53 protein-coding genes (2 of these 53 cut by a window edge) are annotated in these 56115 nt (G+C 64.5%); 21 read left to right on the top strand and 32 right to left on the bottom strand.

All coding sequences use genetic code 11. The features are described from left to right. Window positions 1-364: the beginning of a CYTH domain-containing protein gene (locus H3H51_RS02980; protein ID WP_183087526.1), read on the bottom strand. 1001 nt of this gene lie to the left of the window's left edge; the window shows 364 of its 1365 coding nt (coding positions 1-364); it begins with the start codon at window positions 362-364; its stop codon lies beyond the left edge, outside the window. 137 nt (window positions 365-501) lie between these two features. Here H3H51_RS02980 and argE point away from each other — a divergent pair, with 137 nt between their 5' ends. Continuing rightward, window positions 502-1650 (top strand): acetylornithine deacetylase, encoded by a 1149-nt coding sequence (gene argE, locus H3H51_RS02975; RefSeq protein ID WP_183087525.1) that lies wholly within the window; start codon window positions 502-504, stop codon window positions 1648-1650. 106 nt (window positions 1651-1756) lie between these two features. After that, on the top strand, window positions 1757-3055 hold the full coding sequence (argA, locus tag H3H51_RS02970) for an amino-acid N-acetyltransferase (protein ID WP_183087524.1): 1299 nt from the start codon (window positions 1757-1759) through the stop codon (window positions 3053-3055). 147 nt (window positions 3056-3202) lie between these two features. On the opposite strand, the gene rmf is transcribed toward argA, so the two are convergent. From rmf to H3H51_RS02950, 4 genes are all read right to left on the bottom strand, one after another. Continuing rightward, window positions 3203-3412, bottom strand: a complete 210-nt coding sequence (rmf, locus tag H3H51_RS02965; RefSeq protein ID WP_183087523.1) for a ribosome modulation factor — start codon at window positions 3410-3412, stop codon at window positions 3203-3205. Window positions 3413-3570: 158 nt separating this feature from the next. Further along, window positions 3571-5157: a glutamate--cysteine ligase gene (gshA, locus tag H3H51_RS02960; RefSeq protein ID WP_183087522.1), complete on the bottom strand. Its 1587-nt coding sequence runs from the start codon at window positions 5155-5157 to the stop codon at window positions 3571-3573. A 192-nt stretch (window positions 5158-5349) separates the two neighbouring features. Continuing rightward, a complete protein-coding gene (locus H3H51_RS02955; protein ID WP_183087521.1) occupies window positions 5350-5736 on the bottom strand; it encodes a PaaI family thioesterase in 387 nt (128 codons plus the stop codon). 3 nt (window positions 5737-5739) lie between these two features. Further along, window positions 5740-8073, bottom strand: a complete 2334-nt coding sequence (locus H3H51_RS02950; RefSeq protein WP_183087520.1) for a Tex family protein — start codon at window positions 8071-8073, stop codon at window positions 5740-5742. A gap of 184 nt (window positions 8074-8257) precedes the next feature. Here H3H51_RS02950 and ompR point away from each other — a divergent pair, with 184 nt between their 5' ends. From ompR to H3H51_RS02935, 3 genes are all read left to right on the top strand, one after another. After that, on the top strand, window positions 8258-8989 hold the full coding sequence (ompR, locus tag H3H51_RS02945) for an osmolarity response regulator transcription factor OmpR (protein ID WP_183087519.1): 732 nt from the start codon (window positions 8258-8260) through the stop codon (window positions 8987-8989). A gap of 103 nt (window positions 8990-9092) precedes the next feature. Further along, window positions 9093-10406: an ATP-binding protein gene (locus H3H51_RS02940; protein WP_183087518.1), complete on the top strand. Its 1314-nt coding sequence runs from the start codon at window positions 9093-9095 to the stop codon at window positions 10404-10406. 207 nt (window positions 10407-10613) lie between these two features. Next, on the top strand, window positions 10614-14384 hold the full coding sequence (locus H3H51_RS02935) for a sensor domain-containing protein (RefSeq protein WP_183087517.1): 3771 nt from the start codon (window positions 10614-10616) through the stop codon (window positions 14382-14384). 46 nt (window positions 14385-14430) lie between these two features. Here H3H51_RS02935 and rimK read toward each other — a convergent pair whose 3' ends face one another. Together rimK and rimB are read right to left on the bottom strand one after the other, a co-directional pair. Beyond that, entirely contained in the window at window positions 14431-15336 is a 906-nt protein-coding gene (gene rimK, locus H3H51_RS02930) for a 30S ribosomal protein S6--L-glutamate ligase (protein ID WP_183087516.1), read from the bottom strand. Then, a complete protein-coding gene (gene rimB, locus H3H51_RS02925; RefSeq protein ID WP_183087515.1) occupies window positions 15333-15800 on the bottom strand; it encodes a retropepsin-like aspartic endopeptidase RimB in 468 nt (155 codons plus the stop codon). The genes rimK and rimB overlap by 4 nt, the downstream gene beginning before the upstream one ends. A 98-nt stretch (window positions 15801-15898) precedes the next feature. Between rimB and H3H51_RS02920 the strand changes: the two genes are divergently transcribed. The 3 genes from H3H51_RS02920 (at window position 15899) to H3H51_RS02910 (ending at window position 18977) form a co-directional block, all read left to right on the top strand. Further along, the gene (locus tag H3H51_RS02920) at window positions 15899-16294 is read left to right on the top strand and encodes an RNA-binding S4 domain-containing protein (RefSeq protein ID WP_183087514.1); all 396 of its coding nucleotides are present in this window, start codon (window positions 15899-15901) and stop codon (window positions 16292-16294) included. A gap of 96 nt (window positions 16295-16390) precedes the next feature. Then, complete coding sequence (gene hslO / locus H3H51_RS02915) at window positions 16391-17278, top strand: Hsp33 family molecular chaperone HslO (protein WP_183087513.1); 888 nt, start codon at window positions 16391-16393, stop codon at window positions 17276-17278. Between the two features lie 157 nt (window positions 17279-17435). Then, window positions 17436-18977: a phosphoenolpyruvate carboxykinase gene (locus tag H3H51_RS02910; RefSeq protein ID WP_183087512.1), complete on the top strand. Its 1542-nt coding sequence runs from the start codon at window positions 17436-17438 to the stop codon at window positions 18975-18977. 92 nt (window positions 18978-19069) lie between these two features. Here the strand turns inward: H3H51_RS02910 and H3H51_RS02905 are convergent, their stop codons facing one another. From H3H51_RS02905 to H3H51_RS02835, 15 genes are all read right to left on the bottom strand, one after another. Continuing rightward, window positions 19070-19495: a hypothetical protein gene (locus H3H51_RS02905; RefSeq protein WP_183087511.1), complete on the bottom strand. Its 426-nt coding sequence runs from the start codon at window positions 19493-19495 to the stop codon at window positions 19070-19072. Between the two features lie 333 nt (window positions 19496-19828). Continuing rightward, the gene (locus H3H51_RS02900; protein ID WP_183087510.1) at window positions 19829-20083 is read right to left on the bottom strand and encodes a hypothetical protein; all 255 of its coding nucleotides are present in this window, start codon (window positions 20081-20083) and stop codon (window positions 19829-19831) included. 50 nt (window positions 20084-20133) lie between these two features. Further along, a complete protein-coding gene (locus tag H3H51_RS02895) occupies window positions 20134-20457 on the bottom strand; it encodes a DUF3392 domain-containing protein (protein WP_183087509.1) in 324 nt (107 codons plus the stop codon). Window positions 20458-20556: 99 nt separating this feature from the next. Beyond that, window positions 20557-21717 carry a radical SAM family heme chaperone HemW gene (hemW, locus tag H3H51_RS02890; RefSeq protein WP_183087508.1) on the bottom strand — a complete coding sequence of 387 codons (1161 nt, stop codon included), beginning with the start codon at window positions 21715-21717 and terminating at the stop codon, window positions 20557-20559. Next, entirely contained in the window at window positions 21714-22310 is a 597-nt protein-coding gene (gene rdgB, locus H3H51_RS02885) for an RdgB/HAM1 family non-canonical purine NTP pyrophosphatase (RefSeq protein WP_183087507.1), read from the bottom strand. The genes hemW and rdgB overlap by 4 nt, the downstream gene beginning before the upstream one ends. Continuing rightward, window positions 22307-22726: a DUF4426 domain-containing protein gene (locus H3H51_RS02880; RefSeq protein ID WP_183087506.1), complete on the bottom strand. Its 420-nt coding sequence runs from the start codon at window positions 22724-22726 to the stop codon at window positions 22307-22309. The genes rdgB and H3H51_RS02880 overlap by 4 nt, the downstream gene beginning before the upstream one ends. A gap of 27 nt (window positions 22727-22753) precedes the next feature. After that, the gene (metW, locus tag H3H51_RS02875; protein WP_183087505.1) at window positions 22754-23374 is read right to left on the bottom strand and encodes a methionine biosynthesis protein MetW; all 621 of its coding nucleotides are present in this window, start codon (window positions 23372-23374) and stop codon (window positions 22754-22756) included. 2 nt (window positions 23375-23376) lie between these two features. Beyond that, a complete protein-coding gene (gene metX, locus H3H51_RS02870; RefSeq protein ID WP_183087504.1) occupies window positions 23377-24516 on the bottom strand; it encodes a homoserine O-succinyltransferase MetX in 1140 nt (379 codons plus the stop codon). Window positions 24517-24585: 69 nt separating this feature from the next. Beyond that, window positions 24586-25197: a zeta toxin family protein gene (locus H3H51_RS02865; RefSeq protein WP_183087503.1), complete on the bottom strand. Its 612-nt coding sequence runs from the start codon at window positions 25195-25197 to the stop codon at window positions 24586-24588. Between the two features lie 2 nt (window positions 25198-25199). Next, entirely contained in the window at window positions 25200-25382 is a 183-nt protein-coding gene (locus H3H51_RS02860; RefSeq protein WP_183087502.1) for a hypothetical protein, read from the bottom strand. Between the two features lie 67 nt (window positions 25383-25449). Beyond that, window positions 25450-27432, bottom strand: coding sequence for a dynamin-like GTPase family protein (locus H3H51_RS02855; RefSeq protein ID WP_183087501.1), 1983 nt, complete (start codon window positions 27430-27432; stop codon window positions 25450-25452). Window positions 27433-27569: 137 nt separating this feature from the next. Next, entirely contained in the window at window positions 27570-27890 is a 321-nt protein-coding gene (locus H3H51_RS02850; protein WP_183087500.1) for a DUF167 domain-containing protein, read from the bottom strand. Continuing rightward, the gene (locus H3H51_RS02845) at window positions 27891-28484 is read right to left on the bottom strand and encodes a YggT family protein (RefSeq protein ID WP_183087499.1); all 594 of its coding nucleotides are present in this window, start codon (window positions 28482-28484) and stop codon (window positions 27891-27893) included. Between the two features lie 9 nt (window positions 28485-28493). Then, window positions 28494-29315, bottom strand: a complete 822-nt coding sequence (proC, locus tag H3H51_RS02840) for a pyrroline-5-carboxylate reductase (protein ID WP_183087498.1) — start codon at window positions 29313-29315, stop codon at window positions 28494-28496. A 33-nt stretch (window positions 29316-29348) separates the two neighbouring features. Next, window positions 29349-30038 (bottom strand): YggS family pyridoxal phosphate-dependent enzyme, encoded by a 690-nt coding sequence (locus H3H51_RS02835; RefSeq protein WP_183087497.1) that lies wholly within the window; start codon window positions 30036-30038, stop codon window positions 29349-29351. A 72-nt stretch (window positions 30039-30110) separates the two neighbouring features. Here H3H51_RS02835 and pilT point away from each other — a divergent pair, with 72 nt between their 5' ends. Both pilT and H3H51_RS02825 read left to right on the top strand, forming a co-directional pair. Beyond that, window positions 30111-31145, top strand: a complete 1035-nt coding sequence (gene pilT, locus H3H51_RS02830) for a type IV pilus twitching motility protein PilT (protein ID WP_183087496.1) — start codon at window positions 30111-30113, stop codon at window positions 31143-31145. A 54-nt stretch (window positions 31146-31199) separates the two neighbouring features. After that, on the top strand, window positions 31200-32345 hold the full coding sequence (locus tag H3H51_RS02825; RefSeq protein ID WP_183087495.1) for a PilT/PilU family type 4a pilus ATPase: 1146 nt from the start codon (window positions 31200-31202) through the stop codon (window positions 32343-32345). 68 nt (window positions 32346-32413) lie between these two features. On the opposite strand, the gene H3H51_RS02820 is transcribed toward H3H51_RS02825, so the two are convergent. Next, window positions 32414-32983 (bottom strand): C40 family peptidase, encoded by a 570-nt coding sequence (locus H3H51_RS02820; RefSeq protein WP_183087494.1) that lies wholly within the window; start codon window positions 32981-32983, stop codon window positions 32414-32416. A 263-nt stretch (window positions 32984-33246) separates the two neighbouring features. Here H3H51_RS02820 and H3H51_RS02815 point away from each other — a divergent pair, with 263 nt between their 5' ends. After that, window positions 33247-33648, top strand: a complete 402-nt coding sequence (locus H3H51_RS02815; RefSeq protein ID WP_183087493.1) for an NINE protein — start codon at window positions 33247-33249, stop codon at window positions 33646-33648. 56 nt (window positions 33649-33704) lie between these two features. Here the strand turns inward: H3H51_RS02815 and H3H51_RS02810 are convergent, their stop codons facing one another. The 7 genes from H3H51_RS02810 to gshB all read right to left on the bottom strand — a co-directional run bounded on the left by H3H51_RS02810 (window position 33705) and on the right by gshB (window position 39548). After that, a complete protein-coding gene (locus H3H51_RS02810) occupies window positions 33705-34976 on the bottom strand; it encodes a dihydroorotase (RefSeq protein WP_183087492.1) in 1272 nt (423 codons plus the stop codon). Then, window positions 34976-35977 carry an aspartate carbamoyltransferase catalytic subunit gene (locus H3H51_RS02805; RefSeq protein WP_183087491.1) on the bottom strand — a complete coding sequence of 334 codons (1002 nt, stop codon included), beginning with the start codon at window positions 35975-35977 and terminating at the stop codon, window positions 34976-34978. The genes H3H51_RS02810 and H3H51_RS02805 overlap by 1 nt, the downstream gene beginning before the upstream one ends. A 20-nt stretch (window positions 35978-35997) precedes the next feature. Further along, the gene (gene pyrR, locus H3H51_RS02800; protein WP_183087490.1) at window positions 35998-36507 is read right to left on the bottom strand and encodes a bifunctional pyr operon transcriptional regulator/uracil phosphoribosyltransferase PyrR; all 510 of its coding nucleotides are present in this window, start codon (window positions 36505-36507) and stop codon (window positions 35998-36000) included. Between the two features lie 17 nt (window positions 36508-36524). Next, a complete protein-coding gene (gene ruvX / locus H3H51_RS02795) occupies window positions 36525-36965 on the bottom strand; it encodes a Holliday junction resolvase RuvX (RefSeq protein ID WP_183087489.1) in 441 nt (146 codons plus the stop codon). Next, window positions 36962-37528 carry a YqgE/AlgH family protein gene (locus tag H3H51_RS02790; protein WP_183087488.1) on the bottom strand — a complete coding sequence of 189 codons (567 nt, stop codon included), beginning with the start codon at window positions 37526-37528 and terminating at the stop codon, window positions 36962-36964. Before H3H51_RS02790 ends, ruvX begins: the two co-directional genes overlap by 4 nt. A 64-nt stretch (window positions 37529-37592) precedes the next feature. Further along, on the bottom strand, window positions 37593-38489 hold the full coding sequence (locus tag H3H51_RS02785; RefSeq protein ID WP_183087487.1) for an energy transducer TonB: 897 nt from the start codon (window positions 38487-38489) through the stop codon (window positions 37593-37595). Between the two features lie 87 nt (window positions 38490-38576). Continuing rightward, window positions 38577-39548: a glutathione synthase gene (gshB, locus tag H3H51_RS02780; protein WP_183087486.1), complete on the bottom strand. Its 972-nt coding sequence runs from the start codon at window positions 39546-39548 to the stop codon at window positions 38577-38579. Window positions 39549-39793: 245 nt separating this feature from the next. Here gshB and pilG point away from each other — a divergent pair, with 245 nt between their 5' ends. From pilG to H3H51_RS02730, 10 genes are all read left to right on the top strand, one after another. Further along, a complete protein-coding gene (pilG, locus tag H3H51_RS02775) occupies window positions 39794-40201 on the top strand; it encodes a twitching motility response regulator PilG (RefSeq protein ID WP_183087485.1) in 408 nt (135 codons plus the stop codon). Window positions 40202-40247: 46 nt separating this feature from the next. Then, window positions 40248-40613 carry a twitching motility response regulator PilH gene (pilH, locus tag H3H51_RS02770; RefSeq protein WP_183087484.1) on the top strand — a complete coding sequence of 122 codons (366 nt, stop codon included), beginning with the start codon at window positions 40248-40250 and terminating at the stop codon, window positions 40611-40613. Between the two features lie 47 nt (window positions 40614-40660). Continuing rightward, window positions 40661-41197, top strand: a complete 537-nt coding sequence (locus H3H51_RS02765) for a chemotaxis protein CheW (RefSeq protein WP_183087483.1) — start codon at window positions 40661-40663, stop codon at window positions 41195-41197. 84 nt (window positions 41198-41281) lie between these two features. Next, window positions 41282-43324, top strand: a complete 2043-nt coding sequence (locus tag H3H51_RS02760) for a methyl-accepting chemotaxis protein (protein ID WP_183087482.1) — start codon at window positions 41282-41284, stop codon at window positions 43322-43324. Between the two features lie 68 nt (window positions 43325-43392). After that, window positions 43393-44256: a CheR family methyltransferase gene (locus H3H51_RS02755; RefSeq protein ID WP_183088021.1), complete on the top strand. Its 864-nt coding sequence runs from the start codon at window positions 43393-43395 to the stop codon at window positions 44254-44256. Between the two features lie 24 nt (window positions 44257-44280). After that, window positions 44281-51876, top strand: coding sequence for an Hpt domain-containing protein (locus H3H51_RS02750; protein WP_183087481.1), 7596 nt, complete (start codon window positions 44281-44283; stop codon window positions 51874-51876). After that, window positions 51869-52897, top strand: a complete 1029-nt coding sequence (locus H3H51_RS02745; RefSeq protein ID WP_183087480.1) for a chemotaxis protein CheB — start codon at window positions 51869-51871, stop codon at window positions 52895-52897. Before H3H51_RS02750 ends, H3H51_RS02745 begins: the two co-directional genes overlap by 8 nt. 11 nt (window positions 52898-52908) lie before the next feature. Further along, window positions 52909-53373: a chemotaxis protein CheW gene (locus H3H51_RS02740; RefSeq protein WP_183087479.1), complete on the top strand. Its 465-nt coding sequence runs from the start codon at window positions 52909-52911 to the stop codon at window positions 53371-53373. A gap of 1 nt (window position 53374) precedes the next feature. After that, complete coding sequence (locus H3H51_RS02735; RefSeq protein WP_235981270.1) at window positions 53375-54175, top strand: AraC family transcriptional regulator; 801 nt, start codon at window positions 53375-53377, stop codon at window positions 54173-54175. Between the two features lie 73 nt (window positions 54176-54248). Next, window positions 54249-54863 (top strand): LysE family translocator, encoded by a 615-nt coding sequence (locus tag H3H51_RS02730; protein WP_183087478.1) that lies wholly within the window; start codon window positions 54249-54251, stop codon window positions 54861-54863. A gap of 6 nt (window positions 54864-54869) precedes the next feature. Here H3H51_RS02730 and H3H51_RS02725 read toward each other — a convergent pair whose 3' ends face one another. Beyond that, entirely contained in the window at window positions 54870-55589 is a 720-nt protein-coding gene (locus H3H51_RS02725; RefSeq protein WP_183087477.1) for a 16S rRNA (uracil(1498)-N(3))-methyltransferase, read from the bottom strand. Window positions 55590-55721: 132 nt separating this feature from the next. After that, window positions 55722-56115, bottom strand: partial view of an adenosylmethionine--8-amino-7-oxononanoate transaminase gene (locus H3H51_RS02720; protein WP_183087476.1) — the 3' end only. Its footprint extends 1013 nt past the window's final position; 394 of the gene's 1407 nt are visible here — the last part of the coding sequence; its start codon lies off the right edge, out of view — the gene reads right to left on this strand; it ends in the stop codon at window positions 55722-55724.

Here is a 56115-nt window from a genome sequence, read left to right as displayed (position 1 = left end):
TGAACAGCGGCTTGAGCTGCTTTTTGTCCAGCTCGGCCAGGCTGGCGGGCCAGCACTCGTCGGTGAGTTTCTTGGTGTCCAGCTTGGCTTTCTGCAGGTACCAGTCCCACTCGTTGCGTTCGGACAGCCCGGCCACGCTCTGGCCGCGGGTCTTCAGGGTCTGGATGAACTGCTCGCCGTCGCGGCGCAGGCGCAGCGCGACTTTGGCCTGAGCCAGATCGCGCTCCGGGGTGTCGAAGTACTGGTTGAACAACTCGCGCTGCTCCCAGCCCGACTTGTTGCGCTTCTTCAGCAGCGGGTGGTCGCGCAGGGCGGCAAGGGTTTCGCGGCTGACGCGCAGCTTGATTTCGGTTTCTTTGTTCATGGGGAGGGGCATTCGGACGCAGCGCGGAGATGGCTGCCAGTGCCGTGCAGTTTACAGGACAAGGCGCCGGCGCGCCGCGCTGGCGGTTTCGTCGGGGCGTACATGGCCCTATGATGGACTTCTCAAGGAGAAAGCCGATGCCATTGCCCAGTCTCAAGGAACAGTTTTCCGCGCTGATCGCCACGCCATCGGTGAGCTGCACCCAGCCCAACTGGGATCAGTCCAATCGCGCGGTGATCGACCTGCTGGCCGGCTGGCTCGGCGACCTGGGCTTCGCCTGCGAGATCCAGGAGGTCGCGCCGGGCAAGGCCAACCTGCTGGCCACCTACGGCAGCGGCCCCGGTGGCCTGGTGTTGGCCGGGCACAGCGATACGGTGCCGTTCGATGCGGCGCTGTGGCAGAGCGATCCACTCAAACTGACCGAACAGGGCGACCGCTGGATCGGCCTCGGCGTGTGCGACATGAAAGGCTTCTTCCCGCTGGTGATCGAGGCGGTGCGCACGCTGCTCGACCAGCCCTTCCGCCAGCCGCTGCTGATTCTCGCCACTTGCGACGAGGAAAGTTCGATGTCGGGCGCCCGCGCCCTGGCCGATGCCGGCAAGCCGCTGGGGCGCGCGGCGGTGATTGGCGAGCCGACCGGGCTCAAGCCGATCCGCCTGCACAAGGGGGTGATGATGGAGCGCATCGACATCCTCGGCCAGAGCGGCCATTCCTCCGACCCGAGCCTCGGCCACAGCGCCCTGGAAGCCATGCACGACGCCATGGGTGAGCTGCGCAACCTGCGCGCGCAGTGGCAGCGAGAGTTCAGCAACCCGCAGTTCAGCGTGCCGCAGCCGACCCTCAACCTCGGCTGCATCCACGGCGGTGACAATCCCAACCGTATCTGTGGCCAGTGCTCGCTGGAGTTCGACCTGCGCCCGCTGCCAGGCATGGACCCGGAACAGCTGCGCGCGGCGATCCGCAGCAAGTTGCAGCCGCTGGCCGAGCGGCATCAGGTGAAGATCGATTTCGCCCCACTGTTCGCCAACGTGCCGCCCTTCGAACAGAGCGCCGATTGCGAGCTGGTGCGCCTGGCGGAGAAGCTGACCGGGCATACGGCGCAGTCGGTGGCATTTGGCACCGAAGCGCCGTATCTTCAGCAGCTTGGTTGCGAGACCATCGTCCTCGGCCCCGGCGATATCGCCTGTGCCCACCAGCCGGGCGAGTTTCTCGAACTGGCGCGCCTGGATCCCACGGTGCGTTTGCTGCGCCAACTGATTCAACATTATTGCCTGTTACCTATCTGAGCCATGAAGGAGCTCCTGATGTTGCGACGAAGCTAGGTCGATTCCCTCTTCCCCTGGCGGGGAGACTTTCCATCGCTCGTCCATCCATCGTTCGACAGGCTTTTACATGCACGACTACGTCAACTGGCTTCGCCACGCTACGCCCTATATCAACGCCCACCGGGACTGCACCTTCGTGGTCATGCTGCCCGGCGAAGGCGTCGAGCACCCGAATTTCGGCAATATCGTCCACGACCTGGTGCTGCTGCACAGCCTCGGCGTGCGCCTGGTGCTGGTGCACGGCTCGCGCCCGCAGATCGAGGCGCGCCTGGCCGACCGCGGCCTGACGCCGCGCTACCACCACAACCTGCGCATCACCGACGGGCCGACCCTGGAATGCGTGATCGATGCCGTCGGCCAGCTGCGCATCGCCATCGAGGCGCGCCTGTCGATGGATATCGCCGCCTCGCCGATGCAGGGCTCGCGTTTGCGCGTGACCGGCGGCAACTTCGTCACCGCACGGCCGATCGGTGTGCTCGATGGCGTCGACTATCACCACACCGGCGAAGTGCGCCGGGTCGACCGCAAGGGCATCAACCGTCTGCTCGACGAGCGCAGCATCGTGCTGCTGTCGTCGCTCGGCTACTCGCCCACCGGGGAAATCTTCAACCTGGCCTGCGAAGACGTCGCCACCCGCGCCGCTATCGACCTGCAGGCCGACAAGCTGTTGCTGTTCAGTGCCGAGCGCGGCCTGCTCGACGAGAGCGGCAAGCTGGTCCGTGAGCTGCGCCCGCAGCAGGTGCCGGCGCACCTGGCGCGGCTCGGCGCGTGCTACCAGTCCGAGCTGCTGGATGCCGCCGCCCAGGCCTGCCGCGCGGGGGTCAAACGCAGCCATATCGTCAGCTACATGGACGACGGCTCGCTGCTCACCGAGCTGTTCACCCGTGACGGTGGCGGCACCCTGGTCGACCAGGAACAGTTCGAATCGCTGCGCGAGGCGACCATCGAGGACGTCGGCGGGCTGATCGACCTGATCACCCCACTGGAGGACCAGGGCATCCTGGTGCGCCGTTCGCGCGAAGTGCTGGAGCGCGAGATCGAGCAGTTCAGCATCGTCGAGCGCGACGGCCTGATCATCGCCTGCGCCGCGCTGTACCGCATCGCCGACTCGGATGCCGGCGAGCTGGCCTGTCTGGCAGTGAACCCGGAATACCGGCATGGCGGTCGTGGCGACGAGTTGCTGGAACGCATCGAGGAACGGGCCCGCGAGCAGGGCTTGAAGACCCTCATCGTGCTCACCACGCGCACCGCCCACTGGTTCCAGGAGCGCGGCTTCGGACCCAGCAGCGTCGAACGCCTGCCCGCGGCCCGTGCCTCGCTGTACAACTACCAGCGCAATTCGAAGATCTTCGAAAAGGCCCTTTAGGCCAATACTGTAGGAGCCAGCTTGCTGGCGATCGCGGCCCCGTGCGGGTAATGGATCGCCAGCAAGCTGGCTCCTACAAGGTTTGGCAAGAGGTGTTGGTAATGAAGAAGGGCCGCTATTGCGGCCCTTTTTTATGGGTTCGGTGACTCAGGCGCTGCGGCGCTGGTGCAGTTTGAACTGCTCGTTGCCATCGTCCCAGCCGGCTTCCCAGGCCGCCGCCATGACCTCGGCGGGGTAGGGTTGCAGGTGTTGCGGTTGGCCCGTGAGGCCGCTCATGTAGCCTTGCTGATACGCCTTGTTCAGGCTTTCCAGGCTCCAGTGGCTGTCTTCATGGTCGTGTTCGTCGGGCGGCGTCATGGGCTTCGCCAAGGCGGGTTTTCCACACAGGTTAGCCCTCGCCGGCGCTAGCCGCGTGCCATTGGTCAGTGGCGAACGGTCGAGCTGGCGGATTTGTGACGGGCTGCCCTTATTGGCTTCGCCCGTCAGTCATCTCGTTGATTTCAAACACCTAGGTCTTAAACGCCAATGCCGAGAATGCTGGCCTGGTAGGCCGCGACGAAGGTGTCGAAGTCGCCCGGCTCGGCGCTCTCCAGCTCGGCCTGCTCGTCCAGTGACTGGCGCGCCATGGCCACGAAAGCGGCCTGTTCCTCGGCACTTAGCGGTTGCGCGCGGAAGTTTGCCGCGTGCTCCTTGCTGTGGCGCAGGGCCAGGGCGCGGAAGCTTTCGCCGGTATCGCGCAGCTCGGCCAGCACGCGGGCCGACGGGGTTTGCGCGGGGTCATCGACTTTGCGCTGCTGCAGGTGCAGGGCGGTCTGGAAAGCATCGCCGCCGTGGGCGCGGTCGAGCAGCTCGGCAATCGGCGCGAAGCGGTCGAGCAGCTCGGTGGCCCACACCTTGAGTTCCACCTGCTGGCCTTCGCGCTGCAGATGCAGGCCCGGGCGGCGACCTTCCTTGACCGTCTTGAGGAAGTTTTCGGTGCTGGCACGGCAGACGTCGCCGCCCAGCAGCGGGCTTTCTTCCAGGGCGCAGAAGAGGATGAAGGCGTCGAGGAAGCGCGCCTGGTCGAGGTCGATGCCCAGCGGCAGGTAGGGGTTGATATCCAGGCAGCGCACTTCCACGTACTGCACGCCGCGGCTCATCAGGGCCTGGATCGGGCGCTCGCCCGAATAGGTGACGCGCTTGGGGCGGATGCTCGAGTAGTACTCGTTTTCGATCTGGATGATGTTGGTGTTGAGCTGCAGCCATTCGCCGGCGGCGTTCTTGGTGCCGATCTCGGCATAGGCCGGGTAGGGCGTGGCCACCGCCGAGCGCAGGCTTTCGGTGTAGCTGGCCAGGTCGTTGTAGCAAGGTGTCAGGCCGGCCTGGGCATTGCTCTGGTAGCCCAGGTCGCTCATGCGCAGGCTGGTGGCGTACGGCAGGAACAGGGTGTCGGCATCGAGCTGCTGCAACTGGTGCGGACGGCCACGCAGGAAGCTGGCGTCCAGCGCTGGCGAGGCGCCGAACAGGTACATCAGCAGCCAGCTGTAGCGGCGGAAGTTGCGGATCAACGCGATGTAGCTGGCCGACTGGTAGTCGCGCGGGCTCTGGCTGTCGCCGTCGAGTTGCTGCAACAGTGGCCACAGGCCTTCGGCCAGGCTGAAGTTGTAGTGGATGCCGGCGATGCATTGCATGGTCTTGCCGTAACGCAGGGCCAGGCCCTGGCGGTAGACGTACTTGAGGCGGCCGATGTTGGAGTTGCCGTAGCGGGCGATCGGGATGTCCGCTTCATCCGGCAGCAAGCCGGGCATCGACGGGCTCCACAGGTATTCGCCGTCCAACTGGCTGCTGGCGAAACGGTGGATGCGTTCGAGGTCGGCGATGGTCGCCGCCGCGTCGGGCTCGGCCGGGGTGATGAACTCCAGCAGCGATTCGGAATAGTCGGTGGTGATCTGCGGGTGGGTCAGGGCCGAACCCAGGGCGCGTGGGTGTTCACTCTGCGCCAGGCTGCCGTCGGCGCTGACGCGCAGGCATTCGCGTTCGATGCCGTGCAGGTTGCGGGTCAGCAGGGGCAGGGCGGCAGCATCGCCGAGCAACGCCAGGCGGCGGGAGAAAAGCTCGCTCAAGATGGTGATTCCTTTACTCGACGGTCGCCCTTATATGGGGGTGGATCTGTCGCTTACAAGTCGGAACGCGGAGTGGCCGGGTGGCCTGACCGGAAAGGAGGATGCGCCGACAGCGGGTGTCGACGCAATCCTGGCGCTAGCTGGCGGGGGTGTAGGGCGGGTGAAACCCGCGCCAGTGGCAGCGCGGATCAATTACTTGCAGATAAACGTGGCCTGGGCCGTGGCGATCAGCTTGTCGCCTTGCTGCACCTTGGCCTCCAGCACATGTACCTTGCGCCCGGCGTTCAGCACGCGGGCGTTGCAGACGATCTCGCCCTGCTCGACCGCGCGGATGTAGTTGACCTTGCATTCCAGGGTCATGCTGCCGGCCTCGCCGCCGAACAGGCTGTGGCTGGCCTGGCCGAGGGCGGTGTCGATCAGCGAGAACAGCGCGCCGCCGTGCATGCGCCCGTGCAGGTTGAGCAGGTGCTCCTGCATGCTCATGCGCACTTGCGATTCGCCGTTCTCGGCCTTGTCGATGGTCATGCCGAGCAGCTTGCTGAAGTTGCTGTCCTGGCCGACGGGAGAGTTGCTGCTCATGGCTTACTTCCTCAGGTTTTTGGCGTTGGCGAACAGGGCGGCCATGCCGGGATTGGCCGGGGCTGGCTTGTCCTGGCTGGAGTGGCGTTCGCTGCGCGGCTGGTTGCCGCCACGGTTCTGTCCGCCGTTGCCGGGGCGCGCACCGCGCGGGCCGTCGACCTTCTCGCCGGGGGTGTCGCTCATGCGCATGGTCAGGCCGACGCGGTTACGCGGGATGTCCACTTCCATGACTTTCACTTTGACGATGTCGCCGGCCTTGACCACTTCATAGGGGTCTTTGACGAACTTCTCCGACAGCGCGCTGATATGCACCAGGCCGTCCTGGTGCACGCCGATGTCGACGAACGCACCGAAGTTGGTGACGTTGGTCACCACGCCTTCCAGCACCATGCCCGGCTGCAGGTCCTTGAGGGTTTCCACGCCATCCTGGAACTCGGCAGTCTTGAACTCCGGGCGTGGGTCGCGGCCGGGTTTGTCGAGTTCCTTGAGAATGTCGGTGACGGTCGGCAGGCCGAAGCTCTCATCGGTGAACTGCTTGGGATCGAGGCGCTTGAGGAAGCTCGAATCGCCGATCAGCGAGCGGATGTCGCGGCTGGTGCCTTCGGCGATGCGCTGCACCAGGCGGTAGGTTTCCGGGTGCACGCCGGAAGCGTCCAGCGGGTTGTCGCCGTTCATCACACGGAGGAAGCCGGCGGCCTGTTCGAAGGTCTTCTCGCCCAGGCGCGAAACCTTCTTCAGCTCGTCGCGGGTCTTGAACGCGCCGTTGGCGTCGCGGTGGCTGACGATGTTCTGCGCCAGGGTCGCGTTGAGCCCGGAGATGCGTGCCAGCAGGGCGACGGAGGCGGTGTTCACGTCAACGCCGACGGCGTTCACGCAGTCTTCCACTACCGCGTCCAGCGAGCGCGCCAGCTTGAGCTGCGACACGTCGTGCTGGTATTGGCCGACGCCGATGGATTTCGGGTCGATCTTCACCAGCTCGGCCAGTGGGTCCTGCAGGCGGCGGGCGATGGACACGGCGCCGCGCAGCGACACGTCCATGTCCGGGAATTCCTTGGCGGCCAGCTCGGAGGCCGAGTACACCGAGGCGCCGGCTTCGCTGACCATCACCTTGGTCAGCTTGAGGCCCGGCAGCTTCTTGATCAGGTCGGCGGCCAGCTTGTCGGTCTCGCGGCTGGCGGTGCCGTTGCCGATCGAGATCAGGTCGACCGCGTGCTTGGCGCACAGTTTGGCGAGGATCGCCAGGGTGCCGTCCCAGTCATTGCGCGGGGCATGCGGGTAGACGGTGGAGGTTTCCAGGACCTTGCCAGTGGTATCGACCACGGCCACCTTGCAGCCGGTGCGCAGGCCCGGGTCGAGCGCCAGAGTGGCGCGCGGGCCGGCCGGGGCGGCCAGCAGCAGGTCGTGCAGGTTGCGGGCGAAGACGTTGATCGCCTCGTCTTCCGACTTCTCGCGCAGCTCGCTGAACAGGTCGGTTTCCAGGTGGGTGTAGAGCTTGACCTTCCAGGTCCAGCGCACCACTTCGCCCAGCCATTTGTCGGCGGCGCGGCCGCGCTGTTCGACGCCGAAGCGCTCGCCGATCATGCCTTCGCACGGGTGCATGCTGCCCGGCGTCTCGTCGCCGACCTTGAGGCTGGCGCCGAGAATGCCTTCGTTGCGCCCGCGGAAAATCGCCAGGGCGCGGTGCGACGGCACGTTCTTCAGTGGCTCGTCGTGTTCGAAGTAATCGCTGAACTTGGCGCCCTCGGCCTCTTTGCCGGCGACCAGGCGGGCGCTGAGGGTGGCGTTGTCCTTGAGGTAGCTGCGCAGGCGCTCGAGCAGGGTGGCATCTTCGGCGAAGCGTTCCATGAGGATGTACTTGGCGCCTTCGAGCACGGCCTTGACGTCGGCGAAGCCTTTCTCGGCGTCGACGAAGCGTGCGGCCTGTTCTTCCGGGTTCAGCGTTGGGTCGTTGAACAGGCCGTCGGCCAGTTCGCCGAGGCCGGCTTCCAGGGCGATCTGGCCCTTGGTTCGGCGCTTCTGCTTGTACGGCAGGTAGAGGTCTTCCAGGCGCGTCTTGGTGTCGGCCAGGTTGATCTCGCGGGTCAGTTCGGGGGTCAGCTTGCCCTGCTCCTCGATGCTGGCGAGGATCGCGGCGCGACGCTCGTCCAGTTCGCGCAGGTAGCGCAGGCGTTCTTCCAGGTTACGCAGCTGGGTATCGTCCAGGCTGCCGGTAACTTCCTTACGGTAGCGGGCGATGAACGGCACGGTGGAGCCTTCATCGAGCAGCGCCACGGCGGCGGCGACCTGTTGCGGGCGCACGCCCAGTTCTTCGGCGATGCGAGTGTTGATACTGTCCATTTAAAACACCTGACGGAGAACACCAGCCGGCCGCCTCATGAGCGGCCCGGCACGAAAGCGCCGCATTATAAACACCGCTCTGCGAGGCCATGGGCACCGTTCGGGGAAAAATCTGCTAACAATGGGGCAGGCCGCCAATCATCTGTGCTGGGCGATAATGCCGGCACTTCGAATGGGAGAGAACATGAGCAGCACACCTGTAGTGGAAGGCGAGAAAATCCTGATTGTCGACGACGACCCCGGCTTGCGCCGCCTGCTGGAGCGTTTCCTCAGCGAGCAGGGCTACCGCGTGCGCGCGGTGGAGAACGTCGAGCAGATGGACCGCCTGCTGTCCCGCGAACTGTTCCAGCTGCTGGTGCTCGACCTCATGCTGCCGGGCGAAGATGGCCTGTCCGCCTGCCGCCGCCTGCGTGCGGCGAACAATCAGCTGCCGATCATCATGCTCACCGCCAAGGGCGACGAAGCCAGCCGTATCCAGGGGCTGGAAGGCGGCGCCGACGATTACCTGGCCAAGCCATTCAACCCGCGGGAGCTGCTGGCGCGGATCAAGGCCGTGCTGCGCCGTCAGGCGCCCGTGGTGCCGGGCGCGCCGGGCAGCGAGGACGAGAGCGTCAGCTTCGGCGAATACGAGCTGTCCCTGGCCACTCGCGAGCTGAAGAAGGGCGAGGAAGTGCACATGCTCACCACCGGTGAGTTCGCCGTGCTCAAGGCCCTGGTCCAGCATGCCCGCGAGCCGCTGACCCGCGACAAGCTGATGAACCTGGCCCGTGGCCGCGAGTGGGATGCGCTGGAACGCTCCATCGACGTGCAGATTTCCCGTCTGCGCCGGCTGATCGAGCCGGACCCGTCCAAGCCGCGCTATATCCAGACGGTCTGGGGCGTGGGCTACGTGTTCGTGCCGGATGGCAGCAAGTAATTCTGCCTCACGCTCGTTCGGGGTGTTGTAGGAGCCAGCTTGCTGGCGATCCAGCTCATCCCATCGCCAGCAAGCTGGCTCCTACAGGTATCGCGCCGCTCCGATGAAAACCCCGCTGTGGTTCCCGCAAAGCTTCTTCGCTCGCACTCTCTGGTTGGTGCTGGTGGTCGTGCTGTTTTCCAAGGCGCTGACCCTGGTCTACCTGATGATGAACGAAGACATGCTGGTCGACCGCCAGTACAGCCACGGCGCGGCGCTGACCCTGCGGGCATACTGGGCGGCTGACCCGGAAGACCGTGCGCACATCGCCGAGGCGGCCACCCTGCAGCGGGTGGCCCGCGACGAAGTGCCGCCGACCGAACAGCACTGGCCATACTCGGAAATCTTCCTGCGCCAGATGCAAACCGAACTGGGTCCGGACACCGAAGTGCGGGTGCGCGTGCAGAGCCCGCCAGCGCTCTGGGTGCACGCGCCGAGTCTGGGCGATGCCTGGCTCAAGGTGCCGCTCTACCCGCATCCATTGCGTGGGCAGAAGATCTGGACAGTGCTCGGCTGGTTCCTCGGCATCGGCCTGCTGTCTACCGCGGCGGCATGGATATTTGTCCGTCAGCTCAATGCCCCGCTCAAGCGCCTGGTGTTCGCCGCCCGGCAACTGGGCCAGGGCAGCAGCGTGCGCTTGCCGATCAGCGATACGCCCAGCGAGATGACCGAGGTCTACCGGGCCTTCAACCAGATGGCGGAAAACGTCGAGCAGGCTGCCCGCGAGCGCGAGCTGATGCTGGCTGGCGTGTCCCATGACCTGCGCACGCCGCTGACCCGGCTGCGCCTGTCGCTGGAACTGCTCAACAGCGACTCGGACCTGACCGAAGACATGGTGCGTGACATCGAGGACATGGACGCCATCCTCGACCAGTTCCTCGCCTTCATCCGCGACGGCCGCGACGAGACCCCCGAGCCGAGTGACCTCGGCGAGCTGGTGCGCGAAGTGGTGGCACCCTACAACCAGCAGGGCGAACAGGTGCGCCTGTACCTGGAAACGCTGCCGCCGTTCCCGCTGCGCCGGGTGTCGATCAAGCGCCTGCTGGCCAACCTGCTGGACAACGCCCTGCGCTACGGTGGCCAGGGTGTTGAGGTGGTGGCCAACCTGTCCGGCGACTGCAGCGCGCCCTACGTGGTGCTCAGCGTGCTGGATCGCGGCCCGGGTATCGACCCGGCCGAGCAGGGCAACCTGTTCAACCCCTTCATCCGTGGCGACCTGGCGCGGGGCGGCAAGGGCGCCGGCCTGGGCCTGGCCATCGTCAAGCGCATCGCCGCCCTGCACGGCGGCAGCGTCGAGCTGCGCAACCGCTCCGGCGGTGGCTTGGAAGCGCGGATCTGCCTGCCGCTGGGGCTCTTGCTGCCGCGCGATGCCGTATAGACAGCTAAGTGCCTATTTAGGATCTTTTGAGCTAGAGCCAGGCAAGGCGAAATGAGGCGAGGACGCGGAGTTTACAAACCGTAAATGAGCAGTCCGAGCCGCATTTCAACGTAGCATGGCCGACGATCAGAAGGTCCGAGGCAGGCGCTAAGCCGGTGCCTGTCGTCCACTGATCTATGCTCCCCAGGTAGTTCTTCTGAGGTCAGCATGCCTGCCGTATTCGACCGACTGCCTCTCTGGAGCTGGTGGCTGCCATTGCCACTGCTGCATCTGGGAACCTGGCTGACCCTCGCCCTGGGCACCGTTGGCGGGGTGGCGCTCGGCTACGTGCCGTTCGCCCTCGGCCTGGCCTGCGTGCTCTGGTGGGGCCCGCGGGTGCTGCCGGCGGTTTACCTGAATGCGCTGTTCGGTGCCCTGCTCTGGGATGTTCCCTGGCCGCTGGCGGCCCTGCATGGCGTGCCGGAAACCCTCGGCCTGGCGCTGGCCTGGGCGCTGTTGCGGCATTACCGGGTCGAGGCGACCCTGTGCAGCCTGCCGCATCTGCTGCGTTTCTTTCTCTTCGGCGTGCTATTGCCTACGGCCTTGATGGCGCTGGCCATGCAAGGCGTGCAGGTGTTTGCCAGTGGCACCCTGGCGGTGGACTGGCTGCGGGTCAGCTTGGGCCTGTGCCTGGCGTACGGCCTGAGCAGCCTGGTGATCAGCATCCTGCTGCTGGCGGCGCTGACGCCGATCTTGCGGCGGCGAGGCTGGGTGCTGCCTGCGCTGGGTGAGGAAGAAGGGCCCTCGGCGGCCTGGCGCCATCTGCCGCCCTGGCCCTTGCTGCTGTTGCTGCTGGTCGGTCTGCCCTGGCTGTTGGGGTTGCTGCCCCTGGCGCTGACTTTGCCGTTGATCGGCTTGTCGATGCTCAGCCTGGGCTTGTTCTGGGGCTTTCCCGGGGCGCTTTGCGGGCTCGGCCTGACCGCTCTGGTCACCCTGTTGCCGCAGCTGGGCCAGGTGCGCAGCGGCGGCGAATGGCTCAACCCGCAGCGCGGCGAGCTGTACCTCAGTGTGCTGGTGCTGATGGTCGCGACCCTGCTGGTCGGTCGTGCGCTCAGCGATCTGCGCCGCACCCTCAAGCGCAGTGCGCTGATGCAGCGCGAGCTGGCCCTGGCCAACCTGGCGCTGCAGGCGTGCCCGCTGGGGGTGTCGATCTCCGATGTGCGCCAGTCGGGCGTGCCCTTCATCTATTGCAACCCGGCGCTGGAGCGCATCAGCGGCTATGCCCGCGAGGAAATTATCGGCAGCGACAGCCGCACCCTGGTCGGCAAGAACGACGAGCAGGGCGGCTTGCTGCGCATCCGCCAGGCCATCCAGCGCGGCATGCCGCACCAGGAGGTGCTGCGCAATTACCGCAAGGATGGCCGGCTGTTCTGGAACGAAGTGACCGTGGCGCCGCTGCTGGATGAACAGGGCCAGGTCAGCCATATCGTCGCCCTGAACAATGACGTGACTGAGCGCGAGCGCCAGGCCCAGGAGCTGGCCGCAAGCCGCGAGGAGCTGTTGCGTCAGGCCCACCTGCTGTCGCAGACCGAAGAAGTGGCCAATATCGGCGGCTGGGTGCTGAACCTGGCGGACCAGAGCATGTACTGGACCGACGGCTGCTTTCGCCTCAACGAGATGGACCCCGCCGGCGGCGCGCCGGACATGCAGGCCTCGCTGGATCGCTACGACGCGGAAAGCCAGAAACTGATGCAGCAAGCCCTTGAGGCGATCCTGCAGACGGGCAAACCCTACGACCTTGAAGTGCGCCTGATCGGCGCCAAGGGCACCGCGCGCTGGGTGCGCCTGAAAGGCTTCCCCGAGCGCGACGGTGAGCACACGTTGCGTATCTACGGCGCGATCCAGGACATCAGCGCACGCCGGCGCGCCGAACAGCAACTGCGCGAGCGCGACGAATGGCTGCGTCTGTTCTTCGAGGCGCCGTTGATCGGCATGGCGATGATCGGCCCGCAGCGCCAGTGGCTGGAGGTCAACCACAAGCTCTGCGATATCCTCGGGCGCAGCCGCGAGGAACTGCTCAACAGCCAGTGGCTGGAGATCACCCACACCGCCGATATCGAGCGCGAGGACCAGCTGTTCGAGGCCCTCGGCAACAACGAACGGGATGATTTCGAACTGGAAAAGCGCTTCCTGCGCCGCGACGGCAGCGTGGTCTACAGCCGCCTCAGCCTGCGCGCAGTGCGTGGCCAGAAGGGCAAGCTGGAAGCCTGCCTGGCGCTGATCGAAGACATCACCGCGCGCCACGACGCCGAGGCGCGCTACCGCACCCTGGTGCAGCACGCGCCGGAGGCGATCCTGCTGTTCAGCCCGAAGACCGGCATCGTCGATGCCAACGAAAATGCCGAGCGGCTGTTCCGCCTCGGGCGCGCCGAGCTGATGGGCAAGCGCCCGATCGACCTGACGCCGCCACGCCAAGCCAATGGCGAGGACTCCGAGGCTGCTGCGCTGAAGAATCTGGAAGCCGCCATCGGCGGCGGCACGCCGGTGTTCGAGTGGCTGCACCGCGACAGTGTCGGGCGCATGTTGCCGTGCGAGGTACGCCTGGTGCGCATGCCGGGCAAGCCGCTGCTGGTGCGCGCCAGCATCACCGATATTTCCGAGCGTCAGCGCTACCAGCGCGAGATCGAGCGGCTGGCCTATAGCGATGAGCTGACCGGCCTGCCCAATCGCCGCCTGCTGCAGGACCGCCTGCAGCATGCGATGACCCGCGAACTGCGCGACGGCAGCTTTGGCGCCTTGCTGTTTATTGACCTGGACCATTTCAAGACGGTCAACGACAGCCTCGGTCATCCGGTCGGCGATGCCTTGCTGCGCGAAGTGACCGCGCGCCTGGGCCGCTGCCTGCGCGCCGAGGACACCCTGGCGCGGCTTGGCGGTGACGAGTTCGTGGTGCTGCTCGAAGCCCTCGGCGAAACCCCCGAGCTGGCCGCCGAACACGCCGCCGAGGTGGGCGACAAGCTGCTCGGCAGCCTGCAGGGCAGCTACCGGGTGGAGGGCCATGAGTTGGCCGTCACTGCCAGCATCGGCATCACCCTGCACCCGCTGCCGGGGCAGGGCGCCGCCGATGTGCTGAAACAGTCCGACACGGCCATGTACCAGGCCAAGCAGGCGGGGCGTAACGCCCTGCATTTCTTCGCCCCGGAAATGCAGGCGGTGATCGACCAGCGCTTGCAGTTGCAGAGCGAGCTGCGCCAGGCCATGGCGCGCAACCAGCTGTACCTGGTGTTCCAGCCGCAACTGGCGCTGGCCGACAACCGCGTGGCCGGCGCCGAAGTGCTGCTGCGCTGGCGCCACCCGGAGCGCGGCGATATTCCGCCGGGGCAGTTCATCGCCCTGGCCGAGGAAACCGGGTTGATCCAGGAACTCGGTCACTGGGTGCTGGAACAGGCCTGCGCCAGCCTGGCCCGCTGGCAGGGGCAATGGCCGGACCTGGTGCTGGCAGTCAACCTCAGCCCACGCGAGTTGCGTCAGCCAGGCTGCGCCGAGCGGGTGCGTGCCTGCCTGGAGCGTCATGGCTTGCCGGCCCGTGCACTGGAACTGGAGATCACCGAGGGCGTGCTGCTGGAGGATGTCGAGCAGTGCATCGACGCCATGCAGGCGCTCAAGCATCTGGGCATCCGCTTCGCCATCGACGATTTCGGTACCGGCTACTCCTCGCTGACCTACCTCAAGCGCCTGCCGCTGGATCGATTGAAGATCGACCGCAGCTTCATCAATGACCTGGAAGGCGAAGCCAGCGGGCAGATGCTGGTCGAGACGATCCTGGTGATTGCACGCAATCTGGATCTGGAGTGTGTGGCCGAAGGCATCGAGAGCGATGCCCAGCTCGACTGGCTACGCCGTCATGGTTGTGCCCTGGGGCAGGGCTACCATTTCAGCCAGCCGTTGAGGGAGAGCGACTTCCTCACCTGGATGCAGGCCCGCAACGGCGCGTTGTAGGGCGGGGTACAGCCCGCGTTATTGATACGCGCGGGTGCGGGTTGGCTTAGCCCCGGCCCTTGGTGCGGGTCTGGCCGGGTTCGGCGTTCTTTTCCAGGTACTCGATGATGATCGCGGCCACGTCCTTGCCGGTGGTGGTCTCGATACCTTCCAGGCCGGGCGAGGAGTTCACTTCCATCACCAGCGGGCCGTGGTTGGAGCGCAGGATATCGACGCCGGCCACCGACAGGCCCATGACCTTGGCGGCGCGGATCGCGGTCATGCGTTCTTCTGGGGTGATCTTGATCAGGCTGGCGCTGCCGCCACGGTGCAGGTTGGAGCGAAATTCACCGGGCTTGGCCTGGCGCTTCATCGCCGCGATCACCTTGTCGCCGACCACGAAGCAGCGGATGTCGGCGCCGCCGGCTTCCTTGATGTACTCCTGCACCATGATGTTCTGCTTGAGACCCATGAACGCCTCGATCACCGATTCCGCAGCCTTCTCGGTTTCACACAACACCACGCCGATGCCCTGGGTACCTTCCAGCACCTTGATCACCAGCGGTGCGCCGTTGACCATCTGGATCAGGTCGGGAATGTCGTCCGGCGAGTGGGCGAAGCCGGTCACCGGCAGGCCGATGCCGCGTCGCGACAGCAGTTGCAGCGAGCGCAGCTTGTCGCGCGAGCGGCTGATCGCCACCGACTCGTTGAGCGGGAACACGCCCATCATCTCGAACTGGCGCAGCACCGCGCAGCCATAAAAGGTCACCGAGGCACCGATCCGCGGGATCACCGCATCGAAACCTTCCAGCGGGCGGCCGCGGTAGTGGATCTGCGGCTTGTGGCTGGCGATGTTCATGTAGGCGCGCAGGGTGTCGATCACGATGACTTCATGGCCGCGCGCCTCGCCGGCTTCCACCAGGCGGCGCGTGGAGTACAGGCGTGGGTTGCGCGACAGGATGGCGATCTTCATTGGGCACCGGAAGCAGAGGGTAATTGCGGTTTGTCTTGCACGTAGGTCAGCGCCGGGTTGACCACCAGTTGCCCGGTGACCAGCGCCTTGGAGCCGAGCAGCACGCGGTAGCGCATGGTCTTGCGGCAGGCCAGGGTGAATTCCACCGGCCATTGTCGATCACCCAGCATGAGCAGGGTGCGGATCACGTAGCGACTCTGCGTGTGGCCGTTGGAGCTCTTGATGGTTTTCACCGTGACCAGCGGCGCTTCGCAGCGATGGCGGCGCTGCACCACCGTGCCGAAGTGCGCGGTGAAGCGCACCCAGCCCACCCCGTCGCGCTCGAAGGGCTGGATGTCGCTGGCGTGCAGGGTCGAGGTGCTGGCACCGGTATCGATCTTCGCGCGCAGGCCGACCATGCCCAGGTCAGGCAGGTTGATCCATTCACGCAGGCCGATGACCGAGAGTTGATCGAACGTCTTCAATACAGGCTTTCCGCAGGCAGTGCAGGCATTCTAGATGTCCCATATGACAACTGCATCAGGCAAGATTCAGACCTGCGACAGACTTTTCCGAGTGAGTGATGAGCGACAAAGACGACGACAAGGTCCGCCTGGACAAATGGCTGTGGGCGGCGCGCTTCTACAAGACCCGTGCCCTGGCCAAGGAGGCGATCGAAGGCGGCAAGGTGCACTGCCGTGGCGAGCGCTGCAAACCCTCGAAGGAGCCCCGGCTGGGTGACGAGTTTGTCATCCGCACCGGCTTCGAGGAGCGCACGGTGGTGGTGCGTGCGCTGTCCGTGGTGCGCCGCGGCGCGCCCGAGGCGCAACTGCTGTACGAGGAGACCGCCGACAGCCTGAGCCGCCGCGAAGCCGCCACAGAGCTGCGCAAGGCCGGTGCCATCGGCCTGCAAACGGACGGTCGGCCGAGCAAGAAACAGCGCCGGCAGCTGCAGAGTTTTCGTGGCGGGCAGGACTGATAGAGCGCTGCAAAACCATCGATAGACAACCGGCCCTTGGTCGCGCCGGGCTTTGCGCCTAAAATCGCCGGCCCTGAAACCACGCAGAGTCCGGGCATGTCCGACTTCACTCAACGTTTCCTGTTCGACGACTCCGATGTGCGCGGCGAACTGGTCAGCCTCGGCCAGAGCTACCAGCACGTACTGGCCAAGCATTCCTACCCGCAGCCGGTCGCCCAGTTGCTGGGCGAGATGCTGGCTGCCGCGGCCCTGCTGGTCGGCACCCTGAAGTTCGACGGCCTGCTGATTCTGCAGGTGCGCTCGTCCGGCGCGGTGCCGCTGCTGATGATCGAATGCTCCAGCGAGCGTGAAGTGCGTGGCATCGCCCACTACCATGCCGAGCAGATCGGCGCCGATGCCGGCCTGCGCGAGCTGATGCCCGATGGCGTGCTGGCCCTGACCGTCGACCCGAAGCAGGGTCAGCGCTACCAGGGGATCGTCGATCTCGATGGTGAGACCCTGGCCGATTGCCTGTCCAACTACTTTGCCACCTCCGAGCAACTGTCCACGCGCTTCTGGCTGCACGCCGATGGTCAGCGCGCCCGTGGCCTGCTGCTGCAACAACTGCCGGTGGATCGCCTGCCCGACGCGGACGAGCGCGAAGCCAGCTGGCAGCACGTGCTGACCCTGGCCAACACGCTGACCGCCGAGGAGCTGCTGGGCCTGGACAACGAGACCGTGCTGCATCGCCTCTACCACGAGGACACCGTGCGCCTGTTCGAGCCGCAGGCGTTGTGTTTCCGCTGCAGCTGCTCGCGTGAGCGCTCGTCGCGGGCGCTGATCAGCCTCGGCGAGCCCGACGCGATGGCGCTGCTGGCCGAGCACGATGGCCAGGTGGTGATCGACTGCCAGTTCTGCAACGAACGCTATGCCTTCGATGCCGCCGATGTGACCCAACTGTTCGCCGGTGGCGGCAGTCAGGACCCCTCGGCAACCCGCCACTGACCAATAGCGTGCGTCTATCGACCGCGTTTACGGATCAGAGGCTGCCAAGGAGCGTGCTTTTCTGGCATACTCCCGCGACTTTTTTATCGCTGTAGTGACGTATCGAGCCCACTACAGAATGTTCGGAAGACTCGGCCAGTGGCCGACGGGGATCCTCATGACGCAAGCCAATAACGCCGTGTACACCGATATCAGCGCTGCCCAACTGGTCGAAGAGGCCATTCGTCGGGGTGAAGGCGAACTGGCCGCCAACGGCTCTCTGGTCGTCCGTACCGGTCACCGCACCGGCCGTTCCCCGGCCGACCGTTTCATCGTGCAAGAGCCGAGCACCGAGGCGAAAATCGCCTGGGGCGCAATCAACCGTCCGTTCCCGGCCGACAAGTTCGATGCCCTGTGGGATCGCGTTGAAGCCTTCAACAATGCCCAGGAACACTTCGTTTCCTATGTGCACGTAGGTTCCGCCGACGCGCATTACCTGCCGGTCAAGATGACCACCCAGACTGCCTGGCAGAACCTGTTCGGTCGTTGCCTGTTCATCAACCCGGAAACCTACAACCCGGGCGCCCGGGACGAGTGGCAGATCCTCAACGTTGCCAACTTCGAGTGCGTGCCTGAGCGTGACGGCACCAACTCCGATGGCTGCGTGATCCTCAACTTCGCCGCCAAGAAAGTCCTGATCGCCGGCATGCGTTACGCCGGTGAAATGAAGAAAGCCATGTTCTCCGTGCAGAACTTCCTGCTGCCGGATGCCGACGTGCTGCCGATGCACTGCGCCGCCAACATCGGTGAAGAAGGCGACGTGACCCTGTTCTTTGGTCTGTCCGGCACCGGCAAGACCACCCTGTCGGCTGACGAAAGCCGTTACCTGATCGGCGACGACGAGCACGGCTGGGGTGTGGGCGTGGTGTTCAACATCGAAGGCGGTTGCTATGCCAAGTGCATCGACCTGTCCGAGAAGAACGAGCCGGTGATCTGGAAAGCCATCCAGTTCGGCGCCGTACTGGAGAACGTGGTTCTCGACGAGAACCGTGTACCGGACTACGCCGACGACAGCCTGACCCAGAACAGCCGTGCGGCCTACCCGCTGGAGCTGATCGAGAAGCGCTCCGAGAAGAACCTCGGTGGCGAGCCGAACGCTGTGATCTTCCTGACCTGCGACCTGACTGGCGTACTGCCGCCGGTGTCGATCCTCAGCGAAGAGCAGGCGGCCTACCACTTCCTGTCCGGCTACACCGCGCTGGTCGGTTCCACCGAAATGGGCAGCGGCGGCGGCATCAAGTCGACCTTCTCCACCTGCTTCGGCGCGCCGTTCTTCCCGCGTCCGGCTGGCGAATACGCCGAGCTGCTGATCAAGCGTATCCGCGGCTTCGGCTCCAAGGTTTACCTGGTCAACACCGGCTGGACCGGTGGCGGCTACGGCGTCGGCAAGCGCTTCAACATTCCGACCACCCGTGGTGTGATTGCAGCGATCCAGAGCGGCGCGCTGATCGGTACCGAAACCGAGCAACTGCCGATCATCAACCTGAGCGTGCCGAAGGCCGTTCCGGGCGTCGAAACCAACCTGCTCAACCCGCGCAACACCTGGGCTGACCAGAACGCCTACGACGAAGCCGCCAAAGGCCTGGCTGGTCTGTTCATCGAGAACTTCAAGAAGTTCGACGTGTCCGACGCCATCCGCAACGCCGGCCCGCAGCTGTAAGAGGTCGCTCAGGCCTTGAGCACCTTCTAGCTGTAGCGCCATAGAAAAAGCCGCCCTCGGGCGGCTTTTTTGTGCGCTGCTGTCAGTACAGATCAGGCACGGGTATCAACGTACGGCTCCGGTTGCACCGGTTTTGCGTCGGGCCGCTCTGGGCGGTTGGTGTTGCTATCGATGTTCTGGGCCAGCTCGTTGCGGCGCACATCGTCACGCAGTTCCAGTGCTGTTTCCACCGTGCTCGGCTGGCTGTCGATCTCGCCTTCGCTGGCTACTGCCAGATACGTATCGATTTGCCGCTGCTGGCTGGTGGCGCTGTACAACTGAGTGGCGGCGCTACGCCGGTTGGATTGGCTCAGCTCCTTGCTTTCCTGCTGTTCGGTGACTCGATCAGCGGCGCGGTCGACGGCGGTATTCACTTGCTCCGGACTAACCGGTGAGCTGGGTGACTCCGCAGCTTGACCCGCTTTCTTGATGATCTGGGTCGAGAGAGGCAGGGTGCTGCTGTAGCTGGATACCTGCATGCCGTTCTCCTGTGTGACTCCACTGGTTTCAATCTACCTCTGAAACCCCGTGCGGGTTAGACGGATTGGCGATAGTGCCGCCGTTGTAGTTCGAGCTTTCACCACAGTGCAGAGCGCTCCGGCCGCCGTCTGTCGACGCAGCCCGGTGATGCTGCGTCGCGGCCTAGTCGGCGGTCGGCGTCATGGCCTTGTCGGCGCGGTGCGTCGCGCTTTCGGCCAGGGCGCCTGGGCTGAACAGGCTGGCGATGATCAACAGCAGAGGAGCGATGCGCTTCATGGTGCCTCCGGATGGTCAGGGGGAGGACGGCTCATTCTTGTTGTGGTGACGGCGACCTAGTCGATCACTTCCGCGCCCTGGATGGTCAGCTCCGGCAGCGCGGCAGGCATTGGGCAGATCTGCAGGTACTTGATGCTCTCGCGCGGGATCATCAGCAGGTCGCCATCTACCTCGATGCTCAGAAAAGGCGATTCCAGCTGTTTGCGCAAGGCCCGCGCGACGACTGCCGGGTCTTCGACCTGCCGTGGGAAGCGCAGAGCCAGGCGTTGGCCGTCCTGAAAATACAGGTAGAGGTGCTTGATGGGTTTCATCGGCTCTCCTTGAGCGGGCAGTGGCTGCCCGCACGGAGAATGCCGGAGGGTCAGCTGCGGTCGGCCAACACGCCGATCAGGAAGAAGACTAGTAGCAGCACTGGCGCCAGGGTGAAGTTGTTGAAATAACCCAGCCCATGGGACAGCCAGGGCGTGAGGAAAACGATCGCCAGGCCATAGCCGACCGCGCAGACCAGGACGAAGATCAGCGTGCGCAGGAAGAAGTTGAAGCTGGCAATCGAGCGCTGCACCCAGGCGTTGATCCCCGGCCCGAACAGCACGAAGAGGGTGGCCATGATGGCCAGGGAAATGTCGTACAGATTGCCGCGGCACCAGCGCGAGAGGGTGGCGATCAGGTCGAGCAGCAGATCCATGGGTTGTCCTTATTGTCGGTAGAGATCGAGCGTGCGGGGCAGTTTACCGTCTGTCGCCGGGGCTGCCGAGTCTGCTGTAGCGACTGTGTGGGACGCGCCTCAGGGCAGGAAGTGTTGCAGCAGGTCGTTGAGAAACAGCTGTCCCTCGCGGCTGGCAGTCAGGCGTTGCGGGTCGGTCAGCAGCAGCTTGCGGGCTTCGGCTTCGCGCCGCGCGCCGTCCAGTTGCGCCAGCGGCAGCCCGGTACGTTCACTGAACAGGGCGGCAGGCACGCCATCGGTCAGGCGCAGTACGTTCATCAGAAACTCGAACGGCAGTTCCTCGCCAGCCAGTACGCGCTCGCCGGCTTGGAAGGCCTTGCCCGGGTCGAGATAGTCCTTGGGCAGGCGGGTCTTCCAGGTGCGCACGATATGCCCAGCCGGGCTGCTCAGCTTGGCATGGGCGCCGGCGCCGATGCCGAGGAAGTCGCCGAAGGTCCAGTAGTTGAGGTTGTGCCGCGCCGGCTTGCCGGGCTGGGCGTAGGCAGACACTTCGTACTGGGCGTAACCCTGTTCCGCGATCAGGGCCTGGCCGGCTTCCTGGATGTCCCACAGCAAGTCGTCTTCCGGCAGCTGCGGCGGCTGGCTCCAGAACACCGTGTTCGGCTCCATGGTCAGCTGGTACCAGGACAGGTGCGTCGGGCCCTGGGCGATGGCGGTGCGCAGGTCGAACAGGGCGTCGTCGATGCTCTGCTCGGGTAGGCCGTGCATCAGGTCGAGGTTGAAATTGTCGAAGCCGGCGGCGCGCGCCATGTCGGCGGCGCGGATCGCCTCATTGCCGTCGTGGATGCGGCCCAAGGCCTTGAGCTTGGCTTCCTGGAAGCTCTGCACGCCAATCGACAGGCGATTGATGCCGAGGCTGCGGTAGTCGCGGAACTTGGCCTGCTCGAAGGTGCCGGGGTTGGCTTCCAGGGTGATCTCGATATCGCGGGCGAAACGTACGCGTTGTTCGACCCCGATCATCAGCCGGCCGAGGGCCTTGGCCGAGAACAGGCTGGGCGTGCCGCCGCCGAAGAAGATCGAGGTCAGCTCGCGGCCGTGGACATGCACCAGATCGGCATCCAGGTCGGCCAGCAGGGCGTCGACATACTCCTCTTCCGGCAGCGTGGGACCGGCGGCGTGGGAGTTGAAGTCGCAGTACGGGCATTTGCGCACGCACCACGGAATGTGGATATACAGGGCAAGAGGCGGGAGCTGGAAGCTCCCGCCGATGGGGCTGTTCATGCCAGCCCCAGGCGTTGCTTGAACAGGGCCATGGCGCGGGCGCGGTGGCTGATCTGGTTTTTCTCGGCAGCCGGCAGCTCGGCGCTGGAGCAGTTGCGTTCGGCGACCCAGAACAGCGGGTCGTAGCCGAAGCCCTGTTCGCCGCGTGCCTCGCGCAAGATGCTGCCGTGCCAGAGGCCTTCGCAGAGGATCGGCAGCGGGTCGTCGGCATGCCGTACCAGCGCCAGGGCGCAGACGAACTGGGCGCCGCGCTCGGCATCCGGCACATCCTTGAGGGCGTCCAGCAGCTTGGCGTTGTTGGCGGCATCACCCTGGCCATCGGCATAGCGCGCCGAATAGATGCCGGGCGCGCCGCCAAGGAAGTCCACCGCCAGGCCGGAGTCGTCGGCCAGTGCCGGCAGGCCGGACACCCGCGCGGCATTGCGCGCCTTGAGGATGGCGTTCTCGACGAACGACAGGCCGGTTTCTTCCGGTTCGATACTGGAGAACTCGCCCACCGAGCGCACGCGTACGTGTTCGCCGAGCATGGCCTGGAGTTCCTTGAGTTTGCCGGCGTTATGGCTGGCGAGTACGAGTTCGGTGAAGGGCATCATGGCTCCGGAAACACTTCCTGGTCGAAGCTGAAGCTGTTCGGCGTGCTGTCGCCGACTTCCACGCTGAGGCTGAACTTGAGCATCTCGCGCTCATTCATCGGGAATTCGGCGAGGTAATACACGGCGCCGCTTTCCAGCACCTGCTTGAAGTTCAGGACGGTGGTCTGCCCGAGCAGGTTCTTGATCTGCCCGCTGACCTGCGCTGGCTGGCCCTTGCCGTCCTTCAGCACGGCGACGTTGAGCACGCCGCCGGTCTTGCTGCGGGTCAGGCCGGCAGCTGCTGCGATGTCCGGCTGCAGGAAGCTGGAGTTGAATACGCTGTAGTGCACGTCGAGGTCGCCGAAGCTCTGCTTGCGTTCGGCAAGGGCGGGCAGGGCAACGAGCAGGCACAACAGCAGAGAGGCAAAGCGACGCATGGAAACCTCCGAGGGGCGTCAGGCGGTTTAGACGGCTACGCGGTGATCGGCCAGGCCGGGCCCGCTGACGCGATAGATGCCGATCTCTCCCAACAGATTAGGCCAAAGCCGGCTGCCGAGATTGTGGCGGTGTGCGTGATCCACAGCCAGGCGCTCCTCGACGCGTGCGCCTTGTGCCAGGCACAGGCGCTCGAAGTCTTCGAAGGTGCAGAAGTGGATGTTTGGCGTGTTGTACCAGGTGTAGGGCAGGAACTCCGACACCGGCATGCGGCCCTTGCTGGTCAGGTACCAGCGGCAGCGCCAGTGGCCGAAGTTGGGGAAGGTGATGATGCAGGTTTTGCCGACCCGCAGCATTTCCGCCAGCACCTTGTCCGGGTAGCGCAGGGCTTGCAGCGACTGGGTCATCACTACCACGTCGAAGCTGTTGCTGGCGAAGTTACCGAGGCCCTGGTCGAGGTCCTGCTCGATCACGTTGACGCCGCGCTCGATGCAGGTGGCGATCTTGTCGCCGTCGATTTCCAGGCCATAGCCGCTGACGTGCTTGTTGGCACCCAGCCAGGCCAGCAGTTCGCCGTCGCCGCAACCCAGGTCGAGCACGCGACTACCGGCAGGAATCCACTCCTGAATGATTTCCAGATCAGCGCGCATGCTTATACCTCGATCCGCTTCATGTAACCGCCGAAGGCCTGCAGGTAGCGCGGGATCGGAATGAGGAAGGCGTCGTGGCCTTGCGGTGCGTCGATTTCCAGGTAGCTGACGTTCTTGTTGGCGGCCAGCAGGGCGTCGACGATTTCCCGCGAGCGGGCCGGCGAGAAGCGCCAGTCGGTGGTGAAGGACATCACGCAGAAGTCGGCCTTGACCCCCGCCAGGGTCTTGGCCAGGTCGTCGCCGTGGCTGCCGGCGGGGTCGAAGTAATCCAGCGCCTTGGTCATCAGCAGGTAGGTGTTGGCGTCGAAACGCCCGGAGAACTCCTCGCCCTGGTAGCGCAGGTAGCTCTCGACCTGGAATTCGACACTGTGGAAGTCGTAGTTGAGCTTTTCGCTCTTCAGGCCGCGGCCGAATTTCTCGCCCATGGCGTCATCCGACAGGTAGGTGATGTGGCCGACCATGCGCGCCAGCATCAGGCCGCGCTTGGGGATCACCCCTTGTTCCTGGAAGTGCCCACCGTGGAATTCCGGGTCGGTGAGGATGGCCTGGCGCGCCACTTCGTTGAAGGCGATGTTCTGCGCCGAAAGCTTGGGCGCGGAGGCGATGCACAGGCAGTGGCGGATGCGCTCGGGGTAGCTGATGGCCCACTGCAGGGCCTGCATGCCGCCGAGGCTGCCGCCGACTACCGCGGCCCATTGGCCAATGCCGAGCAGGTCGGCCAGACGCGCCTGGCTGTGTACCCAGTCTTCCACGGTCATCACCGGGAAGTCGGCGCCGTAGACCTTGCCGTTGGCCGGGTTGAGGCTGCTGGGGCCGGTGGAACCGTTGCAACCGCCGAGGTTGTTCAGGCTGACCACGAAGAATTTGTTGGTGTCGATCGGCTTGCCGGGGCCGATGCAGCTGTCCCACCAGCCGGGCTTGCGCTCGTCCGTGCTGTGGTAGCCGGCGGCGTGATGGTGACCGGAAAGCGCGTGGCAGATCAGTACGGCGTTGCTGGCCGTGGCGTTGAGCGTGCCGTAGGTCTCGTAGACCAGTTGGTAGTCATGCAGCGTGCGCCCGCAGACCAGCGCCAGCGGCTCGCTGAACTGCACAGTCTGCGGCGTGACCAGGCCTACGGAGTCTTCGGGGAAAACAGTCGGCATCGACCCTGCTCTTGATCCAGGAAAGTGCAGCAGTCTAAAGAGCGCGCTTTGGTGCAGCAAGCAAGGAGGTTACCTGGGAAGGTATTGCCGGATCTCAAGCGCCCATTCCGGGATGGCTGGCTCATCGACATATGACTTGCAGAGCTTGCCTTCCCGGGTGCGGAAGAGCAGTTGAGGCTCCTGACCATCAATGGAGTTGTCGTAGATGTACAGGCGATCAACAAACGATGCCAAGCTCATGCAGTTAACGATTGATTTGGTATAGCGAGAGACAATTTTGCTGATCAGCACTTCGTGACCACCGTCCATGAAGCGATAGGTGATGCGCGAGGCGTTGATTGCAGGGTGGGAGGTGCTGACGAAGAAAATGCGAACAAAAAAGCCTGCGTTAATCGCTCTCTGGATAAACTCAACTTTGTCGTCAGTAGACAGGACGGTTTCGAAAGCTAGGCTGCGCTTTTCGTTCAGGCAGGCTTCTCGCAGCAGTTGTGCCTTGTCTGCTGCTTTGGTGAATGCCTCTTCGGAGTTCCAGCCACCGAATTCTTCTTGGGCAATTTCGTCCGGATTGACGAATGTGCATCCTTCAAGCCAATGGTGTTGCCGAAGCATTTCGGTTATCGATGTCTTGCCCGAGCCATTGGGGCCCGCAAAAACAACAAGTTTTGGCTTTTGCTCGTGCATGCTCAAGCTTGCTTCGAGTTGGCCTGATGCTTGGCTTTAAGGGCTTCTGACAAGGATTGGCGCAGATTACTGTCCACACGCTGCACGCGTATTTGAGCTGCCTGACGAACTTGCACCATTACGCGGGAAAGTTGCGCGTCTCCTGGATCTTCCTGTGAAGAGATCAGGTTGAATTCAGGTTTCATCCATTTGCCTCGCTAGGTGTCTCATGCGTGGAGCATAGGACGGCTGCGCATATCCGCCAAGCGGAAATCATTCACAAGAGCCCTGCTGGCGTGCTACACCGGGCAGGCTGACCACCTTGCCCTGGCGCTGGATCGGTGCGGGGCGGCGCAGGGCGCGGAGCATTTCGTTGGCCTGGCTCAGCTGGGTCTCCAGTTCGGCGACATAGCGCGACAGCTGCTGACCACGCTGGCGCGTCTGCTGGGTTTCCTGGGCCAGGGCCTTGAGCCGCAGCATGTGGGTTTCCAGCAGCTGCTTGTGCTCCATGGTGTGCTGCATCAGCGGCATCAGGGCATCGTTGGCCCACTGCTCGGCTTCGATGCGCAGGCGCTGGTGCAGGCCGATGACTTCCTGCACCAGGGTGGCGAAGAAGCGTCGGGTCAGGCTGCGCTGCTCGGTGAGCAGGGTGCGCAGGTGCAGGCGGAACTGGTCGGCCTTCTTGTGCAGCTGCTGCAGCTCGCGCAGGTAGCGCTTGCTGTTGAACTGCGGCGCGTCGACCCCGTGCAGCGGGTTTTCTTCGTTGTGCCGGCGGTAGATGGCCGCGACCATCTTGTTGGCCATCTCGGCTTCCTGGCTCAGGCTGCCGAGGTCATGGTCGACCGAGCGGAAGAAATTGAGGATGGCCTGGTTGATGCCGAGGGTGGTCCAGCTGCCGCTCAGGCCTTCACGGACCTTGGCCAGGTGGTCTTCCAGGCGCTCCGGGCGCACGGCGTTGCGCAACAGGTCGCCCTGGCGCTTGAGCAGGCGCTGGTTGGTCTTCAGGCCGAGCAGGCGCTTGTGGTGCTGGCTGTGGTCTTCCTTGGTCTTGGCGGTCAGCTCGAAGAGCATCTGGCCGTTGTCCTGCTGGTGCCCGGAGAGCAGTTGCTGCTGCTCGCGGACCTTGTCCAGGCGCAGCGTCAGCACATGTTGGCTGTTGTTGAGCAGGGCCAGCACCTGGTTGACCACGCGGTCTTCGATCAGGCGTTCCTTCTGCGCCACGATACGGTCGCACAGCAGGTTCTCCAGGTCGGCGAGCTGGCTGCGAGCGAGCAGCGGGCCGTCCTTGCGCACCTTGGCGAGCAGGGCCTGCTTGGCCGACAGCGGCAGCACATGGCTGGGGCTGATGCCCAGCTGCTTGGCGGTGTCGTTGCGCACCACGCCGATGGCCTTCTGTACGTAGTCTTCGCCGGCCAGGTCGTCCCACAGCACGTCGATCTTGTTCAGCACGGCGAACAGACTGGCCTGGGTGTCGTCGTCCAGCTGACGGATGTGTTGCTGCCAGATGCTCATGTCGCTGGCGGTGACGCCGGTGTCGGCGGCCAGCAGGAACAGGATCGCCTGGGCGTTGGGCAGCATCGACAGGGTCAGTTCCGGTTCGCTGCCGAGGGCATTCAGCCCCGGCGTGTCGAGGATGCGCAGGCCCTGGCGCAGCAGCGGATGATCGAAGTTGACCATCGCATGGCGCCAGGCGGGCACCAGCACCAGGCCGGGCTTGCCGGCGGACTCGAGCATTTCCGGGAGGAAGCCGAGCTGGATCGCCTGCTCGACCGGCATCGGCTTGGTCTTGGCCACCTGGGCGAAGGCCAGGGTCATGTTGTTCGGGTCGGTGATATCCAGCGGGATGTTCACCCAGTGCCGGGGGATGCGCTTGAACTGCGCCACGCTGGCTTCGGCCGCGCGGGTTTCGATCGGCAGCAGGCGGATGTAGGAGCGTTCGGAGCTGGGGTCGAAGAACAGCTCGGTAGGGCACATGGTGGTGCGCCCGGCATGCGAAGGCAGCATGCGCTGGCCGTATTCGGAGAAGAACAGGCTGTTGATCAGCTCGGTCTTGCCGCGGGAGAACTCGCCGACGAAGGCCAGGGTGATGTGGTCGGTGCGCAGCAGGCGCAGGGCACGATCCAGGCGCGCGTCCACCGCTTCCGAGCCGAGGCGGTTCTGCACCAGCCAGCTGCGGTAGCGGGTGATCTCGCGGATCAGCTCGCGCTTCCAGGCAACGTAGGCATCAACCTGCTGACTGAGTCGTTCCATGCTCATCCAGACACTCCTCGAGTAACGCGTCCTGCGTGATAGGGGTACAACAGGTGCGGCGAACATCCACGGGGTATTGCCCGGGATTTTGCCGGAGATGCCTGCATTATGCGGGGGGGATCGCCGGCGTCAATCGCTCTCGTTCACAACTCCGGCCTGGTGGTCGCGCTGGATGACCAAGCGGTCAACCCGGGGAGCGCAGGCAGACGTTGTGGCGCATGGATGCGTACGCGCTTGTGCCGGTTCAACTCGCCGCTTTCCAGGCTGACCTGGCTCTTCGCTACGCCGAACGCCTTGCCGAGAAAGGCCAGCAGGTGCGCGTTGGCCTTGCCTTCCACCGGTGGCGCGGTGAGGCGGATTTTCAGCCGTTCGCCGTGCAGGCCGGCAAACTCGTCGCTGCTGGCCTTGGGCTGGAGGTGGCAATCGAGGATGAGGTCGTCGCCATCCCAGCGGTACCAGCCCATTCAGATGAAGGGACTGAGAATCGACGGCATGCCGGTCATGGCGGCGAGGTTGCCGATGACGAAGCGGTCCAGCAAGTTCAGCGCGATAAAGGCGAAGATCGGCGAGATATCCAGGCCGCCCAGGCTGGGGATCAGCTTGCGGAACGGCGCCAGCAGCGGCTCGCAGATCTGGTTGACCAGCTGCGCGCCCGGGTTGTAGCTGCCGGGGGCGACCCAGGAGAGGATCACGCTGATGATCATGGCGAAGAAGAAGATCTTCAGGAACAGCGAGGTCACCGCGATCATCGTCCACACCAGCAGCTGCAGGCCGACCGCGGCGGGGTTGGCGCCGGCCAGCGCGACGATGATCACCATCAGCAGCAGTTGCACCAGGATCGCCAGCGCCAGTGAGGCCAGGTCCAGGCCGCCGAAGCCGGGAATGATCCGGCGCAGCGGCTTGAGCAGTGGCTGGGTGGCTTTCACTGTGAACTGACTGAGGGGGTTGTAGAAGTCGGCGCGCACCAGTTGCAGGATGAAGCGCAGCAGGACGATCAGCAGGTACAGGCTGCCGAGGGTCTGGATGATATAGATGAGGGCTTCGGTGAATCCGGTCATGAAGGCTCCTTATTGACCCAGTTGTTCGGCAAGTTCGGCAGAGCGGTTGGCGGCGGCATCCAGCGCTTGCTGGACCAGCGCCTCGAAGCCACCGGCCTGGAAGGTTTTGATCGCGGCTTCGGTGGTGCCGTTGGGCGAGGTTACCCGGCGGCGCAGCTCAGCGGCATCTACATCGCTCTCGATGGCCATGCATGCGGCGCCCAGGGCGGTCTGCTGGGTCAGTTGTTCGGCAATCGCGCGCGGCAGGCCGAGGCGTTCACCGGCGGCGGTCATCGCCTCTATTAATAGGAAGAAGTAGGCCGGGCCGCTGCCAGAGACGGCGGTGACCGCGTCGATCTGCTGCTCTTCCTCCAGCCACAGGGCCAGGCCGACGGCAGACAGCAGTTGCTCGGCCAGCTGGCGCTGCGTTGCACTGACTGCCGCGTTGGCGTACAGGCCGCTGACACCCTGGCGCAGCAGCGCCGGTGTGTTCGGCATGCAGCGCACGATTGGGCGAGCGGCGCCCAGCCAGTTGGCCAGGCTGGCGCAGCTGATGCCGGCGGCGATGGAGACGATCAGCTGTCCGTCGGCCAGGCTCGGTGCCAGGGCCTGGCACACACCCTTGAGCACTTGTGGCTTGGTCGCCAGGACGATCACGTCGGCACCGGCGATGGCCTCGGCATTGCTCTCGAACAGTTCGATGCCGTACTCGGCGGCGACTTTCGCCCGTTGCTCGGCGCCCGGGTCGCTGGCGCGGATATGGCTGGCCGGGATGCCCTGGGCGAGCAGGCCGCCGATCAGGCTGGCGGCCATGTTGCCGGCGCCGATGAAGGCGATACGCGGGTGAGTCATCTGCTTGCTTCCTTTATTCCAGTGTTGCCCAGGTCAGTGAGCCTGGCCGTAGTCGCGGGCGCCAAACAGGGCGGTACCGATGCGGACCCAGGTGGCGCCTTCGTCGATGGCGGCTTCCAGGTCCTGGCTCATGCCCATGGACAGGGTGTCGAGGTCCAGGTTCAGGCCGTCGCGCAGCTCGCGCAAGCGCGCCAGGGCGGCGTGTTGGGCCGCCGGGTCTTCAGTCGGTTCGGGGATTGTCATCAATCCACGCAGGTGCAGCTGTGGCAGTTGTGTAACCGCCTGTGCCAGCGCGTTCAGTTCATCGGGCTGACAGCCGGCCTTGCTGGCCTCGCCGCTGACATTCACCTGCAGGCAGATGTTCAAGGGCGGCAGGTTTGCAGGGCGCTGGGCAGCCAGGCGTTCGGCGATCTTCAAGCGATCCACCGAATGCACCCAGTCGAAGTGTTCGGCAATCAGCTTGGTCTTGTTCGATTGAATGGGGCCGATGAAGTGCCAGATCAAGTCCAGATCGGTCAATTCGGTCTGCTTGGCGAGGGCTTCCTGCAGGTAGTTTTCGCCAAAATCACGCAGCCCGGCGGCATGGGCTTGGCGAATGGCGGCTGCCGGCTTGGTCTTGCTCACGGCAAGCAGGCCAACCGTCGTCAAATCGCGCTGCGAGGCTTGCGCCGCCTCACGGATACGCGCGCGAACCTTTGCAATATTCTCTGCTATGGTGGACATTACTTGCGCTCTATAGCCCGCCCGTCAGGGGTCTGCGGCATTCTACCTGCTTGCATGTGATTGGGGAGTCCCATGGATATTACTGAGCTGCTCGCCTTCAGCGCCAAACAAGGCGCGTCGGACCTGCACCTCTCGGCGGGTCTGCCGCCGATGATTCGGGTTGATGGTGATGTACGGCGGATCAACCTGCCGCCGCTGGACCACAAACAGGTTCACGCGCTGATCTACGACATCATGAACGACAAGCAGCGCAAGGATTTCGAGGAATACCTCGAAACCGACTTCTCTTTCGAAGTGCCCGGCGTGGCGCGTTTCCGGGTCAACGCCTTCAACCAGAACCGTGGTGCCGGTGCGGTGTTCCGGACCATTCCGTCGAAGGTTTTGAGCATGGAAGACCTCGGCATGGGCGAGGTCTTCAAGAAGATCACCGACGTGCCGCGTGGCCTGGTGCTGGTTACCGGTCCCACCGGTTCGGGTAAGTCGACCACCCTGGCGGCGATGCTCGACTACCTGAACAACAACAAGTACCACCACATCCTCACCATCGAAGACCCGATCGAATTCGTTCACGAGTCGAAGAAGTGCCTGGTCAACCAGCGTGAAGTGCACCGCGACACCCTCGGTTTCTCCGAAGCCCTGCGCTCGGCACTGCGGGAAGACCCGGACATCATCCTGGTGGGTGAGATGCGCGACCTGGAAACCATCCGCCTGGCGCTGACCGCCGCGGAAACCGGTCACCTGGTCTTCGGCACCCTGCACACCACCTCTGCAGCCAAGACCATCGACCGCGTGGTCGACGTGTTCCCGGCCGAAGAGAAATCCATGGTTCGCTCGATGTTGTCCGAGTCGCTGCAGTCGGTGATCTCGCAGACCCTGCTGAAGAAGATCGGCGGCGGTCGCGTGGCGGCCCACGAAATCATGATCGGCACCCCGGCGATCCGGAATCTGATCCGCGAGGACAAGGTGGCGCAGATGTATTCGGCCATCCAGACCGGCGGCTCGCTGGGCATGCAGACCCTCGACATGTGCCTCAAGGGCCTAGTGGCCAAAGGGCTGGTCAGCCGCGAACTGGCCCGCGAAAAAGCCAAGACACCAGAAAACTTCTAAGAACGATGCTGTCGCCCAAGCGGCAGCCGCACACGAGCAAGACGGGCGGAAAAGATGGAATTTGAAAAGCTGCTGCGCTTGATGGTTGAAAAGGGTGGTTCCGACCTGTTCATTACCGCTGGCGTGCCGCCGTCGATGAAGGTCAACGGCAAGATCATGCCGGTGACCAAGAACTCCATGTCACCGGAACAGACCCGCGAAACCGTGCTGTCGGTGATGAACGAGCAGCAGCGCCGCGACTTCGCCGAGAACCACGAGTGCAACTTCGCCATCAGCGCCCGCGGTATCGGTCGTTTCCGCGTCAGCGCCTTCTACCAGCGCAATCTGGTGGGCATGGTGCTGCGGCGGATCGAGACCAACATTCCGACCCTCGACGACCTCAAGCTGCCCGAGATCCTCAAGAAGCTGGCCCTGACCAAGCGCGGCCTGGTGCTGTTCGTCGGTGCGACCGGTACCGGTAAGTCGACCTCGCTGGCGGCGATGATTGGCTACCGCAACAAGAACACCAGTGGCCACATCATCTCCATCGAAGACCCGATCGAGTACATCCACCAGCACCAGAGCTGCATCGTTACCCAGCGTGAAGTGGGCATCGATACCGAGTCCTTCGAAGTGGCGCTGAAGAACACCCTGCGCCAGGCGCCGGACGTGATCCTCATCGGCGAAGTGCGCACCCGCGAGACCATGGACCATGCCGTGGCCTTCGCCGAAACCGGCCACCTGTGCCTGGCTACCCTGCACGCCAACAACGCCAACCAGGCGCTGGACCGGATCATCAACTTCTTCCCGCCGGATCGGCAGAATCAGGTGTGGATGGACCTGTCGCTCAACCTCAAGGCCATCGTCGCCCAGCAACTGGTGCCGACCCCGGACGGCAAGGGGCGTCGCGCGGTGATCGAGGTGCTGATCAACACGCCGCTGGCCGCCGACCTGATCCGCAAGGGCGAGGTGCACGAGCTCAAGGCGCTGATGAAGCGCTCTACCGAGCTGGGCATGCAGACCTTCGACCAGGCGCTGTACAACCTCTACACCCAGGGCGAGATCACCTACGAAGACGCCCTGCTGTACGCCGACTCGGCGAACGACCTGCGCCTGATGATCAAGCTCGGCTCGGAAACCGATGGCGACCACCTGACTAGCATGAGCCAGGGCCTGAGCCTGGAAGTCAGCGAGGAAGATCCGGGTCGCCGCTTCCGCTAAGGGTTTCTGCGGATAACAAAACGCCGCGTTGCAGGGTTCTGCAACGCGGCGTTTTAGTGTGTCCGGGGTTAGATCGGGTTGCTGCCGGGCTCCGGCAGCACGCGCTTGGCCAGGGCGTAGTGCTGGCGCCAGTAGGATTTCTTCAAGGTGTCGATGCGCACAGCCTTGCCGCGACGCGGTGCGTGGATGAAACGGTCGTTGCCCAGGTAGATGGCGACATGATTGACCTTGCGGCTGCGGATGTTGAAGAACAGCAGGTCACCCGGCTCCAGCTCGTCACGCGCGACCTTTTGTCCGTCGGCGCGCGACATGGCGTTGGAGGTGCGCGGCAAATCGACCTCGGCGACCGGGCCGAACACGTAGCGAACCAGCCCGCTGCAGTCGAAACCGCGCTCCGGCGTGCTGCCGCCCCAGCGATAGCGCACACCGAGTGCGGTGAGTGCACGATCCAGAACGCCCTGGTTGGCTTCCGTCACCTGCGCCGCAGGCTCCGGGTTAGAGCTGTTGCGGCTGTGGCCTTGGACGGCGGCGGTGTGCCCGGTAGAGCCAGCCGGTAGCGGCTGATAGCGGTTGCTGGCATGGGCGGTGAGTGGCAAAGATAGAAAGATGACTAGCCAAGTAAAAAAAGTACGACGCATTCGGCAGGGCTCTTGATTAAAAAACGCACAGCTTTATAACAGACTTTTTGTATGTTTTTTGACCACTTATCGATTGTAACTTCGACAACCGCGCAAGCTGATCGAGATAAAGTGCTGTTTTTCTGTGGTCTTGAAGTGAGTAACACTGACCCTGTGTCTTGCGGTAAGTTTCCCCTGATACCCTGCTCCGGCTGATTTTCAGTGGAGCCAAACCGAGGGCTGGGACGCACCCAGTCCCACCAATTCTTTGCCAGGAGGCAAGCATGGACGTACGCCAGGACACTCACAGCAAGGTCATCGGTTATCTGCTGTGGATATTCGGTTTTCTCGGAGCGCACCGCTTCTACTATGGCAAGCCGGTCACCGGGACCATCTGGTTCTTCACCTTTGGCTTGCTGTTCATTGGCTGGATCATCGACCTGTTCCTGATCCCGGCCATGGACCGCGAAGCCGATCTGCGCTTCAACGCCGGCGACACCGACTACAACGTCGCCTGGATCCTGCTGACCTTCCTCGGCGTGTTCGGCGTGCACCGCATGTACCAGGGCAAATGGATCAGCGGCATCCTCTACCTGCTGACGGGCGGTCTGTTTTTGCTCGGCGTGCTGTATGACTTCTGGACCCTGAACACCCAGGTGTCGATCGTCAACGCCAAGCGCAGCTAAAGCGTGTCGATATGAAAAAGCCCGCCAGTTGGCGGGCTTTTTTGTGGTGGGCGAAATCAGCCTGTGAAGCTGATGCGGCCGTCCACCAGGGTGTAGCGCACCTTGCCGGGCAGGCAATGGCCGATGAAAGGGCTGTTGCCGCCTTTGGAGTACCAGGTTTCACCGGCCACGGTCTGGCCTTCGGCCTCGAACAGCAGCAGATCCGCCGGGGCGCCCACGGCCAGGCGGCCGGCAGGCAGGCGCAGGGCCTTGGCCGGGCCGGCGCTGAGGCGCGCCAGCAGGGTCGGCAGGTCGAGCAGGCCGTCCTGCACCAGGGTCAGGGCTAGCGGCAGCAGCAGTTCGACGCTGCTGATGCCTGGCTCGGTGGCGCCGAAGGGCGCCAGCTTGGCGTCCGGCTCGTGGGGCTGGTGGTGGCTGGCGATGGCGCCGATCACGCCGCTCTTTACTGCGGCGCGCAGACCGTCGCGGTCGGCGGCGGTGCGCAGTGGCGGTTGCACGTGGTACAGGCTGGAGAAGCCTTCCAGTGCAGCATCAGTGAGGATCAGCTGGTACATGGCCACATCGGCGGTCACCGGCAGGCCGCGGGCCTGGGCCTGGGCGATCATCTCGGCGCCGCGGGCACTGGTCAGCTGGCTGAAGTGCGCGCGCACGCCGCTCTGCTCGACCAGCAACAGGTTGCGGGCCAGGGCCACGGTTTCTGCCGTCTCGGGAATACCGGCCAGGCCGAGGAAGCTGGCGGTGGCGCCTTCGTGGGCCAGGCCGCCGTCGGCGAGGTCGGCATCCTGGGAGTGGAAGATCACCGTCAGGTCGAACGTCGCCGCGTATTCCAGGGCGCGGCGCAGGGTGCGGTTGTTGGCGAACGGTGCCAGGCCGTTGGCGAAGGCCACGCAGCCGGCATCGCGCAGGGCGACCAGCTCGGCCAGCTGCTCGCCACCGAGGCCCTTGGTCAGTGCGCCGATCGGGAAGACCTTGGCGTGGCCGGCTTCCTGGGCGCGGTCGAGAATCAGCTCGGCCACGGCCGGGGTGTCCAGCACCGGCTTGGTCAGCGGCGGGCAGCACAGGCTGGTGACGCCGCCGGCAGCGGCGGCCAGGGTCTCGCTGGCGATGTTGCCCTTGCGGCTGTAACCGGGTTCGCGCAGGGCCACGGACAGGTCGACCAGGCCGGGCGCGGCAACCAGGCCGCGAGCATCGATATCCTGGTCGGCGACGAAGCCATTTGGCGCCTGGTCGAAGGCGGCGATCTTGCCGCCTTCGAGGTAGAGGTCGCGAACCTGGTCCAGGCCGCTGGCCGGGTCGATCACGCGGGCTCCGAGGATACGGGTACGCATCAGTTCTGCTCCTCGGCAGTCAGTTGGCGCTGCGTGGCCTGGCCGCTCATGGCCATGGACAGCACGGCCATGCGGATGGCGATGCCGTAGGTGACCTGGTTGAGGATCACCGATTGCGGGCCGTCGGCCACCGCCGATTCGATTTCCACGCCACGGTTTATCGGCCCCGGGTGCATCACCAGGGCGTCCGGCTTGGCCAGCTTGAGGCGTTGTTCGGTGAGGCCGTAGAGGCGGTAGAACTCGCCTTCGCTGGGCAGCAGGCCGCCCGTCATGCGCTCGCGCTGCAGGCGCAGCATGATCACCACGTCGACGTCCTTGAGGCCTTCGGCGAGGTCGGTGTAGACCTTCACGCCGTACTGCTCGATGCCCACCGGCAGCAGGGTTTTCGGCCCGATCACGCGGATGTCCGGGCAGCCCAGGGTTTTCAGCGCGAGCATGTTCGAACGCGCCACCCGCGAGTGCAGGATGTCGCCGACGATGGCGACAGACAGGTTCTCGAAGCCACCCTTGTGCCGGCGGATGGTCAGCATGTCGAGCATGCCCTGGGTCGGGTGCGCATGGCGGCCGTCGCCACCGTTGATGATCGCCAGGTTCGGGCAGACATGCTCGGCGATGAAGTGTGCAGCGCCGGAGTCGGCATGGCGCACGACGAAGATGTCGGCGGCCATGGCTTCGAGGTTGCGCAGGGTGTCGAACAGGGTCTCGCCCTTGCTGGTCGAGCTGGTCGACACGTTCAGGCTGATCACGTCGGCGGACAGGCGCTGGGCCGCCAGCTCGAAGGTGGTGCGGGTGCGCGTGGAGTTCTCGAAGAACACGTTGCACACGGTCTTGCCGCGCAGCAGCGGGACTTTCTTCACCGCGCGGGCGCCGACTTCGAGGAAGGAGTCGGCGGTGTCGAGGATTTCCGTCAGCAGCTCGCGCGGCAGGCCGTCGAGCGAGAGGAAGTGGCGCAGCTGGCCCTGGTCGTTGAGCTGCAGCGAACGCTTGGCGTCGAGTGGCATGGGCGAGGCCTTGGTAAGAGCTAGGAGGCGGAAAGGGTTTGCAGCTCGAGGGCGAGCGGCGTGGGGCCGAGCAATTTTACCCGTTCGTTGGGGGCCAGGGCGAGGGTGGCGCCCAGCACGTCGGCCTGGATCGGCAATTCGTGGGCGTTGAGGTCGAGCAGGCTGACCAGAATCACGCTGGCCGGGCGGCCATAGTCGAACAGTTCGTTGAGGGCGGCGCGGATGGTGCGCCCGCTCATCAGTACGTCGTCGATCAGCACCAGGTGCTGGCCGTCGATCTCGAACGGCAGTTCGGACGGGCGCACTTGCGGGTGCAGGCCGTTCTGGGTGAAGTCGTCGCGGTAGAAGGACACGTCGAGAGTGCCCAGTGGCTGCTCCAGGCCGAGCTCTGCCAGCAGCGCTTCGGCGACCCACACGCCGCCCGTGCGGATGCCAATGAAGTGCGCCTGCTCGATGCCATGAGCGTGTAGCAGCTGGCGCAGTTCATCGGCCATGCGTGGTAGCAGTTCGGCGGGGTTAGGCAGGGCCATGTGAGTTCCTCTCGTGATCATTCCGATGGGTTGTCGGCCAGCCAGCCTTCCAGGAGCAGGGCGGCGGCGAGGGCGTCGACCGGGTTTTCCCGATAACCGCCGCGCTGGCCCTGAGCCAGGCGTTCGCCTTTGGCCTCGAAGGTGGTCAGGCGCTCGTCGTGGGTGTGTACGGGCAGGTTGAAGCGACCGTTGAGGCGGCGGGCGAATTTTTCCGCGCGCTCGCTCATCTCACTCTTGGTGCCGTCCATGTTGAGCGGCAGGCCGACGACGATGGCGTCCGGTTGCCATTCCTTGAACAGGGCTTCGACCTTCTGCCAGTCCGGCACGCCATTCTGTGCCTTGAGTACGCACAGTTCGCGGGCCTGGCCGGTGATGACCTGGCCGACGGCGACGCCAATCTGTTTGGTGCCATAGTCGAAGCCGAGCAACAGACGCAGCGGTTTGGCGGGCTTGCTCATGCGTGCCCGGCCTGGGCGGTGAGCAGGCTGAGGTTGACCCCGAGGCGAGCGGCGGCGGCACTCAGGCGCTGGTCGAAGGGCAGATCGAAGAGGATGTCGCTGTCGGCCGGGCAGGTCAGCCAGGCGTTGTCGGTCAGTTCCGCTTCCAGCTGGCCGGCTTCCCAGCCGGCATAGCCGAGGGTGATCAGGTGCTTGCTGGGGCCGTTGCCTTCGGCGATGGCGAAGAGCACGTCCTGGGAGGTGGAGAGGGCCAGTTCGCCCAGCTCCAGGGTCGCCTGGAAGCTGTGTCTGGCGGGGTGCAGGACGAAGCCGCGGTCGGTCTGCACCGGCCCGCCGGCGAAGATCGGCAGGCTCTGGCACAAGGCCGGCGGCGTGTCATCGGGGCGCAGTTGCTCAAGCACGTCGGCCAGGCTGAGGTCGTTGGGGCGGTTGATCACCAGGCCCATGGCGCCTTGCTCGTTGTGCTCGATCAGGTAGGTGACGGTCTGTGCGAAATTCGGATCGGCCATGTGCGGCATGGCGATCAGAAAATGGTGCTTGAGGTAGCTAGCGGCGGTTTTCATGGGGCTAGTTTCGGCTGTGTCGCCGCTCGCTTCAAGCGCTGAGCGGCAATGCCGTGTTGCTGGCTCAGTTGCTGGACAGGCGGTCGCCGCGCTCGAAGCGCCAGGTGCGGATGATCTCCAAGCGGTCGATGTCCGCCAGATCGTTGGTGAAGGGGGCGAACGGGGCGGCCAGGCGCACGATGCGCAGGGCTGCCTGGTCCAGCACATCCTGGCCGGAGGACTCGAGCACCTGTACTTCATAGATGGTGCCGTCACGGTTGATCGACACCAGCAGGCGCAGGCTGCCGTAAACGCGCTGGCGGCGGGCTTCTTCCGGGTAATTGAGATTGCCGACACGCTCGACCTTCTTGCGCCAGTCATTCTTGTACCAGGCGCCCTTGTCGCGCATGGTCGAGGCTGCGTTCAGGCGCAGGATCTTCGGGCGTTTAGCGTAGCGCTGAACGTCCTGGGCCAGGTCGGCCTCCAGGCTGGCGATTTCCGCGGACAGCTGGGTGCTGTCGAATACCGGTGCTGGCGGCGCATCGGGCTTGGGTTGGTCCTTCTCGTGCTTGGTCACAACTTTCTGCGGCTGTGGGCTGCGGGTGGCGACGGCGGCCTTGTGGGTGGTCTCCTTGCGCTGGGTCGGCGGTGGCGCGGAGGCCGGCGTTACCTTGTTGACCTGGGTGTCATGGAAGGGCGCCTGGTGGGTGGTTTTCGGCGTGGCCTTCTTGTCCAGGCTGCCACTGCCCTGCTGGTTGTTCTGGGCGAGGTAGTCGGCCTGCTTGGGTTTCTCCTCGCTCTTGAAGGTGGACAGGGTGATTTCCAGCGTTTTTCTTATCTCCGCCGGGTCGGGCGGAGTGAAAACGATTCCAAGGATGATCACCACATGTACCAGCGTGGCGACGAACAGGGTGAAGCCCAGCCGGTCGGCCGGGCGCACGCCGCTATGGGGCAATTCGGGTGGGAGGGACACAGCGTTCATCGCGTACCGGCAGGCTTCAGATTGCCGCGCAGTCTGCCGGCTCGCGCCGGCGGGCTGCAAGCGGCAAGCGCGAAGCTGCCACCTGCATCAAGGTTTGGTCACGCGGCCGGAGGCCTGCAGCTTGCCTTCGATGGCGTCCATCAGGCGTTCGCCGATGCGGGTGTCGAAGGCCTTGTCGATCTCGCGGATACAGGTTGGGCTGGTTACGTTGATCTCGGTCAGGTGTTCGCCGATCACGTCCAGGCCGACGAACAGCAGGCCCTTTTCACGCAGCGATGGGCCAACCTCGGCCGCAATCCAGCGGTCGCGCTCGGTCAGCGGGCGTGCCTCGCCGGTGCCGCCAGCGGCCAGGTTGCCACGGGTTTCGCCGACTGCCGGAATGCGCGCCAGGCAGTAAGGCACCGGTTCGCCGTCGATCATCAGGATGCGTTTGTCGCCATCCTTGATGCCCGGCAGGTAGCCCTGTGCCATGCACTGCTGGGTGCCGTGGGCGGTGAGCGTCTCGAGGATGACCGACAGGTTCGGATCGCCATCGCGATGGCGAAAGATCGAAGAGCCACCCATGCCATCCAGGGGTTTGAGAATGATGTCACGCTGCTGTTTGGCGAACTCGCGCAGAATGTCTGGCCTGCGGCTGACCAAGGTGGGCGGCATGCAGTGGGGGAATTGCGTGGCGAACAGCTTTTCGTTGCAGTCGCGCAGGCTTTGCGGGCGGTTGACGATCAATACGCCGTCGCGCTCGGCCTGTTCCAGCAGGTAGGTGGAGTAGACGAACTCGTTGTCGAAGGGCGGATCCTTGCGCATCAGGATCACATCCAGCTCGCTCAGCGGCGTGTCGGTCTCGGCGTCCAGTTCAAACCACTGCTGCGGATTGTTGAAGACTTTCAGGGGGCGCATGCGCGCGCGAGCCTCGCCGGCTTGCAGGTAGAGATCCTGCTGCTCCATATAGAAGAGCGTCCAGCCACGAGCCTGGGCGGCTAGCAACATGGCCAGCGAGCTGTCCTTCTTGAAGCTGATCTGCGCAATGGGATCCATGACGATCCCGAGGCGAATGCTCATGGGGGAAATCTCCGCAACCGTGTGCCGGCGAAAAAGGAGGCCGAACTGGCCGTGCCGGGATGCGCAAGGGTGGCTCCAGTGCTCGTGCCGGTCAAGAAAAACCCCCTGTGTCAGGGGCTTATAGATTGCGCTTGTAGAGTGTGCTAAAAAGGCCCGACGATCGGGGTATAGCCCGTCGGTGGCAGGGCCTCAGGCACACTGTATAACGTACAACAACGACTCACCGAGGCGATGGTAGGGCAGACATGGAACAGCATTCCGAGGGTTTGAAGGTCATGGTGATCGACGATTCGAAAACGATTCGTCGCACTGCTGAAACTCTGCTGAAGAAGGTCGGTTGCGAGGTCATCACTGCGGTGGATGGCTTCGACGCGCTGGCCAAGATCGCCGATACCCATCCCAGCATCATCTTCGTTGACATCATGATGCCGCGGCTCGATGGCTACCAGACCTGCGCCCTGATCAAGAACAACAGTGCTTTCAAATCCACTCCGGTGATCATGCTGTCCTCCAAGGACGGTCTGTTCGACAAGGCCAAGGGTCGGATCGTCGGCTCTGACCAGTACCTGACCAAGCCTTTCAGTAAGGAAGAGCTGCTCGGTGCGATCAAGACCCACGTGCCTGAATTCATCCCGGTGGAGCAAGCTTCCTGATTTTTCCGGCCGCAGGCCGGTATGCCTATTCCGTATGGGGAACTCCATGGCTCGTATTTTGATTGTTGATGACTCTCCGACTGAAATGTACAAACTGACTGCCATGCTGGAAAAGCATGGTCATCAGGTGCTCAAGGCAGAAAATGGCGCCGACGGTGTGGCTCTGGCCCGCCAGGAAAAGCCTGATGCCGTGCTGATGGACATCGTCATGCCGGGCCTCAATGGCTTCCAGGCGACTCGCCAGCTGACCAAAGATGCCGAAACCGCGCACATTCCGGTGATCATCGTCACCACCAAGGATCAGGAAACCGACAAGGTCTGGGGCAAGCGCCAGGGCGCGCGTGACTACCTGACCAAGCCGGTCGACGAAGATACGCTGATGAAAACCCTGAACGCGGTGCTGGCCGGCTAAAGCCGCGCCAGTCCGTCGCTCAATAACAAGAAAAGGCCAAGGCCGGCATGTCGGACGCGCAATCTCCCTTCCAGCTCCTCGTTGCAATCGACCAGCGCTGCCGTCTGTTGGCGGCCGGCTTGCCGTCGCAGCAGCGCACGGTGCAAACCTGGAGCGGTATCGGGTTTCGCATGGGCGAGCGCTACTTTGTCGCCCCCATGGGGGAAATCGGCGAAGTCCTGCATGAGCCGCGTCATACCTTGCTGCCCGGCGTGAAGAACTGGGTCAAGGGTGTTGCCAACGTGCGTGGGCGGTTGTTGCCGGTCATGGATCTGTGTGGCTTTTTCGGTTCCGAACTGTCGCCGCTGCGCAAGCAACGGCGGGTGCTGGTGGTGGATCACCAGGAAGTATTTGCCGGGCTGACGGTCGACGAAGTGTTCGGCATGCAGCACTTTCCGGTGGATACCTTCTCCGAGCAGTTGCCACCGCTCGAGGCGGCAATCCAGCCTTTCATTCATGGTGTCTTCCAGCGCGAGCAGCCCTGGTTGGTGTTTAGCCCGCATGCGCTGGCCAAACACCAAGGGTTTCTCGACGTCGCGATATAAAGCTTTTCGGTTGGGTCGGCAGTTGCCGGCCTTTTGGCGTTACATGGGAACCGTAGTGCGGTCGGTCCAGGCGGGGGCCAGATAATGAAAAAAATCAATGCAGGCAATCTTTTGGCAGGCGTGCGCAGTAACACCCTGATCGCAGGACTGTTTATCGTCCTGATCGTGTCGATCGTGTTGTTGTTCGCCAACTTCGCCTACCTCAACACCCAGTCCAACTATGACAAGGAATACATCAGCCACTCCGGTGAGCTGCGTGTTCTGTCTCAGCGGATTGCGAAGAACGCCACCGAAGCGGCGACCGGTAAGGCAGCTGCCTTCCCGCTGCTGAAGGAGGCGCGTAATGGCTTCGAACAGCGCTGGGGCTATCTGACCAAGGGCGACGAAGAAACCGGCCTGCCGGTTGCGCCTGATTCGGTCAAGGCGCAAATGGACGACGTACAGAAGGACTGGGACAGCCTGCGGCAGAACTCCGACGCCATTCTGGCCAGCGAGCAGACCGTACTTTCCCTGCACCAAGTGGCCGCGACCCTGGCGGAAACCATTCCGCAACTGCAGGTCGAGTACGAAGAAGTCGTCGACATCCTCCTGCAGAGCGGTGCGCCGGCAGCCCAGGTCTCGGTCGCCCAGCGTCAATCGCTGTTGGCTGAACGTATCCTCGGCTCGGTGAACAAGGTGCTCGCCGGTGACGATGACTCGGTACAAGCCGCCGACATGTTCGGTCGTGATGCCAGCCTGTTCGGTCGCGTACTCAAGGCGATGATCGAAGGCAACCAGGCCATGGAAATCTCCAAGGTGACCGACACCGAGGCCCTGGAGCGTCTGGCCGAGATTTCCGAACTGTTCCAGTTCGTATCCGGTTCGGTAGACGAGATTCTCGAAACTTCTCCGGAACTGTTCCAGGTTCGTGAATCCGCCAACACCATCTTCAGCGGCTCGCAGACCCTGCTGGACAAGGCTTCCGGCCTGACCAGCAACTTCGAAGACCTGGCTGCTGGTCGTTACTTCAACACCCTGGCCGGTTACGTGCTGGGTGCCATCGCACTGGCCTCGATCATCCTGATCGGTCTGGTGATGGTGCGTGAGACCAACCGCCGACTGGCCTCCACCGCCGAGAAGAACGAACGTAACCAGGCGGCGATTTTGCGTCTGCTCGACGAAATCGCCGACCTCGCCGACGGTGACCTGACCGTGGCCGCGACGGTAACCGAAGACTTCACCGGTGCCATCGCCGACTCCATCAACTACTCCATCGACCAGCTGCGTGACCTGGTAGCGACGATTAACTCGACCGCTGTACAGGTGGCTGCTGCTGCCCAGGAAACCCAGGCAACGGCAATGCACCTGGCCGAGGCATCCGAGCACCAAGCGCAGGAAATCGCCGGTGCATCGGCAGCGATCAACGAAATGGCCGTGTCGATTGACCAGGTATCGGCGAACGCCGCGGAATCTTCCGCGGTAGCGGAACGTTCCGTAGCCATCGCCAACAAGGGTAACGAGGTGGTGCACAACACCATCACCGGCATGGATAACATCCGTGAGCAGATCCAGGACACCTCGAAGCGTATTAAACGCCTCGGTGAATCGTCCCAGGAGATCGGTGACATCGTTAGCCTGATTAACGACATTGCCGACCAGACCAACATCCTCGCACTGAACGCCGCGATCCAGGCCTCCATGGCCGGTGACGCGGGTCGAGGCTTCGCCGTGGTAGCGGACGAGGTACAACGCCTCGCAGAACGTTCCTCCGGTGCAACCAAGCAGATCGAGGCGCTGGTTAAAACGATTCAGACCGACACCAACGAAGCGGTTATCTCCATGGAGCAGACCACTTCCGAAGTAGTGCGCGGTGCCCGCCTGGCGCAAGACGCCGGTGTGGCCCTGGAAGAGATCGAGAAGGTATCCAAGACCCTTGCGGCCTTGATCCAGAACATCTCCAACGCCGCCCGTCAGCAAGCGTCCTCCGCTGGCCACATCTCCAACACCATGAACGTGATTCAGGAAATCACCTCGCAGACCTCCGCAGGTACCACCGCTACCGCCAAGAGCATTGGTAACCTGGCCAAGATGGCCAGTGAGATGCGTCGGTCGGTATCCGGCTTCACCCTGCCGGAAGGCCAGGCCTAATCGGGAGAGGTGCAGCGGCCTGAAAGGGTCGCTGCCCAGGGCACTCGGCCATGAGCGAGGGGCACGGCATGCAGCCAAGCGGCGTCTGGGCCTTGAAACCCCTGGCCGATATGTCTCAGGCAGAGTTTCGTGACTGGCAGGCACTGCTGGAAGACCGTACGGGCGTGGTGATCAACGAGCAGCGTCGGGCTTTCCTGCAGACCAACCTGACCGCGCGGATGCGTGAGTTGGGGGTCGCCGACTATGCCACTTACTACCGCCAGGTAACCGATGGCCCGCGTGGTGCAGTGGAGTGGTCAACGCTGCTGGACCACCTGACCGTTCAAGAAACCCGTTTCTTTCGTCACCGTCCGTCCTTTGATGTGCTGGAAAGTTACCTGCGCGGGCGCCTGGCGACCGATGAGCAGCCGCAACCCTGGGCGCTCTGGAGCGTGGGCTGTTCGAGCGGCGAAGAACCTTACTCGATGGCCATTTGCGCCACCGAGGTGCTGAACGATACCGAGAGCAGCCGCCAATTTGGCGTGACCGGTACCGACATCAGTCTGAATGCACTGAACAAGGCGCGCGAAGCAACATACGGCGCGCGCCGGCTGGAACAGATGGATGCCGACCTGTGCGAGCGTTATTTCGCCGCTCAGGCCGATGGTCGTCGCAAGGTGGTAAGTGATCTGGCGGGGCGTATCTGCTTTGCCCGATTGAATGTGCTGGAACTGGGCAAAGCACCCATGACCGGTATGGACGTTATCTTCTGTCAGAACCTGTTGATCTACTTCCGCCGCTGGCGGCGCCGCGAAATCCTCAACCGCCTGGCCGAGCGCCTGGCACCTGGGGGCTTGCTGGTCGTCGGCGTGGGGGAAGTGGTCGGTTGGCAGCACCCGGATCTTGAACCGGTGGCCGACGATCGGGTTCTGGCGTTTACCCGCAAGGGCTAAGACAAGAATATGAGTGGAGTCGGTATGGGTGATCGGCACGACTATGTCGCCCTGGAGTGGGTCAAAGGCGAAATCGCAGAAACCCTGAAGCAGGCGCGTCAGGCCCTGGAGGCGTTCGTCGAGAACACCCAGGACGCCACGCGCATGCGTTTCTGCCTGACCTACGTGCACCAGGTGCATGGCACCCTGCAGATGGTCGAGTTCTACGGCGCAGCCTTGCTCGCCGAAGAAATGGAGCACCTGGCCCAGGCGCTGCTGGAAGGCCGTGTGCCGAACCAGGGCGAGGCGCTGGAAGTGCTGATGCAGGCCATCCTGCAGCTGCCGGTGTACCTCGAGCGCATCCAGACTGCCCGCCGCGATCTGCCGATGGTGGTGCTGCCGCTGCTCAACGACCTGCGCACCGCGCGCGGCGAGAAGCTGCTGTCGGAAACCAGCCTGTTTTCCCCGGACCTGTCTGGCCGTCAGCCGGCCCTGTCCCACGAATCCCTGGACAAACTGCGCACTGCGGAATTGCCGGTGTTGCTGCGCAAGCTGCGGCAGATGCTGCAGATGGCCCTGGTCGGGGTTATCCGCAACCAGGACCTGGGCACCAACCTGGGCTACATGGCGCGTGTCTTCGCGCGCCTGGAAACCCTCTGCCGCGAAGCCCCGCTGGGCCCGCTGTGGCAGATCGCCTCCGGCCTGGTCGAAGGCCTGGCCAACAGCAGCGTGGTCAACAGCGCTTCGGTGCGCACCCTGCTGCGCCAGGTCGACAAGGAGCTCAAGCGCCTGGTCGAACAGGGCGCCGATGGCATCAACCAAAGCGCACCGGACGAGCTGACCAAGAACCTGCTGTTCTATGTGGCCAAGGCGCCGGCGCAGTCGCCACGCATTCGTGCGCTCAAGGACCAGTACCGCCTGGATGACGCCTTGCCGGACAGCGTGGTGGTCGATGAGGAACGTGCCCGCCTGGCCGGTCCGGACCGTGACGCCATGCGTTCGGTGGTTGCCGCCCTGTGCGAAGAGCTGGTGCGGGTCAAGGACAGCCTCGACCTGTTCGTGCGCAGCGACCGCAAACAGGTTGCCGAGCTGGATTCCCTGCTGGCGCCGCTGAAACAGATTGCCGACACCCTGGCCGTGCTGGGCTTCGGCCAGCCGCGCAAGGTCATCCTCGACCAGATCGACGTGGTGCATGGCCTGTCCCTTGGCAAGCATGAGCCCAGCGACGCTGTGCTGATGGATGTCGCTGGCGCCCTGCTGTATGTCGAAGCCACCCTGGCCGGCATGGTCGGCCCGAGCGACGACGGCCCGAACGAACAGAGCCACCTGCCCACCACCGATGTGGCGCAGATTCACCAGTTGGTGATCAAGGAAGCGCGTACCGGCCTGGAACAGGCCAAGGACGCGATCATCGAGTTCATCGCCTCGCAGTGGAACCACGAGCACCTGGCGCGCGTGCCGGAGCTGCTGACCCAGGTCCGCGGCGGTCTGGCCATGATCCCGTTGGCCCGTGCTGCTAGCCTGCTGCAGGCCTGCAACCGCTATATCGAAGAGCAGTTGCTGGCGCGCAAGGCCGTGCCCAACTGGCAGAACCTCGACACCCTGGCCGACGCCATCACCAGCGTCGAGTACTACCTCGAGCGCCTGGCCGAAGACCACGCGAGCCAGGGCGACCTGATTCTTGATGTCGCCGAAGAGAGCCTGGAAAGCCTGGGCTACCCGCTCAAGGAAAAGCCGTCGATCCTCGACCGCGTCGAAGAGCCGTATCAGGAAAGCATCGCGCCACTGGCTGACCCGCTGCAGGACATCGAAGTGCTGCCCGCCGAAGAGCTGTCAGCTGCCGAAGAGCTGGAGCTGCAGCCATTAGACGAAGCGCCGCTGGAGCTCAGCGCTGCAGTCGAGCCTGCCATGCCGAATGAGGAGCAGGCCGAGGATGGCCTGAGCTTCGAGTTTGGCGAGCTGTCGCTCGACGACGCTGCACCCGCTGCCGAGAGTAGCGAACTGCTGGTTTCCGATGACAACTGGAGCCTGGGCGAACTGCAGACCGAGGAGCCCGAATCCTTCGACCTGAGCCTGGATGCGCCGCTGGAACTGCACGAGCCGGCCGAGACCCTGTCTTTCGACGACCTGCAGCCCCTGGTCGAAGCGCCGCTGGAGAGTCTCGACGAGCCTCAGGAACTGAGCCTGGACTCGCTGGAAAGCACGCCCGAGAGCTGGGACGAGCTGGAACTCTCCGCGTTGCAGCTGCCCGAAGTCGAGCTGTCGACCACGCCATTCGAGCCTGTCGTCGCCGAGCCGCTGGCCGACAAGCCGTTGTCCATGGCCGACGTCATGGCCACGCCGGTGCAGGCGATCAACCCGCCTGCCCAGGACGTACCGCCGAGCCTGCTGCCGCCGCCGCCCGGGGAAGAGCCGATCGACGACGAGCTGCTGGAAGTCTTTGTCGAAGAAGTGGGCGAAGTCCTCGAGACCATCGCCGAGTACCTGCCGCGCTGGTGTGCCGATACCGAGAACAAGGAAGCGCTGACCGAAATTCGTCGCGCCTTCCACACCCTCAAAGGCAGCGGTCGCATGGTCCGCGCGCTGGTTATCGGCGAGCTGGGCTGGTCCATCGAAAACCTGCTCAACCGTGTCCTCGATCGCAGCATCGAGCCCGGCGCTGCTGTGCAGCAAGTGGTGGGCGATGTCGTGGCGCTGATGCCGGAACTGGTCGAAGAGTTCGCCGGCAAGGCCCAACGCCAGCGCGACGACGTCGACCTGCTGGCCGCCACCGCCCACGCCCTGGCGCGTGGTCAGGTGCCACCGGCTGGCACAGCCGCTGTACAGGCTGAGCCCGAACTGGAAGAGGTGCTGGTCGAGGCTGAGCCGCTCGCTGCCTTCGAAGACGATGGCCTCGACCCGCAACTGCTGGAAATCTTCCGCAACGAAGCCGAGACCCACCTCGATACCCTGGTCGGCTTTCTCGCTGATTGCGCCCAGGAACTGCCGCAACCGGTGACCGACTCCCTGCAGCGTGCCTTGCACACGCTCAAGGGCAGCGCACACATGGCGGGCATCCTGCCGATCGCGGAAATCGCCACGCCGCTGGAGAAGCTGGTCAAGGAGTTCAAGACCAACCTGATCCCGATGGATCTGGCTGAAGCCGAACTGCTGCACACGGCCGAACAACTGTTCCGCGTCGGCCTCGAGCAACTGGAAAGCCAGCCGCTGGCGGTGATTCCGGGTGCTGCCGAGTTCCTCGAGCGCGTGCACAAGTTGCACCAGGAACGCCTGGAAAGCGCCGAAAGCGCGCGCCAGGACGAACATGGCGAGAGCCGTGACCCGCAACTGATCTCGATCTTCCTGGCCGAGGGCATGGACATCCTGCTCGACGCCGAAGACCTGCTGCACAAATGGCGCGAACACCCCAGCGAACAGCAAGAGCTGACCGCACTGCTGGATGAACTGACAACCCTCGGCCGTGGCGCCGAGATGGCCGAGCTGCCGCAGATCGACGAGCTATGCCAGGCATTGCTGGCGCTGTACAAGGCGGTCGAAGACGGTCGTCTGGCCATCAGTGAGCGCTTCTTCAGCGAAGCCGAAGCGGCCCACGAAGCCCTGATCAGCATGATGGACCAGGTTGCCGCGGCGCTGCAGGTCACTCCGCAGCCGGAGCGCGTCGCCGCCCTGCACGCCTTGCTCGACGAAGCTCTGGACCCGGCATCGCTGGCCCTGCTGGAGGGCGATACGCCCGGCCTGGAAGTGATTGAACTGGATGACGCCGCGTTGAGCGACGTGTCCTGGCCGATCGAAGAGTTGACGGCAGAGCCTGCAGCCGAAATCGAACAGGAACTGCCAGCGATCACCGAGCCCAGCGCTTTTGCTGCCGAGCCGGTGAGTGGCGGCGGCCTGCTGGAAAACCTCGACGCGGAAATGGTCGAGATCTTCCTCGAAGAAGCTGTCGATATTCTCGACAGCGCCGGCCAGGCCCTAGATCGCTGGCTCAGCGACCCGGACAACGGCATGGCGCTGTCTTCCCTGCAGCGTGACCTGCACACCCTCAAGGGTGGTGCGCGCATGGCCGAGATTCGTGCCATCGGCGACCTTGCCCACGAGCTTGAGTCTCTTTACGAAGGCCTGGTGGATCGCCGCTTCAGCTACTCGCCGACCCTGGCCAGCCTGCTGCAACAGAGTCACGACAGCCTGGCCGTGCTGCTGGAGCAGCTGCAGCGCAACCAGCCACTGCATGACCCGATCGAACTGATCGAGGCGATTCGCAGCTTCCGCCAGAGCGGCGGAGTAGCGCCGGCTGCCGAGCTGTCGACCGTTGCTGCCGCGCTGCAGCCGGATATCGAAGAGGCGACCGAAGCCCTGGCCCTGCCCGAGCTGGAAAGCGAAGAACTGCTGCCCGAGCTGGACCTCGACGACAGCAGTGAAGCGTTGGTCGAAGGTGCCCAGGAAATCGACCTGGCCGAATTGGCCGAGGCCGAATTCGTCACGCCCGATCTCTCTGACCTGCCATCGCTGCAGCCGGATGATCAACTCGAGCCGTTGGCCGAGCAGTTGACCCACGAAGAGCTGGAAGAACTGCCGCAACTGAGCCAGGACGAGTGGTCGCTGGACGGCGCGCTACCTGAACTGGGCGCCGAGCCGCTGGCAGAAAACCTGCAGGCGGACGCCGATAGCGAGCCGCCGCTGGACGATGAAGCTGCTCCGGCACCGTCGCCGGGTTTTGACTCGCTTCCGGTTGCCGAAGAGCTGCCGGAAGCCGCTGACCCATTCGTGCAGCCGGTTGCTGCCGAAGCTCCCCCGGTATTCCAGGCGCCCGTCCCGGCTCCAGTAGTGGATGACCGTGATCCTGAGCTGGTGGAGATCTTCCTCGAAGAAGGTTTCGACATCATGGACAGTGCCGGCGCCGCCTTGCAGCGCTGGATGGGCGATGTCGACAACACCCTTGAGGTCGAGGCCCTGCAACGTGACCTGCACACCCTCAAGGGTGGTGCACGGATGGCGGAGATCCGCGAAATCGGTGATCTGGCCCACGAGCTGGAGTTCCTCTACGAGGGCGTCGGCGACGGTCGCCTGCGGGCCAACAATGATCTATTTGCCTTGCTGCAGGTCTGTCACGATCGTCTTTCCGAGATGCTCGATGCCGTGCGCGGCAACCGCGTGGTGCCAGACGGCGCTGCGCTGATCGAGACCATCAAGCAATTCCGTGCCAACCCCGATGCGCAGCTGAGCATTCCTTCCAGCGTGCACTTGCAACCGGTGGTGGACGACGCCACGAGCGACGAGGTCGATATCCTCGACATCTTCCTCGAGGAAGGCGACGACCTGCTGGAGGCCATGGAGGCCGCCATTGGCCGCTGGGAAGCCAGCCGTGAAGATGGCGCGGCCATCGACGAAATGCTGCGCATCCTGCACACCCTCAAAGGTGGTGCGCGCCTGGCCGGGCAGAAGCGCCTGGGCGATCTGACCCATGACCTGGAACAACACCTGACCGAGGCGCAGCAACAAGGTGCGCCATGGCCGGACAGCCTGTTCCTCGATGTGCAGTCCGGTTTCGAGGGCCTGCAGAACGAACTCGACGTGCTGCGCCAGCGCCTCGACGACAGCCATGTCGCCGACCTGCAAGCCGCTGCGCTGGAAGAGTTCGTCGAGCCCGAGCCCGTCGCACCGACACAAGTTACCCTGAGCACGCCGATCGTCGCAGCCAGCAGCCTGCCGCAGACTGCGCAGGAAACCCGCGTGTTGCCGTTCGTCCAGCGCGCTGCTGAAGCCGCTGCCGAAGCCGCTTCGCGCCGGGCGCCGCAGGAACTGGTCAAGGTGCCGGCCGACCTGCTTGAAGGCCTGGTCAACCTGGCCGGTGAAACCTCGATCTTCCGCGGTCGGGTCGAACAGCAGGTCAGCGACTTCGGCTTCACCCTCGGCGAGATGGAAGCGACCATCGAGCGGGTGCGCGACCAGCTGCGCCGCCTCGATATCGAAACCCAGGCGCAGATCCTCAGCCGCTACCAGGCCGAGGCCGAGCGCGCCGGCTACGAAGATTTCGACCCGCTGGAAATGGACCGTCACTCGCAACTGCAGCAGCTCTCACGCGCGCTGTTCGAGTCGGCGTCCGACTTGCTCGATCTGAAGGAAACCCTGGCCACGCGTAACCGCGATGCCGAGACCCTGTTGCTGCAACAGGCGCGGGTCAACACCGAACTGCAGGAAGGTCTGATGCGCACCCGCATGGTGCCGTTCGACCGCCTGGTGCCACGCCTGCGCCGCATCGTCCGGCAGGTCGCCGCGGAACTGGGCAAGCAGGTGGAATTCCACGTCGGTAACGCCGAAGGCGAGATGGACCGTACCGTCCTCGAGCGTATCGTCGCGCCGCTGGAACACATGTTGCGCAACGCCGTCGACCACGGCATCGAAGCCACCGACACGCGTCGCGCCAACGGCAAGTCGGAAGTCGGCAACATCCGCCTGACCCTGGGCCGCGAGGGTGGTGACATCCTCCTGACCCTGAGCGACGACGGTGGCGGCATCCGCCTCGACGCGGTGCGTCGCAAGGCCATCGAGCGCGGCCTGATGGACAGCGACTCCGACCTCACCGACCACGAAGTGCTGCAGTTCATCCTCGAGGCGGGTTTCTCCACCGCCGAGAAGGTCACGCAGATTTCCGGGCGTGGCGTCGGTATGGACGTGGTGCACTCCGAGGTCAAGCAGCTCGGCGGCTCGATGAGCATCGAGTCGACCGTGGGCGAGGGCACGCGCTTCCTTATCCGCCTGCCGTTCACCGTGTCGGTCAACCGTGCGTTGATGGTGCTCTCGGGTGAAGACCTGTACGCCATCCCGCTGAACACCATCGAAGGTATCGTGCGGGTCTCGCCGTACGAGCTGGAGGCCTACTACGGTCCGGACGCGCCGCGCTTCGAATACGCCGGTCAGGCCTACGAGCTGAAATACCTCGGCGACCTGCTGAATAACGGCCAGCAGCCCAAGCTGATCGGCCAGAGCCTGCCGCTGCCGGTGATCCTGGTGCGTTCCAGCGAACACGCCGTGGCGGTGCAGGTGGACAGCCTGGCTGGCTCGCGCGAAATCGTGGTGAAGAGCCTGGGTCTGCAGTTCGCTGCGGTGCACGGCATCTCCGGTGCGACCATCCTCGGCGACGGTCGCGTGGTGGTGATTCTCGACCTGCTGGCGACCATCCGCGTGCGCCACGCGCACATGCTCGGTCAGATGCATATGCCGCGCCTGGCCAGCCACACGCCGCAGACCGCCGCGGAAATCGAGGCGGACCGGCCGACCCTGGTCATGGTGGTCGACGACTCGGTTACCGTGCGCAAGGTCACCAGCCGCCTGCTCGAACGCAACGGCATGAACGTGCTGACCGCCAAGGACGGGGTCGACGCCATCGCCCAGCTGCAGGAGCACCGCCCGGACATCATGCTGCTGGACATCGAGATGCCGCGCATGGACGGCTTCGAGGTCGCCACGCTGGTACGCCACGACGAACGCCTCAAGGACCTGCCGATCATCATGATCACCTCGCGTACCGGTGAGAAACACCGTGAGCGGGCCATGGCCATCGGCGTCAACGAGTACCTGGGCAAGCCTTACCAAGAGTCGGACCTGCTCGAAAACATCCTGAAACTGGTCAAACGCCATGACTGAGAGCCGCGCAGCAAGGATTGCCGTCATCGCCGACACCTCGTTGCAGCGCCATGTGCTGCAACAGGCTTTGTCCGGCAGTGGCTACCAGGTGGTGCTTAACAGCGACCCGGCGCGCCTCGATGAGGAAGCCCTGGCCGCCTGCGAAGCCGATCTGTGGCTGGTGGACCTGGCCCAGTCGGAAGACTCGCCGCTGGTCGACAGCCTGCTGGAGCGTTCCACCGTGCCGGTGCTGTTCGGCGAGGGGCACGCCCCGGAGCGTCATTCGGAAAATTACCCACGCTGGGAACGCAGCCTGTTCAGCAAGCTCAAGCGCCTGATCGGTGACCCGGCGCAGGCCGTTGGCCCGAGCCTGGAAGCTTTGCTTGCCGAAGCGCAGCGCCCCGGTCGCCTGGAATTGCCGGCTGCGCTGGCCGATACCCCGCTGGTGGCGGGTGAGGCCGCCAAGCAGGTGTGGCTGCTGGCTGCCTCGCTGGGCGGTCCGGCGGCGGTCAAGGCCTTCCTCGATGCCTTGCCGGGCGGTCTGCCGGTCGGTTTTGTCTATGCCCAGCATATCGATGCCGCCTTCGAAACAGCCTTGCCCCAAGCGGTTGGCCGGCACAGCCAGTGGCACGTCAACCCGGTGCGCCACGGCGATACGCTGCGTTGCGGCGAGGTGGTGATCGTGCCGATCAGCCATGAGCTGGGTTTTACTGAAGACGGCGCCATGCAGGTGGCCGATCGTGGCTGGCCGGAGCCCTACAGCCCTTCCATCGACCAGATGATGCTCAACCTGGCGCAGCAGTTCGGCGCCCATTGCGGCGTGATCGCCTTCAGCGGCATGGGCAGCGATGGCAGTGCCGCCGCCGCTTATGTACGCCGCCAGGGTGGCCTGATCTGGACCCAGCGTGGCGACAGCTGCGCCTGCCCGAGCATGCCGGACAGCCTGCGTGAAGGCGGTTACAGCGTTTTCAGTGGCGACCCGCGCGAGCTGGCCGAAGCCCTGGTCAACCATCTGGCCGCGCAGTGCGTTGACGCCGAGTAAAGGATCGTTCCATGAGCCAAGTCGCAACTAACGCCCCCAACACCATTACCGCGCTGCTGGTGCCGCTGACGGATCGCACCCTGATGCTGCCCAACGTGGCGGTGGCGGAGCTGATTCCCTATCGCCCGCCGCAAGTCACTGCCGGTCTGCCGGCCTGGTTCCTTGGCCAGGTGGCCTGGCGCAACCTGCAACTGCCGCTGCTGTCGTTCGAGGCGGCCTCCGATGGCCAGCCGCTGATCGGCCCGGGCGCGCGGGTGGCGGTAATCAACGCCCTGGGCGGGCGTGACCAGGTCAAGTTCCTCGCCCTGCTGGTGCAGGGCATCCCGCGCTCGCTGAAGGTCGATGCGCACCTGGCACCATCCAGCGAGCCGCTGGCACCGCTGGAACTGGGCGCGGTGCAACTGGGCGAAGCCGTGGTCAAGATCCCCGATCTGGTCGGCCTGGAACAGAAGCTGGCCGACGCCAGCCTGATCTGAAATGAACCCGCCTGAGCGGATGCGCCTGGCGCGCATCGGCGGGCTGGAAGTCTGCAGCACCCAGGCCAGCGGCCAGCACTTCGACAAACACAGCCACGATGAATTCGTTATCGGCGCCAACCTGCTCGGCGAGGAACAGGTGTGGCTGGACGGGCGCACCTTCTGCGCCAGTGCTGGCGCCATCACCACCTACAACCCCGGCGAGATCCAGGGCGGCGGCGCGCGCGAAGGCCAGCCCTGGCGCTATGTCAGCCTCTACGTGCCGCCTGCCGTGCTGGCCGCCAGCCTGGGCTTGGAGCAGCTGCAGTTCGCTGCGCCGCTGCAACAGCAGCCGCTGGTGGCCAGTGCTTTGGCGCAGGCGGTGGAGCAGTGTCTGAGCGACGATGCCCTGCTGCGTGAGCGCGGTGAGGAAGGCGTGACCCTGCTACTGGGCGAGATCGCCCGTGGCGCCGCCGTGCGCCTGCCCGGCAGCGCCGATATCGGCCGGGGCCCGGTGGCGCGCCTGCAGGAACTGCTCGCCGCTAGTCTCGAGCAGAGCCCGAGTCTGGAACAGATGGCTGCCACTGTCGGCCTGTCCAAGTTCCATCTGCTGCGTGCCTTCAAGCAGCGCACCGGGCTCAGCCCGCGGCAGTGGGCCATGCAGCTGCGCACTCGCCGGGCCCAGGGCCTGCTGCGCGCGGGCATGGCGGCCGGCGAGGTGGCCCAGCAGCTCGGCTTTGCCGACCAGAGCCACCTGACCCGCTACTTCCGCGCTGCCTACGGCCTGCCGCCGGGTCAGTTCCAACGCGCCGTGCGCGGCTGATAGGCAATCCGGTTCAAGATTTCCCGCGAGCGATCCGTGACACTGCACGCCTTGCCCGCTGGAGTCCTGTCCGATGTTTGCCGTCTTCTTCGCCGCCCTGCTGTTTGGTTTCGCCTTTTGTCTGTCGCCCGGTGCGGTATTGGCGGAAACCCTGCGGCGTGGCCTCAACCATGGCTTTCGTCCGGCGCTGCTGGTGCAGTTCGGCTCGCTGATCGGCGACGCGCTGTGGGCGCTGATCGGCCTCACCGGTCTGGCGCTGCTGCTCAGCCATGAAGCGGTACGGGTGCCTTTGACCCTGGTCTGCGCCGCCTACCTGGCCTGGCTGGGCTGGCAGAGCCTGGGCGATGCGCGGCGCCCGGTGCAGTCGCTGGAGGCGTTGCCGGAGCAGGCTGGGCGCGGAGCGTTCCTCGCCGGCGCGGCGATCTCGCTGTCGAACCCGAAGAACCTGGTGTATTGGGGCGCACTGGGCAGCGCGCTGGCCGGGATAGTCGATGGCGTGCCGAGCCAGGCGCAGGCGCTGGTGTTCTTCGCCGGCTTCATGCTGGCGTCGCTGCTCTGCTGCTTTATCAGCGCGGGGCTGGTGGAATGGCTGCGCCGGGCAGCGGCGCCGGTCTGGCACCGGGTCAGCCATGCCATCTGTGGCGTGCTTCTGTTCTTGCTGGCCGGCCTGGCTCTACGCGGCCTCTAGGCGAGGTTAGAAGTCGCCCCACAACTGCTGGGCCACGCTCAGCGCCACCACCGGCGCGGTCTCGGTGCGCAGCACGCGCGGGCCGAGTCGGGCGGCGTGGAAGCCGGCGGCCTTGGCCTGCTCCACTTCGCTGTCGCTGAGACCGCCTTCCGGGCCGATCAGGAAGGCCAGGGTGGCGGGCTTGGCGTGGCTGGCCAGCGGTTCGGCGACCGGGTGCAGGACCAGCTTGAGATCAGCCGTGGTCTGTTTCAGCCAGTCGGCCAGCAGCACCGGCGGCTGGATGACCGGCAGCACCGAGCGCCCGCACTGCTCGCAGGCGCTGATGGCCACCTGGCGCCAGTGAGCCAGGCGTTTGTCGGCGCGCTCGTCCTTGAGGCGCACTTCGCAGCGCTCCGAGACGATTGGGGTGATCTGCGCGGCGCCCAGCTCGGTGGCTTTTTGGATCGCCCAGTCCATGCGTTCGCCACGCGACAGGCCCTGGCCCAGGTGCACCTGCAGTGGCGACTCGGCCTGACCTTTGAGCTGTTCGCGCAGCTCGACGCGCACATTCTTCTTGCCCACCTCGATCAGTTCGCCAAGAAACTCCTGGCCGCTGCCATCGAACAATTGCACGGTGTCGCCCACTGCATGGCGCAGCACGCGGCCGATGTAGTGCGCCTGGGTTTCCGGCAGCTCGTGCTGGCCGAGGGAGAGCGGGGCGTCGATGAAGAAGCGGGATAGGCGCATGGGGCAAGAACCTGGGGTCGAGGCGCGCATTCTAGCCGCCGGTGGAAGGCCGAGTCAGTAGGGTGGACAACGCTCTACCCGTCCACCAATCAGGCGCCGCGGTGGATGAGCTGCGCGTCATCCGCCTTGGGCTTAGCCCGGATCGCGGTGGTTGGGGTAGAGGTCGCTGGCGACCGCCACGCTGACCGACTCGCGGGTGGCGATATCGATGCCTTCGCTGGCCACTTCGGCGAGGAAGTCGATCTGCTCCGGGGTGATCACATAGGGCGGCAGGAAGTACACCACGCTGCCCAGCGGGCGCAGCAACGCGCCGCGTTCCAGTGCGTGCTGGTACACCTGCAGGCCGCGGCGTTGCTGCCACGGGTAGGCGGTCTTGCTGGCCTTGTCCTGCACCATCTCGATGGCCAGGGCCATGCCGGTCTGGCGTACCTCGGCGACATGCGGGTGGTCGACCAGGTGCGCGGTGGCGCTGGCCATGCGCGCGCTCAGGGCCTTGTTGGCCTCGATCACGTTGTCTTGCTCGAAG

Origin of the sequence: Aquipseudomonas ullengensis (genome assembly GCF_014174475.1) — a bacterium.
Taxonomy (GTDB): Bacteria; Pseudomonadota; Gammaproteobacteria; order Pseudomonadales; family Pseudomonadaceae; genus Aquipseudomonas; species Aquipseudomonas ullengensis.
Note: the sequence above shows the minus strand (reverse complement) of the source record. Positions and strands in the feature narration are given on the sequence as shown.

Bases quoted from the DNA above. Each gene is read 5' to 3' on its own strand.
- argE (WP_183087525.1), top strand. From the start codon at position 502: ATGCCATTGCCCAGTCTCAAGGAACAGTTTTCCGCGCTGATCGCCACG.
- argA (WP_183087524.1), top strand. From the start codon at position 1,757: ATGCACGACTACGTCAACTGGCTTCGCCACGCTACGCCCTATATCAAC.
- rmf (WP_183087523.1), bottom strand. From the start codon at position 3,412: ATGACGCCGCCCGACGAACACGACCATGAAGACAGCCACTGGAGCCTG.
- H3H51_RS02955 (WP_183087521.1), bottom strand. From the start codon at position 5,736: ATGAGCAGCAACTCTCCCGTCGGCCAGGACAGCAACTTCAGCAAGCTG.
- H3H51_RS02950 (WP_183087520.1), bottom strand. From the start codon at position 8,073: ATGGACAGTATCAACACTCGCATCGCCGAAGAACTGGGCGTGCGCCCG.
- ompR (WP_183087519.1), top strand. From the start codon at position 8,258: ATGAGCAGCACACCTGTAGTGGAAGGCGAGAAAATCCTGATTGTCGAC.
- H3H51_RS02940 (WP_183087518.1), top strand. From the start codon at position 9,093: ATGAAAACCCCGCTGTGGTTCCCGCAAAGCTTCTTCGCTCGCACTCTC.
- H3H51_RS02935 (WP_183087517.1), top strand. From the start codon at position 10,614: ATGCCTGCCGTATTCGACCGACTGCCTCTCTGGAGCTGGTGGCTGCCA.
- rimK (WP_183087516.1), bottom strand. From the start codon at position 15,336: ATGAAGATCGCCATCCTGTCGCGCAACCCACGCCTGTACTCCACGCGC.
- H3H51_RS02920 (WP_183087514.1), top strand. From the start codon at position 15,899: ATGAGCGACAAAGACGACGACAAGGTCCGCCTGGACAAATGGCTGTGG.
- hslO (WP_183087513.1), top strand. From the start codon at position 16,391: ATGTCCGACTTCACTCAACGTTTCCTGTTCGACGACTCCGATGTGCGC.
- H3H51_RS02910 (WP_183087512.1), top strand. From the start codon at position 17,436: ATGACGCAAGCCAATAACGCCGTGTACACCGATATCAGCGCTGCCCAA.
- H3H51_RS02905 (WP_183087511.1), bottom strand. From the start codon at position 19,495: ATGCAGGTATCCAGCTACAGCAGCACCCTGCCTCTCTCGACCCAGATC.
- H3H51_RS02900 (WP_183087510.1), bottom strand. From the start codon at position 20,083: ATGAAACCCATCAAGCACCTCTACCTGTATTTTCAGGACGGCCAACGC.
- H3H51_RS02895 (WP_183087509.1), bottom strand. From the start codon at position 20,457: ATGGATCTGCTGCTCGACCTGATCGCCACCCTCTCGCGCTGGTGCCGC.
- hemW (WP_183087508.1), bottom strand. From the start codon at position 21,717: ATGAACAGCCCCATCGGCGGGAGCTTCCAGCTCCCGCCTCTTGCCCTG.
- rdgB (WP_183087507.1), bottom strand. From the start codon at position 22,310: ATGATGCCCTTCACCGAACTCGTACTCGCCAGCCATAACGCCGGCAAA.
- H3H51_RS02880 (WP_183087506.1), bottom strand. From the start codon at position 22,726: ATGCGTCGCTTTGCCTCTCTGCTGTTGTGCCTGCTCGTTGCCCTGCCC.
- metW (WP_183087505.1), bottom strand. From the start codon at position 23,374: ATGCGCGCTGATCTGGAAATCATTCAGGAGTGGATTCCTGCCGGTAGT.
- metX (WP_183087504.1), bottom strand. From the start codon at position 24,516: ATGCCGACTGTTTTCCCCGAAGACTCCGTAGGCCTGGTCACGCCGCAG.
- H3H51_RS02865 (WP_183087503.1), bottom strand. From the start codon at position 25,197: ATGCACGAGCAAAAGCCAAAACTTGTTGTTTTTGCGGGCCCCAATGGC.
- H3H51_RS02860 (WP_183087502.1), bottom strand. From the start codon at position 25,382: ATGAAACCTGAATTCAACCTGATCTCTTCACAGGAAGATCCAGGAGAC.
- H3H51_RS02855 (WP_183087501.1), bottom strand. From the start codon at position 27,432: ATGAGCATGGAACGACTCAGTCAGCAGGTTGATGCCTACGTTGCCTGG.
- H3H51_RS02850 (WP_183087500.1), bottom strand. From the start codon at position 27,890: ATGGGCTGGTACCGCTGGGATGGCGACGACCTCATCCTCGATTGCCAC.
- H3H51_RS02845 (WP_183087499.1), bottom strand. From the start codon at position 28,484: ATGACCGGATTCACCGAAGCCCTCATCTATATCATCCAGACCCTCGGC.
- proC (WP_183087498.1), bottom strand. From the start codon at position 29,315: ATGACTCACCCGCGTATCGCCTTCATCGGCGCCGGCAACATGGCCGCC.
- H3H51_RS02835 (WP_183087497.1), bottom strand. From the start codon at position 30,038: ATGTCCACCATAGCAGAGAATATTGCAAAGGTTCGCGCGCGTATCCGT.
- pilT (WP_183087496.1), top strand. From the start codon at position 30,111: ATGGATATTACTGAGCTGCTCGCCTTCAGCGCCAAACAAGGCGCGTCG.
- H3H51_RS02825 (WP_183087495.1), top strand. From the start codon at position 31,200: ATGGAATTTGAAAAGCTGCTGCGCTTGATGGTTGAAAAGGGTGGTTCC.
- H3H51_RS02820 (WP_183087494.1), bottom strand. From the start codon at position 32,983: ATGCGTCGTACTTTTTTTACTTGGCTAGTCATCTTTCTATCTTTGCCA.
- H3H51_RS02815 (WP_183087493.1), top strand. From the start codon at position 33,247: ATGGACGTACGCCAGGACACTCACAGCAAGGTCATCGGTTATCTGCTG.
- H3H51_RS02810 (WP_183087492.1), bottom strand. From the start codon at position 34,976: ATGCGTACCCGTATCCTCGGAGCCCGCGTGATCGACCCGGCCAGCGGC.
- H3H51_RS02805 (WP_183087491.1), bottom strand. From the start codon at position 35,977: ATGCCACTCGACGCCAAGCGTTCGCTGCAGCTCAACGACCAGGGCCAG.
- pyrR (WP_183087490.1), bottom strand. From the start codon at position 36,507: ATGGCCCTGCCTAACCCCGCCGAACTGCTACCACGCATGGCCGATGAA.
- ruvX (WP_183087489.1), bottom strand. From the start codon at position 36,965: ATGAGCAAGCCCGCCAAACCGCTGCGTCTGTTGCTCGGCTTCGACTAT.
- H3H51_RS02790 (WP_183087488.1), bottom strand. From the start codon at position 37,528: ATGAAAACCGCCGCTAGCTACCTCAAGCACCATTTTCTGATCGCCATG.
- H3H51_RS02785 (WP_183087487.1), bottom strand. From the start codon at position 38,489: ATGAACGCTGTGTCCCTCCCACCCGAATTGCCCCATAGCGGCGTGCGC.
- gshB (WP_183087486.1), bottom strand. From the start codon at position 39,548: ATGAGCATTCGCCTCGGGATCGTCATGGATCCCATTGCGCAGATCAGC.
- pilG (WP_183087485.1), top strand. From the start codon at position 39,794: ATGGAACAGCATTCCGAGGGTTTGAAGGTCATGGTGATCGACGATTCG.
- pilH (WP_183087484.1), top strand. From the start codon at position 40,248: ATGGCTCGTATTTTGATTGTTGATGACTCTCCGACTGAAATGTACAAA.
- H3H51_RS02765 (WP_183087483.1), top strand. From the start codon at position 40,661: ATGTCGGACGCGCAATCTCCCTTCCAGCTCCTCGTTGCAATCGACCAG.
- H3H51_RS02760 (WP_183087482.1), top strand. From the start codon at position 41,282: ATGAAAAAAATCAATGCAGGCAATCTTTTGGCAGGCGTGCGCAGTAAC.
- H3H51_RS02755 (WP_183088021.1), top strand. From the start codon at position 43,393: ATGCAGCCAAGCGGCGTCTGGGCCTTGAAACCCCTGGCCGATATGTCT.
- H3H51_RS02750 (WP_183087481.1), top strand. From the start codon at position 44,281: ATGGGTGATCGGCACGACTATGTCGCCCTGGAGTGGGTCAAAGGCGAA.
- H3H51_RS02745 (WP_183087480.1), top strand. From the start codon at position 51,869: ATGACTGAGAGCCGCGCAGCAAGGATTGCCGTCATCGCCGACACCTCG.
- H3H51_RS02740 (WP_183087479.1), top strand. From the start codon at position 52,909: ATGAGCCAAGTCGCAACTAACGCCCCCAACACCATTACCGCGCTGCTG.
- H3H51_RS02735 (WP_235981270.1), top strand. From the start codon at position 53,375: ATGAACCCGCCTGAGCGGATGCGCCTGGCGCGCATCGGCGGGCTGGAA.
- H3H51_RS02730 (WP_183087478.1), top strand. From the start codon at position 54,249: ATGTTTGCCGTCTTCTTCGCCGCCCTGCTGTTTGGTTTCGCCTTTTGT.
- H3H51_RS02725 (WP_183087477.1), bottom strand. From the start codon at position 55,589: ATGCGCCTATCCCGCTTCTTCATCGACGCCCCGCTCTCCCTCGGCCAG.